General features: G+C 73.3%; 49 protein-coding genes and 1 tRNA gene (1 of these 50 cut by a window edge). 16 read left to right on the plus strand and 34 right to left on the minus strand.

Translation table 11 applies throughout. The annotated features are described in order from the left end of the window. Nucleotides 1-129 carry the beginning of a DUF3618 domain-containing protein gene (locus ABGB11_RS36485; RefSeq protein WP_347640057.1) on the minus strand. Its footprint begins 195 nt before the window's first position, so the window shows 129 of its 324 coding nt (coding positions 1-129); its start codon is at nt 127-129; the stop codon falls past the left edge of the window. 153 nt (nt 130-282) lie between these two features. Between ABGB11_RS36485 and bcp the strand changes: the two genes are divergently transcribed. After that, nucleotides 283-750, plus strand: a complete 468-nt coding sequence (bcp, locus tag ABGB11_RS36490; protein ID WP_347640104.1) for a thioredoxin-dependent thiol peroxidase — start codon at nt 283-285, stop codon at nt 748-750. Between the two features lie 58 nt (nt 751-808). Here bcp and ABGB11_RS36495 read toward each other — a convergent pair. Both ABGB11_RS36495 and ABGB11_RS36500 read right to left on the minus strand, forming a co-directional pair. Next, nucleotides 809-896: transfer RNA gene (locus ABGB11_RS36495), tRNA-Leu, on the minus strand. Nucleotides 897-925: 29 nt separating this feature from the next. Continuing rightward, nucleotides 926-2,497, minus strand: a complete 1,572-nt coding sequence (locus ABGB11_RS36500) for an MFS transporter (protein WP_347640058.1) — start codon at nt 2,495-2,497, stop codon at nt 926-928. Between the two features lie 79 nt (nt 2,498-2,576). On the opposite strand from ABGB11_RS36500, the gene ABGB11_RS36505 reads away from it, so the two are divergent. The 4 genes from ABGB11_RS36505 (at nt 2,577) to ABGB11_RS36520 (ending at nt 6,268) form a co-directional block, all read left to right on the plus strand. Then, complete coding sequence (locus ABGB11_RS36505; RefSeq protein WP_347640059.1) at nt 2,577-3,212, plus strand: TetR family transcriptional regulator; 636 nt, start codon at nt 2,577-2,579, stop codon at nt 3,210-3,212. A gap of 133 nt (nt 3,213-3,345) precedes the next feature. Beyond that, complete coding sequence (locus ABGB11_RS36510) at nt 3,346-4,356, plus strand: sensor histidine kinase (RefSeq protein WP_347640060.1); 1,011 nt, start codon at nt 3,346-3,348, stop codon at nt 4,354-4,356. An 80-nt stretch (nt 4,357-4,436) separates the two neighbouring features. Next, nucleotides 4,437-5,345 (plus strand): MEDS domain-containing protein, encoded by a 909-nt coding sequence (locus ABGB11_RS36515; RefSeq protein ID WP_347640061.1) that lies wholly within the window; start codon nt 4,437-4,439, stop codon nt 5,343-5,345. After that, entirely contained in the window at nt 5,345-6,268 is a 924-nt protein-coding gene (locus ABGB11_RS36520) for a sensor histidine kinase (protein ID WP_347640062.1), read from the plus strand. Before ABGB11_RS36515 ends, ABGB11_RS36520 begins: the two co-directional genes overlap by 1 nt. On the opposite strand, the gene ABGB11_RS36525 is transcribed toward ABGB11_RS36520, so the two are convergent. The 17 genes from ABGB11_RS36525 to clpS form a co-directional block, all read right to left on the minus strand. After that, a complete protein-coding gene (locus ABGB11_RS36525; protein WP_347640063.1) occupies nt 6,246-6,731 on the minus strand; it encodes a hypothetical protein in 486 nt (161 codons plus the stop codon). The two genes, ABGB11_RS36520 and ABGB11_RS36525, sit on opposite strands and share 23 nt — an antisense overlap. Beyond that, entirely contained in the window at nt 6,728-7,243 is a 516-nt protein-coding gene (locus tag ABGB11_RS36530; protein ID WP_347640064.1) for a SigE family RNA polymerase sigma factor, read from the minus strand. Before ABGB11_RS36530 ends, ABGB11_RS36525 begins: the two co-directional genes overlap by 4 nt. A gap of 16 nt (nt 7,244-7,259) precedes the next feature. Then, nucleotides 7,260-7,841: a hypothetical protein gene (locus tag ABGB11_RS36535; protein WP_347640065.1), complete on the minus strand. Its 582-nt coding sequence runs from the start codon at nt 7,839-7,841 to the stop codon at nt 7,260-7,262. 110 nt (nt 7,842-7,951) lie between these two features. Then, complete coding sequence (rdgB, locus tag ABGB11_RS36540; RefSeq protein ID WP_347640066.1) at nt 7,952-8,566, minus strand: RdgB/HAM1 family non-canonical purine NTP pyrophosphatase; 615 nt, start codon at nt 8,564-8,566, stop codon at nt 7,952-7,954. Continuing rightward, nucleotides 8,563-9,282: a ribonuclease PH gene (rph, locus tag ABGB11_RS36545; protein ID WP_347640067.1), complete on the minus strand. Its 720-nt coding sequence runs from the start codon at nt 9,280-9,282 to the stop codon at nt 8,563-8,565. The genes rdgB and rph overlap by 4 nt, the downstream gene beginning before the upstream one ends. Nucleotides 9,283-9,302: 20 nt before the next feature. Beyond that, nucleotides 9,303-10,052 (minus strand): MBL fold metallo-hydrolase, encoded by a 750-nt coding sequence (locus ABGB11_RS36550; RefSeq protein WP_347640068.1) that lies wholly within the window; start codon nt 10,050-10,052, stop codon nt 9,303-9,305. A 38-nt stretch (nt 10,053-10,090) separates the two neighbouring features. Next, on the minus strand, nt 10,091-10,930 hold the full coding sequence (gene murI, locus ABGB11_RS36555) for a glutamate racemase (protein WP_347640069.1): 840 nt from the start codon (nt 10,928-10,930) through the stop codon (nt 10,091-10,093). Nucleotides 10,931-11,188: 258 nt separating this feature from the next. Continuing rightward, entirely contained in the window at nt 11,189-11,983 is a 795-nt protein-coding gene (locus tag ABGB11_RS36560; protein WP_347640070.1) for a thioesterase family protein, read from the minus strand. A gap of 138 nt (nt 11,984-12,121) precedes the next feature. Continuing rightward, the gene (locus ABGB11_RS36565; RefSeq protein ID WP_347640071.1) at nt 12,122-13,069 is read right to left on the minus strand and encodes a cysteine synthase; all 948 of its coding nucleotides are present in this window, start codon (nt 13,067-13,069) and stop codon (nt 12,122-12,124) included. A gap of 11 nt (nt 13,070-13,080) precedes the next feature. Beyond that, entirely contained in the window at nt 13,081-13,353 is a 273-nt protein-coding gene (locus tag ABGB11_RS36570) for a MoaD/ThiS family protein (protein WP_347640072.1), read from the minus strand. Nucleotides 13,354-13,446: 93 nt separating this feature from the next. Continuing rightward, a complete protein-coding gene (locus tag ABGB11_RS36575; protein WP_347640073.1) occupies nt 13,447-13,614 on the minus strand; it encodes a hypothetical protein in 168 nt (55 codons plus the stop codon). Then, a complete protein-coding gene (locus tag ABGB11_RS36580) occupies nt 13,614-14,033 on the minus strand; it encodes a M67 family metallopeptidase (RefSeq protein ID WP_347640074.1) in 420 nt (139 codons plus the stop codon). The genes ABGB11_RS36575 and ABGB11_RS36580 overlap by 1 nt, the downstream gene beginning before the upstream one ends. Before the next feature lie 73 nt (nt 14,034-14,106). Further along, a complete protein-coding gene (locus ABGB11_RS36585) occupies nt 14,107-15,105 on the minus strand; it encodes a sensor histidine kinase (protein ID WP_347640075.1) in 999 nt (332 codons plus the stop codon). Continuing rightward, nucleotides 15,102-15,974 carry an MEDS domain-containing protein gene (locus ABGB11_RS36590; RefSeq protein ID WP_347640076.1) on the minus strand — a complete coding sequence of 291 codons (873 nt, stop codon included), beginning with the start codon at nt 15,972-15,974 and terminating at the stop codon, nt 15,102-15,104. The genes ABGB11_RS36585 and ABGB11_RS36590 overlap by 4 nt, the downstream gene beginning before the upstream one ends. Nucleotides 15,975-16,008: 34 nt before the next feature. Then, entirely contained in the window at nt 16,009-16,938 is a 930-nt protein-coding gene (locus tag ABGB11_RS36595; RefSeq protein ID WP_347640077.1) for an MEDS domain-containing protein, read from the minus strand. Nucleotides 16,939-17,078: 140 nt separating this feature from the next. Continuing rightward, a complete protein-coding gene (locus ABGB11_RS36600; protein ID WP_347640078.1) occupies nt 17,079-17,603 on the minus strand; it encodes a DUF2017 domain-containing protein in 525 nt (174 codons plus the stop codon). Nucleotides 17,604-17,625: 22 nt separating this feature from the next. After that, nucleotides 17,626-17,922: an ATP-dependent Clp protease adapter ClpS gene (gene clpS, locus ABGB11_RS36605; RefSeq protein ID WP_347640079.1), complete on the minus strand. Its 297-nt coding sequence runs from the start codon at nt 17,920-17,922 to the stop codon at nt 17,626-17,628. A gap of 132 nt (nt 17,923-18,054) precedes the next feature. Here clpS and ABGB11_RS36610 point away from each other — a divergent pair, with 132 nt between their 5' ends. The 3 genes from ABGB11_RS36610 (at nt 18,055) to ABGB11_RS36620 (ending at nt 20,557) form a co-directional block, all read left to right on the plus strand. Continuing rightward, complete coding sequence (locus ABGB11_RS36610) at nt 18,055-19,374, plus strand: nicotinate phosphoribosyltransferase (protein ID WP_347640080.1); 1,320 nt, start codon at nt 18,055-18,057, stop codon at nt 19,372-19,374. 77 nt (nt 19,375-19,451) lie between these two features. Beyond that, on the plus strand, nt 19,452-20,039 hold the full coding sequence (locus ABGB11_RS36615; protein ID WP_347640081.1) for an isochorismatase family protein: 588 nt from the start codon (nt 19,452-19,454) through the stop codon (nt 20,037-20,039). Further along, nucleotides 20,036-20,557 carry a gluconokinase gene (locus tag ABGB11_RS36620; protein ID WP_347640082.1) on the plus strand — a complete coding sequence of 174 codons (522 nt, stop codon included), beginning with the start codon at nt 20,036-20,038 and terminating at the stop codon, nt 20,555-20,557. Before ABGB11_RS36615 ends, ABGB11_RS36620 begins: the two co-directional genes overlap by 4 nt. A 341-nt stretch (nt 20,558-20,898) precedes the next feature. On the opposite strand, the gene ABGB11_RS36625 is transcribed toward ABGB11_RS36620, so the two are convergent. From ABGB11_RS36625 to ABGB11_RS36645, 5 genes are all read right to left on the minus strand, one after another. Continuing rightward, a complete protein-coding gene (locus tag ABGB11_RS36625; RefSeq protein ID WP_347640105.1) occupies nt 20,899-22,677 on the minus strand; it encodes a DEAD/DEAH box helicase in 1,779 nt (592 codons plus the stop codon). Nucleotides 22,678-22,713: 36 nt separating this feature from the next. Then, nucleotides 22,714-23,802, minus strand: a complete 1,089-nt coding sequence (locus ABGB11_RS36630) for a zinc metalloprotease (protein ID WP_347640083.1) — start codon at nt 23,800-23,802, stop codon at nt 22,714-22,716. A gap of 127 nt (nt 23,803-23,929) precedes the next feature. Further along, nucleotides 23,930-24,193 (minus strand): DUF3039 domain-containing protein, encoded by a 264-nt coding sequence (locus tag ABGB11_RS36635; RefSeq protein ID WP_347640084.1) that lies wholly within the window; start codon nt 24,191-24,193, stop codon nt 23,930-23,932. Between the two features lie 10 nt (nt 24,194-24,203). Next, nucleotides 24,204-24,779 (minus strand): YqgE/AlgH family protein, encoded by a 576-nt coding sequence (locus ABGB11_RS36640; protein WP_347640085.1) that lies wholly within the window; start codon nt 24,777-24,779, stop codon nt 24,204-24,206. Nucleotides 24,780-24,900: 121 nt separating this feature from the next. Further along, nucleotides 24,901-25,203 (minus strand): hypothetical protein, encoded by a 303-nt coding sequence (locus tag ABGB11_RS36645; RefSeq protein WP_347640086.1) that lies wholly within the window; start codon nt 25,201-25,203, stop codon nt 24,901-24,903. Between the two features lies 1 nt (nt 25,204). Between ABGB11_RS36645 and ABGB11_RS36650 the strand changes: the two genes are divergently transcribed. Then, nucleotides 25,205-25,585: a hypothetical protein gene (locus tag ABGB11_RS36650; protein ID WP_347640087.1), complete on the plus strand. Its 381-nt coding sequence runs from the start codon at nt 25,205-25,207 to the stop codon at nt 25,583-25,585. A gap of 37 nt (nt 25,586-25,622) precedes the next feature. Here ABGB11_RS36650 and ABGB11_RS36655 read toward each other — a convergent pair whose 3' ends face one another. The 3 genes from ABGB11_RS36655 to ABGB11_RS36665 form a co-directional block, all read right to left on the minus strand. Beyond that, nucleotides 25,623-27,026 carry an NAD-dependent malic enzyme gene (locus ABGB11_RS36655; protein ID WP_347640088.1) on the minus strand — a complete coding sequence of 468 codons (1,404 nt, stop codon included), beginning with the start codon at nt 27,024-27,026 and terminating at the stop codon, nt 25,623-25,625. A 105-nt stretch (nt 27,027-27,131) separates the two neighbouring features. After that, on the minus strand, nt 27,132-27,338 hold the full coding sequence (locus ABGB11_RS36660) for a cytidylate kinase family protein (protein WP_347640089.1): 207 nt from the start codon (nt 27,336-27,338) through the stop codon (nt 27,132-27,134). 188 nt (nt 27,339-27,526) lie between these two features. Then, nucleotides 27,527-28,468 (minus strand): tetratricopeptide repeat protein, encoded by a 942-nt coding sequence (locus tag ABGB11_RS36665; RefSeq protein WP_347640090.1) that lies wholly within the window; start codon nt 28,466-28,468, stop codon nt 27,527-27,529. A gap of 443 nt (nt 28,469-28,911) precedes the next feature. On the opposite strand from ABGB11_RS36665, the gene ABGB11_RS36670 reads away from it, so the two are divergent. After that, nucleotides 28,912-29,997 carry an ATP-binding cassette domain-containing protein gene (locus ABGB11_RS36670; protein ID WP_347640106.1) on the plus strand — a complete coding sequence of 362 codons (1,086 nt, stop codon included), beginning with the start codon at nt 28,912-28,914 and terminating at the stop codon, nt 29,995-29,997. Beyond that, nucleotides 29,990-31,300, plus strand: a complete 1,311-nt coding sequence (locus ABGB11_RS36675; protein WP_347640091.1) for a hypothetical protein — start codon at nt 29,990-29,992, stop codon at nt 31,298-31,300. Before ABGB11_RS36670 ends, ABGB11_RS36675 begins: the two co-directional genes overlap by 8 nt. Nucleotides 31,301-31,340: 40 nt before the next feature. Here ABGB11_RS36675 and ABGB11_RS36680 read toward each other — a convergent pair whose 3' ends face one another. After that, entirely contained in the window at nt 31,341-31,649 is a 309-nt protein-coding gene (locus ABGB11_RS36680; protein ID WP_347640092.1) for a DUF3817 domain-containing protein, read from the minus strand. A gap of 115 nt (nt 31,650-31,764) precedes the next feature. Here ABGB11_RS36680 and ABGB11_RS36685 point away from each other — a divergent pair, with 115 nt between their 5' ends. Beyond that, entirely contained in the window at nt 31,765-32,466 is a 702-nt protein-coding gene (locus tag ABGB11_RS36685; protein ID WP_347640093.1) for a DUF4230 domain-containing protein, read from the plus strand. A gap of 89 nt (nt 32,467-32,555) precedes the next feature. Here the strand turns inward: ABGB11_RS36685 and ABGB11_RS36690 are convergent, their stop codons facing one another. Further along, nucleotides 32,556-33,746, minus strand: coding sequence for an acetyl-CoA C-acetyltransferase (locus ABGB11_RS36690; RefSeq protein ID WP_347640094.1), 1,191 nt, complete (start codon nt 33,744-33,746; stop codon nt 32,556-32,558). Nucleotides 33,747-33,873: 127 nt separating this feature from the next. Between ABGB11_RS36690 and mce the strand changes: the two genes are divergently transcribed. The 3 genes from mce to ABGB11_RS36705 all read left to right on the plus strand — a co-directional run bounded on the left by mce (nt 33,874) and on the right by ABGB11_RS36705 (nt 37,638). Then, nucleotides 33,874-34,308, plus strand: coding sequence for a methylmalonyl-CoA epimerase (gene mce, locus ABGB11_RS36695; protein WP_347640095.1), 435 nt, complete (start codon nt 33,874-33,876; stop codon nt 34,306-34,308). A 329-nt stretch (nt 34,309-34,637) separates the two neighbouring features. Further along, complete coding sequence (locus ABGB11_RS36700) at nt 34,638-35,963, plus strand: DivIVA domain-containing protein (protein ID WP_347640096.1); 1,326 nt, start codon at nt 34,638-34,640, stop codon at nt 35,961-35,963. A 115-nt stretch (nt 35,964-36,078) separates the two neighbouring features. Beyond that, nucleotides 36,079-37,638, plus strand: a complete 1,560-nt coding sequence (locus ABGB11_RS36705) for an AI-2E family transporter (RefSeq protein WP_347640097.1) — start codon at nt 36,079-36,081, stop codon at nt 37,636-37,638. 39 nt (nt 37,639-37,677) lie between these two features. Here ABGB11_RS36705 and ABGB11_RS36710 read toward each other — a convergent pair whose 3' ends face one another. The 4 genes from ABGB11_RS36710 to ABGB11_RS36725 all read right to left on the minus strand — a co-directional run bounded on the left by ABGB11_RS36710 (nt 37,678) and on the right by ABGB11_RS36725 (nt 41,180). Beyond that, on the minus strand, nt 37,678-38,478 hold the full coding sequence (locus ABGB11_RS36710) for an alpha/beta fold hydrolase (RefSeq protein WP_347640098.1): 801 nt from the start codon (nt 38,476-38,478) through the stop codon (nt 37,678-37,680). Nucleotides 38,479-38,542: 64 nt separating this feature from the next. Further along, the gene (locus ABGB11_RS36715; protein WP_347640099.1) at nt 38,543-39,265 is read right to left on the minus strand and encodes an alpha/beta hydrolase; all 723 of its coding nucleotides are present in this window, start codon (nt 39,263-39,265) and stop codon (nt 38,543-38,545) included. 21 nt (nt 39,266-39,286) lie between these two features. Continuing rightward, on the minus strand, nt 39,287-39,592 hold the full coding sequence (locus ABGB11_RS36720; RefSeq protein WP_347640100.1) for an ATP/GTP-binding protein: 306 nt from the start codon (nt 39,590-39,592) through the stop codon (nt 39,287-39,289). 13 nt (nt 39,593-39,605) lie between these two features. Further along, the gene (locus ABGB11_RS36725) at nt 39,606-41,180 is read right to left on the minus strand and encodes a 3-hydroxybutyryl-CoA dehydrogenase (protein WP_347640101.1); all 1,575 of its coding nucleotides are present in this window, start codon (nt 41,178-41,180) and stop codon (nt 39,606-39,608) included. Nucleotides 41,181-41,234: 54 nt separating this feature from the next. Between ABGB11_RS36725 and ABGB11_RS36730 the strand changes: the two genes are divergently transcribed. Beyond that, a complete protein-coding gene (locus ABGB11_RS36730; RefSeq protein ID WP_347640102.1) occupies nt 41,235-42,218 on the plus strand; it encodes an LLM class flavin-dependent oxidoreductase in 984 nt (327 codons plus the stop codon). The last annotated feature ends 23 nt before the right edge of the window (nt 42,219-42,241 follow it).

Genomic DNA, 42,241 nt, shown 5'->3' on the forward strand with positions numbered 1-42,241 from the left:
GGCGCCCCGCTGCGCGACGTGCTTGGGGTTGAGCCGGTCGGCGAGCTCGTCGACGGTGCGGGCCAGCTCCTGGCGGCGTAGCTCTATCTCCCGTTCCAGCGCCGCGGGATCGCGGCTCCTGTCAGCCATGCCGTGTCCTTATCGTGTCGGGCGGACTCGTGCGGGACGAACCATGACGAGCCAAACATGATCCGAACAGTGTGGCAGGTCTTCCCGCCGGACGCCCGCCACATCCCAGCCGGTACGGTGGTGTGCCACCATCCGAGCGAAAGGCGGGACAGGGTGTCCGAGCGGCTGCAGCCGGGCGACGTCGCCCCCGAGTTCGAGCTTCCCGACGCCGGGGGCGTCCCGGTGTCGCTGTCCTCGCTGCGCGGCAAGCGCGTGATCCTGTACTTCTACCCCGCGGCGATGACGCCCGGCTGCACCAAGGAGTCGGTCGACTTCGAGGGGAGCCTGCCCGAGCTGGAGGACGCGGGCGTCACCGTCGTCGGCATCTCCCCCGACAAGCCCGCCAAGCTCGCGAAGTTCCGGGAGAAGGAGGGGCTGACCTTCCCGCTCCTGTCCGACCCGGACGCCGAGGTCCTCAAGGCCTACGGCGCGTACGGGGAGAAGAAGCTGTACGGCAAGGTCGTCGTCGGCGTCATCCGGTCCACGTTCGTCATCGGGGCGGACGGCAGGATCGAGAAGGCCTACTACAACGTGAAGGCCACCGGGCACGTCGAGCGCCTCCGCCGCGACCTCGAGGTCTAGCAGCGCACCCGCCAGGAAGCCGGTCGGCAACGCACCAGGCCCGCGCCGAGCGCGGGCCTGGTGCGGGCGGGGGGATTCGAACCCCCACGGTGTCGCCACCAACAGGACCTAAACCTGCCGCGTATACCTGATTTCGCCACGCCCGCGGGCGCCTCCGTCCGGAGGCGCGTTCAGCTTAGCGGCTGTTCCCGGACGGCGCGGCGGGTCGTCCACCGGCCGGGAGCGCGGCGCCCCGCCCGGCCGCCCCGGCGGCGGGAACGGCGGCCTCGCGCCGGGGCGCGCGGTACAGCACCGCGACGATGACCGCGGTGACGGCGAGCGCGATCGACGCGGTGAGGAACGCCGACTGGACGCCGTCGCCGAAGGCCGCCCGCGCCTGGTCGGCGACCTGCGGTCCGATCCGCAGCGCGACCGCCAGGGACGACTCGGCCTGCTCGGCGACCGGACCCGGCAGGGAGTCCACGTTCAGATTCGCGCGGTACGTGGACTGCAGGATGCTGCCGAGGACGGCGATGCCGAGCGCGCCGCCCAGCTCCCGGGCGAGGTCGTTCATCGCCGAGCCGACGCCCTGCTTCTCCACGGGCAGCGCGTCGGTGATGGATGCGGTGGACGGGGTCATGGCGAGCCCCATGCCGGCGCCGAACGGGACGAGTCCCGCGAGCAGCAGCCAGTAGGTGCTGTCCTCGTCCAGCAAGGAGAAGATCAGCATCGCGAGGGCGACGAGGAGCAGGCCGGCGGTGATGACGCGGCGCGGGCCGAGCCGGCCGGCGAGCCGCGGCGCGACGCCCCGGGCGAACGGCATCATCGTCAGCGCCATGGGCAGCAGGCTGAGCGCGCCCACCAGCGCGCTGTCGCCCTTCACCAGCTGCAGGTACTGCAGGACGATGAAGACGAAGCCGAAGAAGGCGAAGAACTGGAGGGTGATCGTGAGGGCGCCCGCGGAGAACGCCCGGATGCGGAACAGCCGCGGATCGAGCAGCGGGTTCTGGCGCTTCAGCTCCCACAGGACGAACCCGGCGAGGATGACGACCGCGGCGGCGAGGCCGAGCAGCGTGCGCGGGCTGCCCCAGCCCTCCACCGGCGCCTCGATGATCGAGTAGACGCCGGCGCCGAGCCCGGCGACCGTGATCACGGCGCCGGTCAGGTCGAGGCGCGGCGCGTCCGGCTCGGCCGACTCGGGGACGACGGCGAGCGTGGCGACGAGCGCGACGGCGGCGAGCACGACGTTCATCCAGAACACCGACCGCCACGACCACGCCTCCAGCAGGCTCCCCGACACCAGCAGGCCGAAGATGCCGCTGGCGCCGGCGACGCCGGCCCAGGCGCCGACCGCGCGGGTGCGCTGCTCGGCCGGGAACGTCGAGGTGATCGTCGACAGCGTCGCCGGCATCACCAGGGCGGCGCCGACGCCGAGGACGCCGCGCATCGCGATCAGCCAGTTCGGGTCGCTCGCGAGCGCCGCGGCGGCCGAGCCCGCGCCGAAGACGACGAGTCCGGCGGCGAGCGCGCGGCGGCGCCCGTACCGGTCGCCGATGGCGCCGCCGAGCAGCAGCAGCGCGGCGAACACGAGCGCGTACGCGTCGATGATCCACGCGAGTTCGGTCAGCCCGGCGTGGGTGTCGCGGGCAATGGACGGCACCGCGGTGTTGAGGGATGCCACGGCCGACACGACCGTCGCGAGGGACAGCATCACGGCCGGCAGCACCGCGCGATGGACGGTGCTCGGCCCTTCCTTGCCGGTGGCCATGAGAAGCCTCCTGAGTAGGTCTTTCAGTGCTCTGCGTCTCCTCGACCCTGGCCTCCGGCCCGGCTATATTTCAACTGTGATGAATAAATCCGGAGCGTCCCGGGGCCGCCGCCGCGGCGGCCCCGACACCCGGGAGGCGATCCTCGCGGTGGCCCGGCGCCGCTTCCTCGCCGACGGGTACGCCGCGGTCACTATGCGGTCCATCGCCGCCGAGGCCGGCGTCGACGCCGCGCTGATCAGCTATTTCTTCGGGTCGAAGCGGGGGCTGTTCGCCGCGGTGCTGGGCCTGGTCGCCAACCCTCCCGACGTGCTCGCGGGCGCGCTGCCCGGCGACCCGGCCACGCTGCCCGAACGCGTCCTGGAGGCGCAGCTGTCCGTGTGGGACGACCCCGAGAAGGGCGGCCCGCTCGTGTTCCTCGTGCGCAACGCGGTGCACGACCCGGAGCTGACCCGGCTGGTCCGCGACCTCATCGAGCGCGAGATCATCGGCCGCATCGCCGAGTACGCGGGCGGCCCGGAGGCCCAAGCGCGCGCCGCGGCCTTCGGCACCCAGCTCGCCGGGCTGATCTTCGTCCGCTACATCATCGGCGTGGAACCCGTCGCGTCGATGCCGCGTGATGAATTAATCCGGCACCTCGCCCCGGGGCTCCGTGCCGCCCTGTTCCGCCCTCGGCGGCGCCCTCCGGCGCGGAGATCCGCCCGTCGCGGCGGTTAGGGACGCACCGCCGTGCGGGTTCCGGTCGGGACGGCCGGCGGCCGCCCCAGTATGTGAAAAGAAGGTCTCGGCAGGCGGGGGAAAGCCGTCCTACGCTGGACGGGTCCGTCCGCCACGCGCAGTCGGTGACACCATGACCACACTCCCGGCGGGCACCGCCGCGAGCGACACCTTCACCCACCTTCTGCTGCCCTTCGACGGGCTGGAGCAGTTCCTCGCCGGCGCCGTCCCGTTCCTGCGCGCGGGCGTCGACCAGAGCGACCGCGTCCTCGCGGTGTGCGGGACCGCCCGGGAGGCACTGTTACGCGACGCGCTCGGGCCGGCCGCGGGCGGTGTCGAGTTCACCGAGGCCGCCTCCTGGTACGAACACCCGTCCCGGACGCTGTCGGACTGCCTGAGCGACGCCTGCGACACCGCGCGGCAGGGGCGCCGGCTCCGGCTGCTCGGCGAACCGGTGTGGGCGACGCGCCCGCCGCTGGAGGTCGTCGAATGGCAGCGCGCGGAGGCCGTGCTGAACATCGCGTTCCGCGGCACCGGGGCCGCGATCATGTGCCCGTACGCGGCCTCGCTGCCGGCGTCGGTCGTCGCGGCCGGGCGCAAGACCCACCCGGAGACCGTGCGGGGCCCGCGGGCCGTCGCCAACCCCGGCTTCCTGAACCCGTGGACGTTCTGCGGCCAGTGCGACGACGAGCCGCTGCCCCCGCCGCCCGCCGACGCCGCCACGCTGGACATCGACCGCCCCGACCTGTACTGGCTGCGCGCCTACGTCGCCGACTGCGCGCGGCAGACGCCGCTGCCCGAGGAGGACCGGCAGCGGCTGCTGGTCGCGGTCACCGAGATCGTCACCAACGCGCTCCGGCACGGCGCGGCACCCATCGTCCTGCGCCTGTGGACGGACGAGCCGGACGGGACGCCCGCGCTGGTCTGCGAGGTGACCGACAAAGGACGGTGGGCGCCGGGCACCGGGTTCGGGCTCGTCCCGCCGACACCGGGCGGCGCCGCGTCCGGCGGCCGGTTCGGGCTGTGGGCGGTACGTCTCCTGTGCTCCGTCGTCCAGATCCGGACGGGAGACGACGGCACGGCGGTCCGGCTCCGCCTCACCCTGCCGAACCCACCTGACCACGTCCGGATGGACGGAGCGTGAGGAACTCCATGCGTTGGGCTTCCAAATGCGACCATCCGGCGTACTCTGAACGAATCCGCACTACATCCGATGGGCAGGCCATGGAGACACCCTGGTTCGCCAAGCGCCCTGTGAGCGACGTCCGGCCGGGAGACCACGGCTGGCTGGCCTACAGTGGCCCGGAAGAGCGCGACCGGATCATCGAGCCCTTCATCCAGGAGGGCCTGCGAACCCGAGAGAAGGTCGTGTGCGTCACCGACACGCCGCCCGAGCGGCTGCCGGGCCTCGGGACCGCGCACCGGGTCGACGTGCACGAGCACCTGAGATCGGGCCAGCTGCGGGTGATCACACGGCCGGACGCGTGCCTCGGCCGGAACGGCGCCTTCGAACCGGCCAAGATGGCCGACACCATCGGCCGCGAGGTCGGTGCGGCGTTCGACCAGGGCTTTCGCGCCGTCCGGCTCACCACCGACTACAGCTGGCTGCTGGACCGGCCCGGATCATCCGACCTCAGGTTGATGCTGGGCTGCGAGCACCGGGTCGGCGACGCCGTCTCGCCGAGCACCATGGCGATGGCGATCTGCCAGATCGACCGGCGCGCGTGCCCTCCCGACCAGCTCATCGCCCTTCGCGACACACACGAGGTCCTCGTGGAAGTGAACCCCGAATTCGATGACGGGATCCTGAAGATAGTGCGCACATTCGAACCGGACGGGCTGCGCGTCGAAGGGGAGCTGGACGCCGCCCGGCACTCGGTGTTCGCCGAGAAGCTGTCGCAGGTGCGGCACGGCGGCGGCAGCGTCCACCTCGACCTCTCGCGGCTGGGCTTCATCGACCTCGGCGCGCTGCACCTGCTGGCCCGGCACGCCACCCGGCTGCCCGCCGACGCGTCGCTGGTCCTCGACCACCTTTCGCCGGACGTGGAGCACGTCATCGAGATGGTCGGCTGGCACCGGCTGCCCGGCCTCGCCCGCGGGCGAGGGATCCCGCAGACGGGAGGCCTCTGCTGATGGCGCTGGAGCACAGGGCCTTCCTGTACGGCGGCACCGACGAGTTCCTCTCGGTCACCGTCCCGTACCTGAAGGCCGGCCTCGAACGGGACCAGGCCGTCGTCGCGGTGGCGCGCGAGCCGAACCTGACCGCCCTGCGCGACACGCTCGCCCCGTACGGCGGCGCGATCGACTACATCGACTCCGCCGTCTTTTACGAGCACCCCGTCCGCACGCTTCGCGACTACCAGAACATGGTGCGGGAGAAGGCCCCGCGCCCGGTGTGCGCCCTCGCCGAACCGGTCTGGGACGGGTGGAGCGAGCGGCAGGCGCTCGAATGGGTCCGCTACGAGTCCCTCATCAACGTCGTGTTCGGGGAGACGGACGCGCGCGCGCTGTGCCCCTACGACACCGAGACGCTGCCCGCGCGCATCCTCAACGAGGCCCGGCGCACCCATCCGCTGCTGGTGACCGGGGGGCACGACGGCGGCAACAGCGAGTACGTCGACCCTGTCGTGTTCGGGGCGGGCTGCGACCGGCGCGTCCGCCTCGACCGGCCATCCGACGCCGACTACCTGCCCATCGACGGCGCCGACCTGCACGGCCTGCGGTCGTTCGTCGGCGAGCGGGCCCACAAGCACGGCCTGTCCAAACAGGCGGCGCAGAACCTCGTCACCGCCGTTAACGAGGTCGCCGCCAACGGGCTCCAGCACGGCACGCCCCCGATCGGCCTCTGGGTCTGGCAGGACGGCCCCGACCTGATCTGCGAGGTCGGCGACCACGGCTTCTGGCATCCCGCGCCCGGACCGCTGACCGGCTACGTCCCGCCCGACTCGGCGCTCCAGCGCGGCTTCGGGCTCTGGACCGTCCGCCTCCTGGTCGACCTGATGGAACTGCGCACCGGCTGGGACGGCACGTTCGTCAGGCTCCTGGTTCATTCGTAACGCCGGCGGGCGGAGGCACCACCGGGGTCGCGCTCGGCTCTATGCCGCCCGGTGAGGCCGGTGAGGCCGGTCCACCCGATCCACCCGGTCCGCTCGGCGAGGGCAGGACGGGCCGACCCGGAGACGTCGGAAGCGGGGTGGGCACGCTCGTGACGCTCGGCGGCGGCTCGGGAGTGCGCCGGGGGTCCGCGGGCGAGGACGACGTCTCGGGCGGTGTCAGCGGGCGCGCGGGCTCGGGCCGTCCGGCGCCGGGCCACAGCAGCACCGCGACCGCCACCAGGACGGCGGCGGTGACGGCCGCCGCCACGCCCGGGAGCGCCCAGCGCCGCAGCCGGGCCCGCCACGCCGGGGCGGTCGCGCGCCCCGCCTCCTGAAACCTGCGGACGGTCCCGGGGTCCGCGTGGATCTCGTCCGCGGCCGCGCGGTAGTGGTCGCGCAGCAGGGCGTCGAGCTCGTCGTTCATGCCCGGCCCTCCGTCATGTGCTCCCGCAGCGCCGCCATGGCCCGCGCGGCGTGGCTCTTCACCGTCCCCCGGGAGATCCCGAGCGTCTCGGCGATCTCGTGCTCGCTCAGGTCGCACCAGTAGCGCAGGACGACGACCGCCCGCTGCTTCGCGGGCAGCGCGCGCAGCACCTCGTCGAGGTCGCCCGCGCCGGCCCCAGGCGCGGCGGGCGCGCCCGCGAGCCGCTCCACGTCGGCGACCGACCCGACCGGGGTGTCGCGGCGCCGCGACCGGCGCTTGTTCTCGTCGATCGCGAGGTTGACCAGCACCCGGCGCGCGTACGCCTCCGGGTTGCCGTCCGCGAGCCGCCGCCACCGCCGCACCACCCGCTCGTAGGCGACCTGCAGCAGGTCCTCGGCGAGGTGCCGGTCGTAGACCAGGAACACGGCCGTGCGCAGGAGGCGGCCCGCGGTGGCGGTGACGAACTCGTCGAACGAGCCCTCGGCCCCGCGGACCTCCTCCTCGGTGCTCAACGTGGACAGACCGCACCTACCTCGGCGACGGGGCGCCGGGCGGCGCGGGCACCACCGTGGGCTCGTCCCCCGGCCGGACCGGTGCGGGCGCCGCCGGCGGACGCGCGGCGTCGGTCGGATACGTCGCGCATCCCGGCGGCGGGCTCGCCGGCTCCGGGGTTCCGGGCTTCGGAGCGGTGGGCGCTGGTTTCGCGGGCCTCGGCGAGGCGGGCGCGGGTTTCGCGGGCACCGGGGTGGCGGACGTGCTGGGCACCGGGGAGGCGGGCTTCGCGGCCTTCGGCGGGCGCGAGGGCCGTACCGTCGGCTCGGGCGGCACCGGACGGGGCGTGGGGCGCGCGGGTACGCAGGTCGGCGTCGCGGTCGGGGACGGCGTCACGGTCGGGGCCGCCGTCGGGGGCGCGGTCGGGGACGGTGTCGGGGACGGCGTCGCCCGCTGCCCGGCGGGGTACGTCACCGCGTTCTTCGCCGCCACCGGCCGCGTGGTCACCGGGTCGTCCGGCCCGGCCGCCAGCCAGATCCCGGCGGCGAGGACGCCCGCCCCGCCGAGCGCGGCGAGCGCGAGCACCGGCCCGCGGCGGACAAGGCCCTTGTCGATCATGTTGCTCCTCGGGGGAGGGTTTCCCTACACCCCCGATAACCCCCGCGGCGGGCGTCCCGGTTGTCATGCCCGCCCGTTTTTCCCGCCCTGTTTCCCGCCCAGTTCCCGCCTCAGCGGAGCCCGGCTGCGTCCAGGGCGCCGGGGAGGATCTCGGCCAGGCCGCGGAAGGCGCGCCCGCGATGGCTGATCGCGTCCTTCTCCTCGGCGGTCATCTCGGCGGTCGTGCGGGTCGCGCCGTCCGGGACGAAGACCGGGTCGTAGCCGAAGCCGCCGGTGCCGCGCGGCTCCCGGATCAGCGTGCCGCGGATCCGCCCCTCCACGCAGTGCTCGGCGCCGCCGGGGACGACGAGCGCGGCCACGCACAGGAAGGCGGCGCCGCGCCGCTCGTCGGGCACGTCGGCGACCTGGTCGAGGACGAGCCACAGGTTGGCGGCGTCCCGGTCGCCCTCGCCGAACCGCCCCGACCAGCGGGCGGACAGCACGCCGGGCATGCCGTTCAGCGCGTCCACGCACAGGCCGGAGTCGTCGGCGACCGAGGGCAGACCGGTGAACGCGGCGACCGCGCGGGCCTTCAGCAGCGCGTTGCCCTCGAAGGTCGGCTCGGTCTCGGGCACGTCGGGGGCGCCGGGGAACTCCTCCAGGCCCACCACGTCCAGCCCGTCGAGGATCCGGCGCAGCTCGGCGACCTTGCCGCGGTTGCGGGTCGCCAGCACGATCCGCGTCATCGGCCGAGCGCCTCGGCCTGGAGCCGGGTCAGCTCCGCGCAGCCGCCCGCGGCGAGGTCGAGCAGCGCGTCCAGCTCGGACCGGTCGAACGGGGTGCCCTCGGCGGTGCCCTGCACCTCCACGAACCGGCCGTCGCCGGTGCAGACGACGTTCATGTCCGTCCCGGCGGCGGAGTCCTCCTCGTAGCACAGGTCGAGGCGGGGCTCGCCGTCCACGACGCCGACGCTGACCGCCGACACCGAGGTGATGAGCGGGTCGCCCCTGAGCAGCCGCCGCTCGCGCATCCAGCCCACCGCGTCGGCCAGCGCCACGTACGCGCCGGTGATCGCGGCGGTGCGGGTGCCGCCGTCGGCCTGCAGGACGTCGCAGTCGAGCTGGACGGTGTTCTCGCCGAGCGCCTTGAGGTCCAGGCAGGCCCGGATCGACCGGCCGATCAGCCGGGAGATCTCGTGGGTGCGCCCGCCGATCCGCCCCTTCACCGACTCCCGGTCGTTGCGGGTGTTGGTGGCGCGCGGCAGCATCGCGTACTCGGCGGTGACCCAGCCGAGGCCGCTGTCGCGCCGCCAGCGGGGCACCGACTCCTGCACGGACGCGGCGCACAGCACCCGGGTGGCGCCGAACTCGACGAGCACCGACCCCTCCGCGTGGTCGAGCCACCCGCGCTGGATGCGGACGGGACGGAGCTGGTCGTTCGCGCGATCATCGGGACGGGCCATGCGCCCAACCCTAGCGGGACTCACAGGGTGTAACGGGCGCCCACCCTGGCCAGCTCGATGGGGCCGTCGTAGGAGCCCGCCCTGGCCTCCTTGAGGGACATGTCCGGGTCGTTCCACGGCACGAGGTGGGTGAGGACGAGCCGCCCCACGCCCGCGCGGGCGGCGTGCTCGGCGGCCTCCCTGGCGGTCAGGTGCAGCTCGGACGGCAGGCCCGGCCCGTCCAGGAAGGACGCCTCGCAGAGGAACAGGTCGGCGCCGGACGCCAGCTCGACCAGGGCCTCCGACGCGCCGGTGTCGCCCGAGTAGGCGAGCGTCCTGCCGCCGTGCTCGATGCGGAACGCGTACGCCTCGACCGGGTGCGGCATCAGCGCCGTCGTGACCCGGAACGGTCCGATCTCGTAGGGGCCGCGGCGCAGCGTGCGGAACTCGAACGTCCCCGACATGCCGGGGTCCGGTTCGAGGTCGTAGGCGCGGGCCATGCGGGCGGCGGTGTCCGCGGGGCCGTACACGGGGATGCGGGGCACCGGGCCGCCGGGCCGGTAGGTGCGCGCCACCCAGTACCCACACAGGTCCAGGCAGTGGTCGGCGTGCAGGTGCGAGATGCAGACGGCGTCGATCTCGTACAGCGAGCGGAACCGCTGCAGCGACCCGAGCGCCCCGTTCCCGAGGTCGAGCACCAGCGCGTAGCCGCCCGCCTCGATCAGGTAGCTGGACGCGGGGCTGTCCGGCCCCGGGAAACTGCCGGAGCAGCCGATCACAGTGACCCGCACGCTCACTCCTCCTCTTGTGTCCCCGAGGAATCAGGTGGTCAAGTAGTAAGAGCATTGCTCAACGTCGTCTCCACCGCGCCGATCTCGGGCCCGAGGAACCGGCGGCCGAGCTCGGCGAACACGTCGGGGTCCCCGGTGGCGCGGAACCGGTGCCGTGGCCGGGGCGTCCCCTCGGCGCGGGCCAGCCCCCGATCGTGCAGAACCCGATACACGTCCTTGGCGGTCTCATCGGCGCTTGACACCAGTGTGACGCCGTCTCCGACGACATACGAGATAACGCCGGTCAGAAGCGGGTAATGGGTGCAGCCGAGAATGAGGGTGTCGCACCCGGCGTCCATAATCGGACGCAGATACCCCCGGGCGGCCTCGAGCAGCTCGCCGCCCATCGTCACGCCCGCCTCGACGAACTCGACGAAGCGGGGGCAGGCGGCGCTGACGAGCTCGATGTGCGGCGCGGCGGCGAACGCGTCCTCGTAGGCGCGGCTGGTCACGGTGGCCTGGGTCGCGATCAGCCCGACCCGCCCGTTGGACGTGGCGCGGGCCGCGCGCCGGGTCGCCGGGTTGATGACCTCCACGACCGGGACGTCGTAGCGTTCCCGGGCGTCGCGCAGCATCGCCGAGCTGGCGCTGTTGCAGGCGATGACCAGCATCTTCACGCCCTCGTCGACGAGCTCGTCGAGCATCTCCAGGGCGTAGGCCCGGACCTCCGCGATCGGCCGCGGACCGTACGGCTGGCGGGCGGAGTCGCCCAGGTAGACGATCGGCTCGTTCGGCAGCTGGTCGAGGACGGCGCGGGCCACCGTGAGGCCCCCGAACCCGCTGTCGAAGATCCCGATGGGCGCGTCCTGGTGGCCGTCCGCCCGGGATGGATCTGACATGGTGCCCAAGGCTAAGCGACAGGGCCCCGCGCAGGTGCGTCATGCGTTGGACATCACACCGTCACACGCCGGAAAACCGTCCAGCTCACGCCGCGGACGCGTGATCCAGTCGTCGCGCGCCGCGAAACGCCGTGCTTTCCGCCGCTCGGCGCGCCGGGCTCAAGGCACGCCGGCTGAGGGGCGGGCGGACTCAGCCGCCGGGCTCAGGCGCCGGGCTCAGGCGCGGGCGGACTCCGGTGCCGGGATCGGCCGCTCGGATCAGGCGCTGGAGCGCGGGGCGCGGGCGATCTGGCGGCTCTGCGCGACGAGGCGGCCGGCGGTGTCCCACACCTCGACCTCCTCGTCGAACCAGCCGCCGGCGAGCAGCCGCCCGGTGCCGAGCACGGCGAGCCAGCCCGGCGCCGGGACGGCCCGCATGTGCCAGGTCAGCTCGACGGTCGGCGCCCAGCCCTGCGCGCCGAGGTTCAGCGCGACCGGCGGCAGCGCGTCCACGGCCAGCGCGAGGGAGTAGGCGTCGAAGGTGTGGCCGCAGCGGTGCCGGAACCAGCCGCGGACCTCCGGGCGCCCGAGCGGCTGCCCGTCGAGCCAGCCCATCGTCGTCCGGTCGAAGCGCATGTCGACCTGGTCGGCGAAGTCGCCGGCGCCGGTGGGGGGCCGCACGTCGGTGCACTCCTCCAGCGGCGGCATCGTGGCCAGGGGCCCGGCGGCGTAGTCGGGCTCGGTGGCCGGGTCGAGGGTGCCGGTGGTGATCAGCGCGTCCACGGCGGGACGGTCGTCCTGGAGGAGCGTGACCAGCGACGCGGCGGCCGTGCGGCCCTCCTTGCGCGTGTCGACGACCAGCCGGGCGCGGCCCGCCCTGGCGACGCGGTGGAAGGTGGCCGCGGTCGAGACGGGGTGCTCGTGCGGGGAGGCGTCCACGGCGGCGCGGGCGAGGACCGCCATCAGGTAGCCGCCGTTGAGCGCGCCGTTGATGCCGTAGCCCGCGTCCAGGACGATCTCGTACCGGCCGTCGCCGACCCGCTCGACCGCGGTCGCCTCACCGAATCCGCTCATCGTCCCTCCCTGCGCGCCACCCCGGCACCGGCACGTTCTAGAATCACGTTCGACTAGGCACTCTACAGTGCCGGACGTGCACCGGAACGTGCCGGGTCCGGTTCGGGCGGGGCCGGGCGGGCCGCGTCCCGGAACGGGTCAGGCCCAGAGCTGGCCTTCGAGGCGGGCCTCCGCCTCCTCCAGGGTGCCGCCGTACGCGCCGGTGGACAGGTACTTCCAGCCGCCGTCGGCGACGACGAACGCGATGTCGGCCCGCTCGCCGGCCTTGACCGCCTTGGCCGCCATCCCGAGCGCCGCGTGCAGCGCGCCGCCCGTCGAGATGCCCGCGAAGACGCCCTCCAGCTCCAGCAGCTCGCGGGTGCGGCGCAGCGCGTCCCGCGACGCGACCGAGAACCGGGTGGTCAGCACCGACTCGTCGTACAGCTCGGGGATGAAGCCCTCGTCGATGTTGCGCAGCCCGTACACCAGCTCCCCGTACCGGGGCTCCGCCGCGACGATCTTGACGTCCGGCACCTGCTCGCGCAGGTACCGGCCGACGCCCATCAGCGTGCCGGTGGTGCCGAGTCCGGCGACGAAGTGCGTGATCGTCGGCAGGTCGGCGAGGATCTCCGGGCCGGTCGTCTCGTAGTGCGCGAGCGCGTTGGCCTCGTTGCCGTACTGGTAGAGCATCACCCACTCGGGGTTCTCCTCCGCCAGCCCCTTCGCCACCCGGACGGCCTCGTTCGAGCCGCCCGCCGCCGGCGAGGAGATGATCCGGGCGCCCCACATCTCCAGGAGCTGGCGACGCTCGGCCGAGGTGTTCTCGGGCATCACGCACACCATCTCGTAGCCGCGCAGCTTGGCGGCCATGGCCAGCGAGATGCCCGTGTTACCGGACGTCGGCTCCAGGATGGTGCAGCCCGGCGTGAGCAGCCCCTCCTTCTCCGCCTTCTCGATCATGTAGAGGGCGGGGCGGTCCTTCACCGAACCGGTGGGGTTGCGGTCCTCCAGCTTGGCCCAGAGCCTGACGTCCTCGCTCGGCGACAGCCGCGGCAGACCGACCAGCGGCGTGCGGCCGAGGGAGTCCAGCAGTGAGTCGAAACGCATGCCGGCCCGGCTCAGCCGCCGGCCACTGCCGGAAGGATGGTGACGCTGTCGCCGTCGGCGACCTGCGTCTCCAGCCCGCCGAGGAAGCGCACGTCCTCGTCGTTGAGGTACACGTTGACGAACTTGCGCAGGCCCTTGTCGTCCACCAGCCGGTCGCGCAGGCCGGCGTGCCGGGTGTCCAGGTCGGCGAACAGCTCGTCGAGCGTGTCGCCCTTGCCCTCGACGGCCTTCTCGCCGCCGGTGAGGTTGCGCAGGATCGTCGGGATCCGGACCTCGATCGCCATCGCGGTGATCTCCTTCTACGTCGTACGGGGCTTGCCCGCCCTCTGCGTCACAACCGGGCGGGCGGCGGGATGATTCCAGGCGTGATCAGCGCGTCAGCGACAGTCGTAGACGACTTCGGCGCGCGAGTGCCCGAACAGGAAGCTCTGCACGGGAGGCACGGCGGCGGACCCGGCGCGGCGCCGCACGCCGCGCGTCCCATGCCCGCTCGTCCCCATGGTGTCCAGTTTACCGGCCGCCGCCTCGCCGCTTCCCGCCGCCATCAGCCCGCGTAGACCTCCACGACAGAGACCTCTTCCTCGGTCACCTCGCCGTCCACGATCCGGAACGACCGGAACTCGGTCTCGTCCTGCTCGCGCGTCGACACGAGCACGTAGTGCGCGTTGGGCTCGGACGCGTAGGAGATGTCCGTGCGGGACGGGTACGCCTCGGTGGCGGTGTGGGAGTGGTAGATCACCACCGGCTCCTCGTCCCGGTCGTCCATCTCCCGCCACACCTTCAGCTGCTCCTGCGAGTCGAACCGGTAGAAGGTCGGGGACCGCTCGGCGTTGACCATGGCGACGAACCGGACGGGACGGTCCGAGCCGATCGGGCCGGCGATGATGCCGCAGGCCTCGTCGGGGTGGTCGGCGCGCGCATGCGCGATGATCTGCTCCACCAGGGCGCGCTCGATCGTCAGCATGCCCGAAGGCTACCCGGCGGCCCTCCCGCGCCCGGCGGCGCCCGCCCCCTGCGCCCGCCCCGCACGCGGGGCCTCAGCCGAGCCGGACGCGCAGCCTGATCCTGGTGCCCCGCGCGCCCGACCGGATCTCGACGATGTGGCACAGCCGCCGGACGGCCCACATCGCGGCGTCGCCCCCGTGCGCGTCCGGCGGCACGTGCCCGAGGAACCGGTCGGCGAGCATCCGCCCCGGGTCGGCGACGTCGCACACCAGCTCGCCGTCCTCCGCCCACACCATCAGCGACCCGCGGCCGCCGCCGTCGCGGACGATGCCGGTCGCGACCTCGTTCACCGCGAGGACGAACGGGAGCGTCCGGTCGCCGGGCAGGCCGTGCCGGGCGGCCTCGGCGGTCAGGAAGTCGCGCAGCGCCGGCAGGCCGCCCGCCGCGAACGTCCGGCGCGCCGCCGCCGACGGGGGCGGCGGCAGCGGGCCGGCGTTGCATTCGGCGTAGTACTCGGCCGGATCGGTGAAGCGCCTGCTCACGGCCGTCCCTTCCGGGCCGGTCAGCTCGGGGTGGGTGCGGGCCGCGCCCTCCAGGACGTGCCCGGGCAGTCCCGCCGTGTCGTACGCGCACACGATCGTCGAGGGGGTGCCGGCGAACACCACGTTCAGCAGGCACTCGTGCCGCTTCCACTCCCGTGTCTCCAGCGGGGTCAGGCCGGCCCAGACGGGCTCGGCGAGCAGCCGCAGCCGCCCGCGGGGCCACCAGTCGGCGCGCGCCCGGTCGTGGCAGGCCGCCAGCGCCTGCACCGGGCCGCCAAACCACTCCGCCGCGTCGATGAACTCGATGCCCGCGACGGTCTTCGGGCCGAGCTGCCCGCGGAGCTCGCCGGACACCGGCGGCGCCACGACGGCGACGACCGCCTCGTCCGCGCGCAGCCCGTCCCGCAGGAACGGAACGGCCGACAGCAGGAAGTCCTGCCGCGACCCGTACAGCAGGGCCCGGTGCGCGAACAGGTCCCGGCCTGCCTCCGGCCCGCGCGGGCCGGCCACGGCGGGACCGCCTCCGAGGGCTCCCGGCGATCCGTTCACGGCGCGCTCTCCAAAACGATGCCGGGCGCGGTGTCCCAGCCCGCGGCCCGCATCATCAGCTCCATGCAGCCCGGCATCGACCGCAGGATCACCTGCCGGTCCAGGACGCTGCTCATCTCGTTGGCGCGGATCAGGGTGCGCAGCCCGTCCAGGTCGCAGAACTCGAGCCGGGACAGGTCGAGGCACACGTGCGCGGCGCCGCCGCCGACGTCGCGCAGCGCCCCCACCAGCGCGGGCAGCGTCGACTCGTCGATCGCGCCGGACAGCCGGAGGCCGGGCGGCGCGAACAGCGGCACGATCGTCAGCACCCCGTCGTCGTGCACGGCGTCGGCCCGCACCCGCCCGCCGTGCCGCGCCTCGATCTCGCGCAGGTGGCCGCCGTCGAACCAGCGCCGGTCGAACTGGCACAGCGCCATCGCGCGCCCGGCCCGGCCTACGGCGCGGTGGACGGCGTCCTCGAAGGCGGCGAACCGCTCCGTCCCCGGCCAGCCGCGCAGCGACGGGCACGCCTGCGCGGTGACCCGCACGCCCGTGCGGCCCCGCGCCAGCGCCTCGTCGAGCACGGCGCCGAGGTCGGTCCCGGCGGTCGGCAGGACGGTCAGGCGGCCGTCGCTGAGCGCCGCCCCGAACCGGTCGCGGAGCCGGTCCCGGAGCCGCGCGGCGGCGGCCTCGGCCGGATCGCCGTCCACCAGGTAGACGAGATCGTGGCCGGCCCGCAGCCCGTCGTCGAGGAACGTCGCCAGCACGGCCCGGCGCTCCTCGTCGTTGACGTACGCGAGGCACAGGTGGTCGCCGAACCACATGTCGCCGACCGCCCGCGCCTCGATGTCGTCGCCGGCGTCGGCGTCGCGGACCTGCCCGGATCCCATGCCTCCTCCTCGGTCGCCGAAGGCCCCGCGTGGCTCAGCCGGCGGCGCGTTCGATCGAGACGCCGGGGGCCCCGTCCAGGCCCTCGGCGCGGAGCCCGGCGTGCACCTCGGCGGGCACGCCGCGCAGCAGCAGGCCCCGGTCGCGTGCGGGACGGTCGGCCCCGGTCAGCATCCGCAGGCCGTCCGGGTCGCAGGCCTCCAGGCCCTCCAGGTCGAGGCAGAGCAGGCCGGTCCGGGTCTTGATCGACTCCAGCACGGACGCGGCGGCGGGGCGGGTCGCCGCGTCAATGACGCCCGAGACCCGCGCCCCGGGCGGGCTGAACAGGGGACTGATCTGCAGCGTCCCGTCGTCGTAGTAGTCGTTGGCGCGCACGCGCCCCATGTGGGCGGCCTCCACGTCCGCGAGCCGGCCCCCCTCGAACCACCGCCGGTCGAACTGGCAGATCGCCATCGCCTTCAGGTCGGTCGTCATGAAGACCTCGTCCAGCATCCGCTCGAAGTCGCCGTGCTGGTGGGTGCCGGGCCAGCGGCGCAGCGAGAACCGCGCCTCCCCCGCGATCCGCACGCCCGAGTACCCCTGGACGAGCGCGATGTCGATCTCGGTCGCCATCAGCTGGAGGCTCTCGGACGGGTCGAACCGGCCGCTCGCCAGGAACGTCTCCTCGGCCGTCCGGACGACGAAGTGCCCGTCCTCCATGGCCGCGGCGAGGTCGACCGCCGCGCCCTCCGGGGCGCCGTGGCGGGCCGGGCCCGTGGTCTCGTGCTCGGCGAGCAGCCAGCCGAGGACGTCGCCCGCGCGGACGCCGTCCGAGATGTAGATGACCTTGTGCCCCGCGGCGACCCCGTCGCGGGCGTACGCGGCCATGATCGACCGCCGTTCCTCGTCGTTGTCGAAGATGAGGGCCAGATGGTCCCCGAGCTCCATCGCGCCGACCGGCTTGGTACCGGTCCCCACTGCCGACATGGACGCCTCCGAGTAGTCCGCGGCCCGCGGCGGCGGGCCCCTCAGTCCCCTGCGACAACGCTAACAACGCTCCGCACAGGCGTCCCGACAATCGGTGATGTCCAGTTTGGCCAGGTGTGGACGGGCTCGCCCGCCGCCCTTCAGAGCGCGCGGACGAGGCTCTCCTGCAGCATCGTGAGCCAGTCGTACGCCGCGAACATGGGGGCGCGGGAGTCGCGCGGGTCCATGCTCTCCGCCTGCTCGTACCAGTCCTCGGTGATGTCGAGCCGGGTGCCGAGCGCGAGCCGGACGTCGTTCAGCGCCCGCAGCCACGCCTGCGCCTGCTTCTCGTCCAGGACGGCGTCCGTGCCCTCCTGGCGCAGCGCCCCAAGGACGGTCTCGGCGGCCTCGCGCTTGCCGTCGCGCAGCCCCATCTCGGTGTAGCGGCGGAACTCCCCCGCGGCCTCGCCGTCGTCGCGGTAGGCGTCCGGGAACAGCCGCGCCAGCACCGGGTCGTCCGGCGCCGTGGTGTTCTCGGAGATGCCGATGGAGGCCAGCTCGCCGTCCGCGTCCGGCGCGTCGCCGAGCAGCGCGAGCAGCTGCTCCATCAGGGCGCGCACGAGCGCGGTCTCCTCGGTCTCCAGGCGCACCCGGACGCCCTCGCGGGTCTTCTTCACATGGCTCATCGGCTCAGTCGTCCTGCCCGGCTCAGTCGTCCTGCTTGACGGTGGCCCACAGGCCGTAGGAGTGCAGGATCTCGACGTCCCGCTCCATCTCCTCGCGAGTGCCGTTGGCAACGACGGCGCGCCCCTTGTGGTGCACGTCGAGCATCAGCTTCTCGGCCTTGGGCTTCGGGTAGCCGAAGACGGCCTGGAACACGTACGTGACGTAGGACATCAGGTTGATCGGGTCGTTCCAGACGATCGCCAGCCACGGCCTGTCGGGACGCACGTCCTCCTCGGCGTCCGGCCGTTCCAGCTCCACCGGTGCGGGCGCCGTGCTCATGGCGCTCATCGACGGCGTGCCCCCTTTCTCTGCGTGAAGTCGGTCCGCCCACCGCAACCCCGATGCTATGCCCCGGTTCGGGTCCGCGGCCCGCACGTCCATCGTGCCCACATGAGACCGTATGGTTCCACTGTGGACCTTGGTTACGGCACCGCGCTGCTGACCGACCAGTACGAGCTGACCATGCTCCAGGCCGCCCTGCGCAGCGGGACGGCCGGCCGCCGCGCCGTCTTCGAGGTGTTCGCGCGGAACCTGCCCGCCGGGCGCCGCTACGGGGTGGTCGCGGGCACCGGGCGGCTCCTGGACGCGATCGAGGCGTACCGCTTCGGCACCACCGAGCTGGACTTCCTCACCTCCCGCGGGATCGTGGACGAGCCCACGGCGCAATGGCTGGAGAAGTATCGCTTCACCGGGAACATCTGGGGTTATGCCGAAGGCGACTGCTACTTCCCGGACTCGCCGATCCTGACGGTCGAGGGGACGTTCGGCGAGGCCGTCCTGCTGGAGACGCTCGCGCTGTCCATCCTCAACCACGACTGCGCGATCGCGTCCGCCGCGTCCCGGATGGCGCACGCGGCCCAGGGCAGGCCGATCATCGAGATGGGGTCGCGGCGCACCCACGAGCGCGCCGCCGTGGCCGCCTCCCGCGCCGCCTACATCACCGGGTTCACCACGACGTCCAACCTGGAGGCCGGCCGGCTCTACGGCGTCCCGACCGCCGGGACGAGCGCGCACGCGTTCACCCTCCTGCACGACGGCGAGCGGAACGCGTTCGCGGCGCAGCTCGACGCGCTCGGCGAGGGCACGACGCTGCTGGTCGACACCTACGACGTCGAGCGGGCCGTGCGGACGGCGGTCGAGCTGGCCGGGCCGTCGCTCGGCGCCGTCCGGATCGACAGCGGCGACCTCGGCCTGATGGCCCGCCGCGTCCGCGAGCAGCTCGACTCGCTCGGCGCGACCGGCACGCGCATCGTGGTGACCGGCGACCTGGACGAGTACGGCATCGCCGCCCTCGCCGCCGCGCCGGTGGACGGCTACGGCGTCGGTACGTCCCTGGTGACCGGCTCCGGCGCCCCCACCGCGTCGCTCGTCTACAAGCTCGTCGCGCGCGCGGACGGCCCCGAGGCGGACGCGCCCATGCGGCCTGCCGCGAAACGCTCGGTGGGCAAGCCGACCAGGGGCGGGCGCAAGACGGCCGTGCGGCGCATCGACGGGCGCGGCGTCGCCTACGCCGAGACCGTCTCCACCGGCGCGCCGACCCCCGGGCACCGCGACCGCGTCCTCCAGGTGCCGCTGGTGCGGGACGGGGAGATCATCGGGCGCGAACCGCTGCGCGAGGCGAGGGAGCGCCACGCGCGGTCGGTCGCCGAACTGCCCGCGACGGCGCTCCAGCTCTCCCGGGGGGAACCGGCCGTCCCGACCGAGTACGTCGACGGCGACCCGCCCCGTTGAAGCCGCGCCGCACTGGGCACGAAGGCTGGGGTACGGTCAGTGCAGACCCGGCGGGGCAACCGGTAAAGGGAGCGGTCATGGGCAAGAAAGCTCTGCTCATCGTGGACGTGCAGAACGACTTCTGCGAAGGCGGCTCGCTCGCCGTCGAGGGCGGTGCCGCGGTGGCCGGCGCGATCTCGGAGTACGTGGCGGAGCATCGGTCCGACTACGCGCACATCGTGGCGACCCGCGACTTCCATCTCGACCCCGGTGAACACTTCTCCGGCGAGCCCGACTACGTCGACACGTGGCCGCCGCACTGCGTGATCGGCACCCCGGGCGCCGACTTCCACCCGAACCTGGCCCTCGCGCCCATCGAGGCCGTGTTCAGCAAGGGCCGCGAGACCGCCGCCTACAGCGGCTTCGAGGGCGTCTCCGACGACGACACGCCGCTCGCCGACTGGCTCGCCTCCCGCGGGGTGGACGCCGTGGACATCGCCGGCCTCACCACCGACCACTGCGTCCGGGCCACCGCGGTCGACGCCGTCCGCGCCGGGCTCCGCACGACCGTCCTGCTCGACCTCACCGCCGGGGTCGGCAAGGCCACCGTCGACCGGGCGCTCGACGAGCTCGGCCGGGAGGGCGTCATCCTGTCCGGCTCCCCGGTGGTGACCGCCGGATCATGACGGAACCCACGGTCATCCTGGTCGCCGGCGTGTCCGGCAGCGGCAAGACCACCATCGGCACGCTCCTCGCCGAACGCCTCGGCTGGGAGTACGCGGAGGCGGACGCGTTCCACCCCGAGGCCAACATCGCCAAGATGCGCGCGGGCCACCCGCTCACCGACGAGGACCGCCTCCCCTGGCTGCGCTCCATCGCCGCCTGGATCGGCGAGCGCGTCACCACCGGCCGCCCGGGCGTCGTCACCTCGTCCGCGCTCAAGCGGAGGTACCGGGACCTGCTGGTCGACGGGCACGCCGGGGTCCGCATCGTCCTGCTGGACGGCGACCGCGACACGATCGCGGCCCGCATGAGGGCCCGCAAGGGCCACTTCTTCAGCGCGGACCTGCTCGACTCCCAGTTCGCCGACCTCGAACGCCCGGAGCCGGACGAGAACATCGCCACCGTCCCCGTCACCGGCACCCCCGAGGAGACGGTCACGCACATCCTCAAGGCCCTGGACCTGTCCCCGCGGCCGCGCTGACCGCGGGGACCCGCCTGCTCAGTCACGGACGTAGTAGTGGCCGAGCACGCCGTCGAACCGTCCGGTGGGCCGGCAGCACCGGCGGAAAGCGCCGCCCGGACCCGCACGGGCAGGGGTCGTTGCCGCCCAGCTTCTCGACCAGCTCGGTATCGACGCCGACCGTCCGGTCGCCGCGCTTCACCCTGGTCTCGCTAGAGGGAACCCCCTACGGCGCTTGCTGGTCCGCTCAAAAGGACGCCTCGGTGTCTCGGTCGCGGTACATGACGGCCCCCTTCGCTCGGGATCGGGCACCGCCGAAGGTAGGCCCCGGGGCACGTCCCGTGCCAGCGGATTAACGCCGCTCAGTGCCGCCGCTTGGCGGCCCACTCGCGGATCTTGGCGATGCGCTTGCGGATGTCGTCGGTGCTGGCCTGGGCGATCGCCGGCCCGCCGCACGCGGCGCGCAGCTCGGTGTGGATGACGCCGTGGGGCTTTCCGGTGCGGTGGTTCCAGGCGCCGACCAGGCCGTTCAGCTCGCGGCGGAGGGCGGCGACGTCCTCGGCGGCGGTGCGGTCGGCGCGCAGGTCGCCGGTCTTCTTCCTCCGCTCGTTGGCGATCTGGTCGGCCTGGCGCTTGCGCAGCAGCGCCGACACCTGCTCGGGCTCCAGCAGGCCCGGGATGCCGAGGAACTCCTCCTCCTCGACGGAGCCGGGCTCGGCGTTCATGCCGAACTCGCCGCCGTCGTACAGGACCCGGTCGAACGTGGCGGACGCCTCCACCGTCTCGAACGGCAGCTCCTCGCCGACGTCGGGGGTGTCCTGCTGCCGGTTCGCCTCGGCGAGCAGCTCGTCGTCCAGGCCGTCCTCGCGGACGGGACGGTCCAGGACGTGGTCGCGCTCCTCCTCCATCTCGGAGGCGTGGCCCATCAGGGTCGGCACCGACGGCAGGAACACCGACGCGGTCTCGCCGCGCTTGCGGGCGCGGACGAAACGGCCGATCGCCTGCGCGAAGAACAGCGGCGTGCTGGTCGACGTGGCGTACACCCCGACGCACAGGCGCGGGATGTCGACGCCCTCGGACACCATGCGGACCGCGACCATCCAGCGGTCGTCGGTCTCGCCGAAGTGCTTGATCTTCTTGGACGCCGTCGGGTCGTCCGACAGCACGATCGTGGCGCCCTGCCCGGTGACCGCGCGGAGCATCCTCGCGTAGGCGCGGGCGGCCTCGTGGTCGGTGGCGATCACCAGGCCGCCCGCGTCCGGGATGGCGCGGCGCAGCTCGGTCAGCCGGCGGTCGGCGGCGGCCAGCACCTGCTTGATCCAGTCGCCCTTCGGGTCGAGCGCGGCCCGCCACGCCTGGGCGGTCTGGTCCTGGGTGAGCGGCTCGCCGAGGGTCGCGGTGATCTCGTCGCCGGCGCGGGTGCGCCAGCGCATCTCCCCCGCGTACGCCAGGAAGATCACCGGCCGGACGACCCCGTCGGCGAGGGCCGGGCCGTACCCGTAGGTGTAGTCGGCCCGGCTGCGGCGCACGCCGTCGGGCCCCTCCTCGTACTGGACGAACGGGATCGGGTTGATGTCGGTGCGGAACGGCGTGCCCGAGAGGGCCAGCCGCCGTGTCGCGGGCTCGAACGCCTCCCGGACGGCGTCGCCCCACGACAGGCCGTCGCCCGCATGGTGGACCTCGTCGAAGATGACCAGCGACTTGCGCGACTCGGTGCGGTTGCGGTGCAGGGCCGGGCGGGCGGCGACGGTCGCGTAGGTGACGGCGACGCCGTGGAAGTCCTTGCCGACGGGGCCCTGCCCGTTCTGGTACTCGGGGTCGATCTTGATGCCGACGCGCGCCGCCGACTCGGCCCACTGCCGCTTGAGGTGCTCGGTCGGGCACACGATCGTGATCGCCGAGACGACGCGCCGCTCCATCAGCTCGCGGGCGAGCCGCAGTGCGAACGTCGTCTTACCGGCGCCGGGCGTCGCGACGGTGAGGAAGTCGCGCGGACCCGGCTTGGTGCCGTCCGTCCCGCTGTGCTCATCCGGGGAGCGACCCCCGGAACCCCCGAAGTACGCCTCCAGCGCCTGCTGCTGCCAGGCGCGCAGGGACGACGCGGTCCCCCAGGCGGCCCGCTCGGGGAACGCGGGGGGCATGCTCGATGCGGCGAAGGTGCTCACGGTCATCGAAGGCTATCGAGCCCCACCGACAGATCGTGCCGTGCCCGGCCCGGCTGTGCCCGGATCCACACGGTGGCGGCCGTGCCCGCGGGACCGGTACGCCGCCCACGACGCCCGGATGAGACGCCCCTGACCTGCGGTGAAGCCCCGCATGCAGGAGTCGTGGGCGTAGTCCATGAAGTTGTGCACCGGATCGCGGCCCCGCTGCGGGCACGTGTCGCGGTGGCGCGGGCATCCTTCCGCGGGCACCGCCTCGTACGGGGTGTCGGCCACCCCGTCCCCCGGCGGCGTGCATCCGCCCTCGAACGTGTGCATGAGGCCTAGCCAGTGCCCGATCTCGTGCACGCCCGTGTAGCCGTGGTTGAACGGCGCGTACGACCCGCGCGGCAGGCTGCGGTAGTCGACGACCACGCCGTCCATGCGCGGATCGCGCCGGTACCACTGCGGGAACGTGGAGAAGCCCAGCACCTCCGCCCCGACGGAGGCCGTGTAGACGTTGAGCGTGCCTCGCCCGCCCTTGCGGAGGCGCCGCTTCATGGCGTGCTCGTAGTGCTGCGGGTGATAGAACCAGGACGCCTTGTTCGTGCGGTCGTAGCCTCTGAGGCGGAACCTGACCCGCGTGTCCGCGCCGCCCTTCTTCCCGCTGTACGCGGCGTTCAGCGTGGCGATCTGCCGCCGGACGGCCCGCACGGACAGCCGCCCGTGCCGCCCGCTGTGGACCACGTGGAACCGCACCGGGACGACGAGCCGCCGCGCGATGCGCCGGGACGCGCCGAACCGGGCCCCGCCGAACTGGGCCCCGCCGAACTGGGCCCCGCCGAACTGGGCCCCGTCAAGCTCGGCGAGGTCGGACGTCCCGAACCGGTCGAGGAGCGTGCGGTGGAGATCGGCGAGCAGGGCGACCGCCCCGTCGTGGCCGAGAGCGGCCCGGTCGTGCGGGCGGGCCGCCCGCGCGGCGGAACCGGGCCCGCAACCACTGTCCCGGACGGCCGGGGCGGCGCGGCCCCGGTCCCGGCCCCCGCCCCGGTCACTCACCGAACCGGACACCGCACCCACCGTGACCAGCAGTGCGCACAGCGAAGCCCCCGCGATCCGCCGCATCAATCCCCCGTATGTAGAAACGTCCCGTGGTTCGGAAACGCCAAGGTCCCGCGGTCACACCCGCGGGACCCTCACGCGCGCACGCCTACATGGGCGCCGCGCTCATCGGCCGCCGTCCGGCGGCCGGTCACTCGCCGCCGTCGCCGCCGCCCGCCTTCATGGACTCGTAGATCTCCTTGCACTCCGGGCAGACCGGGTACTTCTTCGGATCCCGGTTGGGCACCCAGACCTTGCCGCACAGCGCGATCACCGGCGTCCCGGTCACCGCGCTCTCGGTGATCTTGGCCTTCTTCACGTAGTGGGCGAACCGCTCGTGGTCGCCGTCACCGTGCGAGAGGTCCGGCTTGACATCGCTCTGGGTGTCGCTGTCAGGAAGGATCTTCGTACTCACGTCGTTCACCTTAGTTCAGCGTCGGGTCCTCGGGAAAAGTGGAGACGAAGGCCAGGTCGCCGCCCTGCCTGCGCAGGACCGACTGCCACAGCCGCTCCGGGTCGCCGGCGAACACGTCCCCGGCCTCGGCGGGCACCAGGTACCACGAGCCCTCCTCGATCTCGGCGCGCAGCTGCCCCGGCGACCAGCCCGCATACCCGGCGAACACCCGCAGCTGCAGCAGCTCGGCCGCCAGCAGGCCGGGCGGGGCCTCCAGGTCGACCAGGCCCACCCGCGACACCTCGGTGCCGCCGTCCAGCGCCCGCCAGCCGAGCGGCTCGTCCTCGCCGGGCAGGCGCGCGAGGGCGAGCGCGTTCTCCAGCGCGACCGGCCCGCCCTGGAACACCACCGCCGGCCCGGTGACCAGTTCGGCCCACGGCGGCAGGACGCGGCCGACCGGAACCTCGGTCGGCCGGTTGAGGACAACTCCGAGCGTCCCCCCGTCCATGTCGTGCTCGACCAGCAGGACGACGCTCCGCCGAAAGTTCGGATCCTCCAGCTGAGGGGTCGCCACCAGCAGGAGCCCCACCCTGATGCCGTCTTCCATGGGTCCCATCATGCGTTGCCCGGACCTCCGGCGGCACGCCCTCCCGGTCGTTAGCCTGTTACGCATTCCTATCGATGGGGATATCGGCTCCACAGGGTCCCGGGTCGAGAATGATCTAGGATCATCGGCCACCGCTTGGTCCGCGCGCCGGGAGGACAGCGATGCAGTTGCCCAGGGTCGTCATCGCCGCCGTGTTCATCGTCATCGGGGCGCTGATCGCGATCCCGGCGCTGTTCGACGGGGACGGGTCGGCGTCGCCGGCCTCCTCCGCCACCACGTCGGCGAGCCCGAGCCCGTCCGGCACCTCGCCGTCCGCCTCGGCGAGCCCGACCCGGTCCGGGAAGGGGTCGCCGTCGCCGAGCGCCCCCGCGCGGCCGGTGACCGCGAGCATCGGGCCGGTGTCCTGCCCCGAACGGACCGTCAACGTGCGGATCCGCAACACCGGGACCAAGAACGAGGACTACTCGATCGAGAAGAACGACGACACCGCCGCGATCCCCGGCACGATCGGCCCCGGCGCCACCCGCACCGTCGCCGTCAAGCTCCGCGAGGACCGCGGCACCCGCGTCACCGTCCGCTGGGCCAACCGGCAGATCGAGAGCGACACCGTCCGGGCCAACTGCAAGAAGGCGGGCGCCGCGCCGAGCGAGACGCCGCCGAACCAGCTGCCGCACACCGGCCCGGACGCCGTCCTGTGGGCGCGGGCCGCGACCGGCGGCGCCATCATCCTCACCGGCGCGATCATCTTCTGGTACGGCGGCATCTGGCCCCGCCGCCGGGAGAAGATCTTCGCCGGCAAGGACTGAGAGCGCACCGGCGGGACCTCCGGCGCGCCGGGCCCGGTCAGGCCTCGGTGCGCGGGCGGCCTCCGGCGGCCTCCCGGACGGCGCCCGCGACGCGCGTGCTGACGTCGGGGTGGAACACGCTCGGCACGATGTAGTTCGGGCCGAGCTCGTCCGGGGTGACCACCTCGGCGAGCGCCTTCGCGGCCGCGGCGAGCATGTCGAGGGTGACGCCGTCGGCCTGCGCGTCCAGCAGGCCGCGGAACACGCCGGGGAACGCCAGCACGTTGTTGATCTGGTTGGGGTAGTCGCTGCGGCCGGTGGCGACCACGGCGGCGTGCTCGCGGGCCTCGTCCCACGAGACCTCCGGCTCGGGGTTGGCGAGCGCGAACACGATCGCGTCATCGGCCATCGAGGCGATGTCGTCGCCGTTCAGGATGCCGGGGGCGGACACGCCGACGAACACGTCGGCGTCCTTCACCGCGCCGCGCAGGTCGCCGGCGTAGCCGTCGGCGTTGGTGTGCTCGGCGATCCAGCCCAGCGAGTCGTCCAGGTCGTCGCGGCCCTGGTGCACCGCGCCGTGGTAGTCGCAGACGACGACGTTGCGGGCCCCCGCGTGCATCAGCAGCTTGAGGATCGCGCTGCCGGCCGCGCCCGCGCCCGCCATCGTGATGCGGACCGAGCCGATGTCCTTGCCGACGACCCGCAGCGCGTTGGTCAGCGCCGCCAGCACGCAGATCGCTGTGCCGTGCTGGTCGTCGTGGAAGACCGGGATGTCGAGCAGCCCGCGCAGCCGCGCCTCGACCTCGAAGCAGCGCGGCGCGGAGATGTCCTCCAGGTTGATGCCGCCGAACGCGGGGGCGAGGATCTGCACGGTCCGGACGATCTCGTCGGTGTCCTGCGTGTCGAGGCAGATCGGCCACGCGTCGATCCCGGCGAACCGCTTGAACAGCGCCGCCTTGCCCTCCATGACGGGCAGCGCCGCCTCCGGGCCGATGTTGCCGAGGCCGAGCACTGCCGAGCCGTCGGTGACGACGGCGACGCTGTTGCGTTTGATCGTCAGCCGCCGGACGTCCTCGGGGTTGCGGGCGATCGCGAGGGAGACCCGGGCGACACCGGGCGTGTAGGCCATCGACAGCTCGTCGCGGTTGCGCAGCGGCACCTTGGACTGCATCTCGATCTTGCCGCCGAGGTGCATCAGGAACGTCCGGTCGCTGACCTTGTGGATCTTGACGGACTCGATGTTCTCCAGCGCCCCGGCGATCGCCTCGGCGTGCTGGGTGTCGCGGGTCGCGATCGTGACGTCGATGCGCAGCGTCTCGTGGCCGGCGGTGTTGACGTCCAGCGCCGTGACGATGCCGCCGGCGTTCTCGACCACGTGGGTGATCTGGCTGACGGCCCGCCCTCCGGCCGGGACCTCCAACCGGACGGTGATGGAGTACGACACGCTCGGCACGCTCGCCACGACTGCTGCTCCCTATTGCTCCGGGTCCGTCCCACATCCGGCGCGCGCCGGGGCCCCCGGGGGGACGGCGCGTCCGGGGGCCGCCGCCCGGGCCCGTCCCGTGACTCAGAAAGCCCGGGCCGCGACGACGATGAGCTCGACGGTCGCCGGCACGGGCAGCCTCGTGGAGTCGATCACGAGGTGGTAGAGCCGCGGATCGGCCGGGTCGGCCCCGTAGAAATGCTTCCCGTAGGCCGTCCGGGCGCGGTCGTTGTCATCGAGCATACGCTCCGCCTCGCGGTCGGGTGTCCTGGTCGGGGTAGAACGTCCCATCCGGGCGGCATCTCCGCGGCGGCGCGGGCCAGCAGCACGCGGCCGCCGCGCTCGCCCGCCACGGCGGGACCGACGACCGGGCCACCCGCGCCGAATGTGGCCGAAATCGTCACAACCCGCGCGCTCACCCCCGGGAGCATGCCCGTTCCCGCCCCCCGGGAAGCGGGCGGGACGCGGGTCGCGGCAGGTCAGAACAGGGCGGACTGGAGACCGCGGCGGGCCGTGGAGACGCGCGGGTCGTCCGGCGGCAGCAGCTCGAACAGCGACAGCAGGTGCTTGCGCGCCGCGTCGCGGTCGTCGCCCGCGCTGCGCCGGACCGAGCCCAGCAGCCGCTCGAAGGCGTCCTCGATGCGCCCGGACACCATCTCCACGTCGGCCGCGCTGATCTGGGCCTGGACGTCGCCGGGCTTCTCGCCCGCCTCCCGGAGAGTGCGGTCGGGGTCCAGCGACCGGACACGCTGGCTCAGCTCGACCAGGGCGAGCCCCTGCTTGGCCTGGCCGTCCCGCGGTTTCTGGGCGAGGATCTGCTCGAACGCGGCCTTGGCGCCGTCGATGTCACCGCGCTGCATGGCCTCCTCGGCCTCGGCGTACACCGGGTCGACCGCGGGGGCGCCCGCCGCCCCGCCCTGGGGCTGCTCGCCTTCGGGGACGTCCGGCAGGATGCCCTCCTTGCGGAGCGCCTCGAAGAGCTGGTCGATGGCCTGGCGGACCTGGGGCTCCGGAGCCGCGCCGTTCAGGAACGGCAGCAGCTGGCCGCCGACGACCGCCGCCACGAACGGGATGCCGCGCACGCCCATCTGCTGCATGTAGGCGCCGAGCTGCGGGTTCGCGTCGATGTCGACCTTGGCCAGGATCCACTTGCCGGCCGCCTCGGTGGCGAGCTTCTCCAGGATCGGGCTGAGCTGCTTGCACGGACCGCACCATTCGGCCCAGAAGTCCACGAGGACGGGGACGGACTGCGACCGCTCCACCACCTCGGTGTTGAACGTCTCGTCGGTGACGTCCACGACGTACGGCCCGCCGGCCGCGCCCGCGCCGGCACCCGTCCCTGCGCCGCCAGCCTGGGCCCGGCGTTCCTGCTGCTTCCTTGCCGCGGCCTGGCGAGCCCCCAGGTCGATGGCCCCGTGCAACGAAAAGTCCTGAGAAGGCATGGGTCCATCCTGCCCCATGACGGCGTCCGGCTGCGCCTCCGTACGCTCCCAGCGGAGCGCGCGGGCGGGGCGGGCGCCCGGCACGTCCCCCTCCACGGCATATTCAGGCGCTTATCCTCCTTTTTTGAATTCGCGACTTAAGGGCGGCGGGCAAAGAATCCAGGCAGCCTGCCGTAAAGGCAAAAAGATTGCTGACAGCCATCACCAAGCCCGGTTATAGTCACGATGTCGATGCATCGCGGCCCGGCCACAGCGACCGGCGCCGGCGCCGCCCGGAGGCGGCCCGGCCCGGCGGGCGCCGCGTGGCGGGTTGGGGGACCCGAGGCCACCGGCGCCGGCAGGCGCACCGTCCGGCCGCGCGCATGACGAGCTACGGGGGGAAACTTGTGATCGCGGAGCATTCCGTGATCGTGGCCCGAGGAATGGGTGTCCGCCGCGGGGGGCGGTGGCTCCTGCGCCCGGTGACCTTCGGCGTGCCCGAAGGCGTGGTCGGCCTGGCCGGTCCACCGGGTGCCGGTAAATCCACTCTGCTGGCCACGTTCGCGACCTTGCGCAAACCGAATACCGGCGTGCTGCACATTCTCGGACACGACATAACGAACTCCGCCGGGCTGCGGGCCGCCCGCGCCGGGATCGGCTACCTGCCCGCGCGGTTCTCCCGCGCGGAGAGCATGACGGCCGGCGAGTTCGTCGCGTACGCGGCGTACTACAAGCGGACCAGCGCGTCCGCCGCGCGCTCCATGCTGCGGCGCCTCGATCTCACCGAGGCCGCCGGGACGGAGCTGGCGCTGCTGCCGGCGGACGTCCGGCTGCGCGCCGGGCTCGCCGCCGCCTGCGTCCACGAACCCGACGTGCTGCTCCTGGACGACCCGTTCGGCGAGCTGTGCGCGGCGGCGGAGCCCTGGCCGACGGGCGCCGAGGGCCCGGGGCGGCGGTCGCTCACCGCGGCGATGGCTGAGCTGATCCCGGTGCTCCGCTCGCTGGCGCCCGCGGTCCTCGTCACCGCCGACGTCACCGAGACGCTCACCGGCTGGTGCGACCGGCTCTTCACGCTCACCCGCGGGCGGCTGGCCGAGCAGCCCGCGCACTCCGCCACCGCCCGCCGGGGCCGCTCCGCCGCCGACCGCCGCACCGCCCCCGGACAGCAGCCGTCCCCGGACCACCAGCGCGCCCTCGACCCGAGCCCCGCCCGCGCCCCGCGGCGCGTCCTGAATCCGCAGCGCACCCTGAAACCATCACAGGGCACTCTGGAACCACAAGGCACCTTGAACCCACAGGGCGCTCTCAAACCGCAGCGCACCCTGAAACAGCAGGGCGTCCTGAAGCCGGAGAGCAGCGGTGTCCACGCCTCGCCCGCCGCCCTTGAGGCACAGGGGGCCGGGGGGCGGCGCCCCGCCCGGCCGACGCTCCCGCGCCTCGCGCTGCCGCGGATCGCGCTGCCGCAGCCGGCCGGGCCGCAGCTGGCGAGGGCGCGGCGGCCGCCCGCCGGAAGCGCCGGCGGTGTCTGACCTCGGGCGGGTGCTCCGGCTGGACGCCCGCCGCACGGCGCTGCTGGTCGCGGTGCCGGTCCTCACCCTGGCCGGGACGGCGGCCACAGTGCTGTCGCTGTGCCCTTCGGTCGCGTACTGGGACAACACGGTCGTCGCGCTGGTCAACGCCGTCCGGTTCCTGGGTCCGGTCGCTGCGGGCCTCGCCGCGTGGGCGGCCGTCCGGGAACGCCCGCTCGACTACCTGCGCGACCTCACGGCGCGCTCGCCCGCCACCGGCGTGCTGTTCGACCTGCTGCTGCTGTCGTCCGCGGCGCTGGTGTCCTACCTCGCGGTCACGGCCCTGGTCGTCGCCGTCACCCTCGTGCACGAGGAGGCGGGCCATCCGCACCCGCTCGGCGCGGTCGCGGGCGCGGGCGCGCTCGTCCTCCACGTGGTCGTGGGGTACCTGACCGGTCGCGTCGTCCCGCACCGCGTCACCGCCGCCCTGGTCCTGGCCGTGACGTCCCTGTGGGCCGCCCTGCGCGTCCCTGGCGAGTCCTGGTGGAGCCTGCTCCCCCCTGCCGCGCTCCCCCGCCTCGACCTGTTCACCACCCTGCGGCCCGCGGTTTTCGCCGACCAGGTCCTCTGGGCCGCCGGGACGACCACCGTGCTGATCCTCGGCTACGTGATGTGGGTGACGCGCCGGTTCCTGATCGTCCTCCCCCTGGCGGTGGCGCTGGCCGCGACCGCCGCCGCCACGCTCGACCTGCGCGGCTCGTCCGGCGCGGTCGCGCCCGCCGCGGCAGAGCAGGCGTGCCGGCGGTGGCCGCTGACCGTCTGCGTGCACCCCGCGCTGCGCCACGCGCTGCCGCGGCTGATGGAGCAGGTCACCCCTCTCGCCGCGCGGCTGGACGGGACGCCCGGCGCGTTCACCAGGGTGGAGCAGCGCCCCGCCTGGGTGCCCGTCACGGTGGCGGGCGGTGTCGCGGCCGTCCACATCGACGAGAACCTCTCCCCCGGGTACGCGGCACGCGCCGTCCGGCAGATCAGCGAGGGCCTCAAGGACGGCCCCGCCTGCGCCTCCCCCAACGGCTACCGCGCGCTGGTCGACGCGTGGCTCCTCGGCGACGATCCCCGCGCCGTCCCCGACTCGCGGACCGCCCGGCGGTTCGCCTCCTGGAGCGAGCACCGCCGCCGCGCCTGGCTCCGGCTCCACTTCACCGAGTACCGCACCTGCGCGCTCGGCCGGGGCGACTTCCGCACCCCCCACCGCGAGAAGGAGCACCGCCCCGCGAAGCACCCCCGCCGCGAGGCACTGGACGGCGCGCGACCCCCCGCGTGACCGCGGCCGGACCCCCACCCGGCCGCGGTCACGCGGGGGCTCAGGCGCTCCCCGCGACCGCCTCGGCCGGGGGCGTGGTCAAGCGGCGCTCCACGAAGAACGGGGCGACCGGCAGGACGGCCGCGCCGAGCGCGAGGACCGTCCGCAGGAGGTCCCAGCGCAACTGCCCGCGGACCAGGAACACCAGCCCGACGTAGGCCATGAACAGCACTCCGTGCACCGGGCCCATCAGCTGCACGCCGGCCGGCGCGTCCGCTCCGTACTTCAGCGGCATCGCGACCAGCAGCAGGAGCAGGAACGAGGCCGCCTCCGCGATGGAGACGTACCGGAAAACGCGAATCAGATCCACGCCGGGGCCAACGGCGAAGAGGCGGCCCGGGTTTCGGACCGCCCTATGGCCTTGATCACACTGACCTCACCGGCGTGCCAGGTACACGGCGGTCCTGCCGGGAATGGTTGCCTACATGGCTCGCTCGGAACCGAAGAACGACGCGCAACCCACGCCGTCCCCCGGCCGGTCCCGTCCGCCCCGGCGCGGCCTCCCCACCCCCGTCGTGCTCGTCGTGGCCACGATCGCCCTGGTGCTGGTCGCGCAGCAGGCGCTGCGGGGCCTGCCCGGCTGGCTGAACCCGTTCGAGGAGGAGACGAAGGACCGCAGCGGGCCCGTCCTGCTCAAGTCGATCCGCGACCTCCACCGCTACGAGGCCGCGAGCGGCAACTTCCAGGTCGTCGTGGACCTGGAGAAGGACGCCAAGTTCCTGCCGTCCTCGCTGCGCGGCAACCGCACCCTGTTCGTCGGCAACGGCTCCGTCGACGCCTACGTCGACCTCTCCAAGCTCGGCTCCGGCGCCGTGAAGGTCAACGCGGACCGGACGGCCGCCACCATCACGCTGCCGCGCGCCCAACTGGGGCCGACGAACCTCGACACGAAGAACAGCTACGTCTACGCCACCCAGCGCGGCCTGCTCGACCGGTTCGGCGACTTCTTCAGCAGCAACCCGAACAACCAGCAGCAGCTCTACGTCCTGGCATCGCAGAAGATCCAGACGGCCGCAGCCCAGAGCGGCCTCAAGGAACGCGCCGACGCCAACACGAAGTCGATGCTGGAGAACATGCTCAAGGCCCTCGGCTTCAAGACCGTCACCATCACCCCGGCATCCCAGTGACCGAAGGCGTCAGCTCACTGAACCAGCGGTAGCCGTGGAGACGGGGGCGCGGAAGTGTCGTGCGACGCTCCCGGAGCAGGGTGCCGGCCCTATGCGGTGGGGACCTTCAGGATGAGGGCGTCGCCCTGGCCGCCGCCGCCGCAGAGACCGGCGGCGCCGAGGCCGCCGCCGCGGCGCTTCAGCTCGTAGGCGAGGTGGAGGGCGATGCGGGCGCCGGACATGCCGACCGGGTGGCCGACCGCGATGGCGCCGCCGTTGACGTTGACCTTCTCCGGGCCGACGCCGAGGTCGCGCATCGACTGGATGCCGACGGAGGCGAACGCCTCGTTGATCTCGATGAGGTCGAGGTCGTCCACGGACAGGCCCTCCTTGCCGAGGGCGTGCTTGATCGCGTTGGACGGCTGGGACTGGAGCGAGTTGTCCGGCCCGGCGACGTTGCCGTGCGCGCCGATCTCGGCGAGCCAGGTGAGGCCCAGCTCCTCGGCCTTCGCCTTGGACATCACCACGACCGCGGCGGCGCCGTCGGAGATCTGCGAGGACGAGCCCGCGGTGATCGTCCCCTCCTTGCCGAACGCGGGACGCAGCCGGGCGAGGACCTCCGCGCTGGTGTCGCCGCGCACGCCCTCGTCCTGGGCGAAGACGACCGGGTCGCCCTTGCGCTGCGGGATCTCGACCGGGGCGATCTCGTCGTCGAGAACGCCGTTCTTGATGGCCTCGGCGGCGCGCTGGTGGGAGCGGGCGGAGAACTCGTCCTGCTCCCCGCGCGTGATGCCGAGCTTGGCGTTGTAGCGGTCGGTCGACTCGCCCATGGAGATGCCGTCGAACGCGTCGGTGAGCGCGTCGTGGGCCATGTGGTCGAGGACCTCGACGGAGCCGTACTTGTAGCCGCCGCGCGACTTCGGCAGCAGGTGCGGCGCCTGGGACATCGACTCCATGCCGCCGGCCACCACGATGTCGAACTCGCCCGCGCGGATCAGCTGGTCGGCGAGCGCGATCGCGTCCAGCCCGGACAGGCACACCTTGTTGATCGTGATGGACGGGACGCTCATCGGGATGCCCGCCTTGACCGCGGCCTGCCGGGACGGGATCTGGCCCGCGCCGGCCTGGAGCACCTGGCCGAGGATCACGTACTGCACCTGGTCGCCGGAGACCCCGGACCGCTCCAGCGCCGCCTTGATCGCGTGCGCGCCGAGGTCGGCCGCGGAGAAGTCCTTCAGCGAGCCCATCAGGCGCCCGATGGGGGTGCGCGCTCCGGCGACGATCACGGACGTTGCGGTCATGTGGGGGCCTCCCAAGCGGTGCTGCGGCGACGTTTGCCACGATACCCAGGGGACCTGCGATCGGTTCCGTTCGCCCCCGCCTGGACGCCTGAGAGGCGGTCTGGACGCCCAAGAGGGAGTAACGCCCATGCTGACCCGTATCGACCACATCGGCATCGCCTGTCGCGATCTGGAGGCCACCGTCGAGTTCTACAAGGCGACCTACGGCTTCACCGACGCGCACTTCGAGGTGAACGAGGAGCAGGGCGTCCGGGAGTGCATGCTCAAGATCAACGAGACCGGCGACGGGGCCGCGAGCTACCTCCAGCTGATCGAGCCGATCCGGGAGGACTCGGCGGTGGCCAAGTGGCTGGAGAAGAACGGCGAGGGCGTCCACCACATCGCGTTCGGGACGGACGGGACGGTCGCCGACGAGGCCGCCGGCATCGCCGGGAAGGGCGTCCGGGTGCTGTACGACGCGCCGCGGAACGGATCCATGGGATCTTTGATCAACTTTTTGCACCCCAAGGACTGCCACGGCGTCCTGACGGAGCTCGTGCAGAAGCGCCCGGACGCCGGATGATCTTGCCTGCCGGGGGAGGCGCGGGCGCGACCGGATCGTGACGTGTTCGATATCACGGTCACGGGGGCCGGGGCATCGACCGCCGCTCTGTGACCGTTCGGACACATCTGGTGTATTTGCACCCCCGGCACCTGGGCACCCGAGGACCGGCGACGCGCCCAAACAAAAGGGACAATCCACGCAGCGCGTCAAGATGAGCCCCCAACACGGCAGTGTCCGGAGTACGCTTCATTCGCCGGAAGAGGTCTGGGGCTCAGCGCCGTTTCACGCCAGGCGATCAACCGGTCCCCGGAACCACCCGTAGCCCCGTCACATCAGGATTGAGCCACATGCAGTCCGACATCGACGCCCAGCTCAGCAACTTCTTTGAAGACACGCCCCCGCGCGAGTTCGACGTGGTGCTTCGCGGCTACGACCGGCACCAGGTCGACGAGCACATCAAGACGCTCGACAACGAGGTGCGGCAGACCCGCGAGCAGACCCAGGCCCTGCAGCGGGAGCTGTCGGACGCCCATCGGCAGCTGCAGGAGCAGGAACGTCCCACCTACTCCGGTCTCGGCGCCCGCATCGAGCAGCTGCTGCGGCTCGCCGAGGAGCAGGCCACCGAGCTCGTCCAGGCCGCCCGGTCGGAGGCCAACGAGATCAAGGCCGCGGCCAAGGTGGACGCCGCCGAGCAGCGCGCGACCGCCGAGAACGACGCCGCCGAACTGCGCGCCAACGCCCAGCGCGAGGGCGACGACATGCGCGGGGCCGCCGAGCGGGAGGCCGAGGAGGTGCGCACCTCCGCCCGCCGCGAGGCCGACGAGCTGACCTCCACCACCGAGCGCGAGGTGGCCAAGCTGCGCGCCACCGCCGACCACGAGGTCGCCGAGAAGCGCGCCGCCGCGGAGCGGGAGATCGCCAAGCTGCGCACCACCACCGAGCGCGAGGTCGCGCAGCTGCGCGCGTCCACCAAGCGCGAGCGGGACGAGATCCTCACCACGGCCAAGCGGCAGGCCGACGAGATGCGCGCCCAGGCACAGCGCATCCTGGAGGAGAGCGAGGCCCAGCGCGCCCAGGCCGAGGCGGAGTTCGAGATCCAGCTCGCCGCCCGCCGCGAGGAGGCCGACCGGCAGGACGCCGAGCGCCACTCCGCGGCTCAGGCCGCGACGCAGAAGCTCGTCGCCGAGGCCGAGCAGCGCGCCGCGTCCGCCGAGCAGCGCGCCGCGAAGGCGACCCAGCAGGCCGAGCAGACCCGGCGCGAGGCCGACTCGCACGCCAAGCAGCTGATGGCCAACGCCCGCAAGAACTCCGACAACGTGATCGCCGAGGCCAAGGCGCAGGCCGAGCAGCTGCTCGCCGAGACCAAGGCCGAGGCCGACCGCGTCCGGACCGCGGCACAGCGGCAGGTCGACGAGCTCACCCGGCAGCGCGACAGCATCACCAGCCACCTCAACCAGCTGCGCCAGCTCATCGGCGGCGTCGCGCCGACGATGGGCAGCGAGGCCGAGTTGCCCGCGCCCCCGGAGAAGGCCGCGATCCCGGCGGCCGAGCCGAAGCCGGCCCCGGCGCAGGCCGCGCCGAAGCAGCAGCCGGCCGCCAAGGCCGCGCCCGCCGCCAAGCCGGCCCAGGCCAAGAAGTCCGAGGAGGACGACGAGGACTGGTGGCAGGAGTGACCGGTACGGTGGCCGCCTGACGGTCTGCGCGTGACAGGGAAAAGCCTGGAGGCGGTGAAACGTCTCCAGGCTTTCCGTCGTCCCACACCGTAGGCGTGACGAAGAGGAGAGCGGCGTGCCCGACGAGACCCACGAGGACGGTCCGAAACCGGCGTCCGGCGAGACCCGGCCCGCGGCCGCCGGCAGGGTCCCGACGCCGGCCCCGCCCCCCGACGACGACCGGACGGAACCCGCGTCCGAACCCGGCCTGCCCGGCGACTCCACCGAGCCGACCGAGTCCGGCGAGTCCGGCGAGTCCGGCGCGGAGAGCGCGGACACCGGCAGCGCCGACACCGAGGAAGCCGACCGGAACGGCGAGACCGACCAGGACGCCGAGACCGACCAGGACGCCGAGGGCGACCGGGACGGGGACGGGGAGGGCGACACCGAGGTCGCGCCCAGCGGCGCGCTCGTCCCCGAGGAGACGGAGCCGCCCGTCGGGGAACGCGACCCGGCGACAGGCACCCCGGTGAACCTCCCGGCACGGGTCGCCACCGAGCGGGCCGCACCCGACCCGCGCGCCCCCGACCCGGCGCACGACGTCGAGCAGCGCAAGCGCGAGGCGGGCGTCGACCACCTGTTCCCGTTCGGGCGGCCCGGCCAGCCGCTCGGCCGCGCCCACCCGTTCGTGTTCGGGTTCACCGCGGCGCTCGGCGTCATCACCGCCTGGCTGCTGGTGCGGGCCGCGACCAACGCCAAGTCCGTGATCGTGATGATCGTCGTCGCGATGTTCCTGGCGGTCGGGCTGAACCCGGCGGTCGAGCGGCTCCGCAGGTTCGGGCTCCCGCGCGGCGCGGCGGTCGCGTCGGTGTTCCTGCTGGTGATCCTGTTCTTCGCCGGGTTCGTCGCCTCGCTCGTCCAGCCGGTCACCGAGCAGGTCACCGAGCTGCGCAAGAACATCCCCGAGTACGTCGAGCAGTTGCAGAACAACCAGACGCTGGCCGACTGGGACAAGCGCTACGGCCTGCTGGAACGGGCCGAGAAGGGCGTCAACAGCCCCGACTTCCAGAACAGCCTCACCGATACCGCCACCGGTATCGGCAAGGTCGCGGTCAACGGCATCTTCCAGACGATCACGATCCTGATCCTGACGCTGTACTTCCTCAGCTCGCTGCCGCAGATCAAGACGTTCTTCTACCAGCTCGCGCCGCGCTCGCGAAGAGCCCGCGTCGCCCTGCTCGGCGACGAGATCCTCGACCGGATCGGCGGCTACGTCGCCGGGCAGTTCACCATCGCGTTCATCGCGGGCGTCAGCTCGTACGTCTTCCTGTCGATCATCGGGGTGAAGTACGCGCTCGCGCTGGCGCTGATCGTCGCGGTGACCGACCTGATCCCGCTGATCGGGGCCACGATCGGCGCGGTGATCGTGTCGCTGGTCGCGTTCCTCACCGGCGACACCACCGACCTGATCATCTGTGCGATCTTCTACCTGGTGTACCAGCAGCTGGAGAACTACCTGGTCTATCCGCGCGTGATGAAGCGGACCGTGGACGTCCAGCCGGCGGTGACGATCGTGGCGGCGCTGGTCGGGGCGGCGCTGCTCGGCGTGGTCGGGGCGCTGCTGGCGATCCCGACGGCGGCGGCGATCTCGCTGCTGATCCGCGAGGTGGTCATGCCCCGCCAGGAGACGCTCTGAGCTCGGGTGGCGGCGGGGCGGCCGTCACCCCGCGGGCCGTCACCCCGCGGGCCGGGACGTGCGGGCGAGGGCGGCGGCGAACTCCGCCACCGCCTGGTTGAACAGGTCCGGCTGCTCGACCGCGCACAGGTGGCCGGCGCGCGGCATCACCAGCAGCTCGGCGTTCGGCAGGGTTTCGGCCATGGCGCGGGCCTCGTCCTCGGTGGCGAGTTCGTCCTCGTCCCCGACCATGACGAGGGCGGGGACCCGCAGGTCGCGGAGCGTGCCGAACGAGTCCGCGCGTCCCGCCATGGCGCGCTGCGCCCACGCGGCGGCATGCGGCGGGGTGGCCTGGACGAGGCCGCGGACCCGCCCGTAGATCAGGGCGCGCTGCCGGTAGGTGGTGGGCCCGACGAGGCCGGGCAGCACCTCGTCCACGAGGACCCGGGGGCTGCGGTCGCGCTCCAGCCGCTCGGCCTGGCGCAGCCGGTTCTCCCGGACGGGCGCGGTGTCGGCGGAGGCGCGGGTCGCCGCCAGCACGAGGCCGAGGATCAGGTCGGGGTGCCGCCGGCACAGCGCCATCGCCACGTAGCCGCCCATGGACAGGCCCCCGACGACGGCCCGCCGGACGCCGAGGCGGCGGAACACGCGGGCGACGTCGTCGGCCATGGTGTCGATCGACGGCTCGTCGTCGCCGAGGACGGACCCGCCGAAACCGCGCAGGTCGGGGGTGATGACCCGGAAGCGGTTCGCAAGGCCCTCGCGCTGGGCCAGCCACATCGCCGAGGAGAGCGGGAAGGCGTGCAGCAGGACCAGCGGTGTGCCGGCTCCGACGTCCCGTGCGTACAGCTGCACCGTCATTGGGCAATCGTCACCCGCGATCGCGTCCGGTGGGACAGGAGTGGCCGCGATCGGCCGCATGTGTTTAGTTGTCCGATTCATCCCATTCGGTGGGCAGCGGATGGGCGGCCGGCGCGACCCGCTTGACGATCTCGTTCAGCACGGTCCGGACGTAGGGTTCGCCCACCCAGAGGTGCTTGGCGTTGTCCACCGCGACCACCTCGGCCTGCGGGACGCGCTTGAACCGCTCCCGCGCCTCCGCCGGGCGCAGGTAGTCGTCGAACTCGGGCACGAGGGCGACCACCGGGCGCCCGTCGGCGCCCCACGCGTCCAGGTCGGCGTCCCCGGCGCGCTTCAGCGGCGGCGACAGCAGGATCACGCCCTCCACCAGCGGGTCGCGTCCCCACCGCAGCGCCAGTTCCGTGCCGAACGACCAGCCGAGCAGCCACGGGCGCGGCAGGTCGTGGTACTCGGTGTACTCCAGCGCCGCCGCCACGTCGAACCGCTCGGTCTCCCCGTCACCGAACTCGCCCTGGCTCGTGCCGCGCGCCGACGTCGTCCCGCGGGTGTTGAACCGCAGCACCGCGAGGTCGGCGAGCGCCGGGAGCCGGTAGGACGCCTTGCGCAGCACGTGGCTGTCCATCATCCCCTCGGCCGTGGGCAGCGGATGCAGGCAGACCAGCGTCGCCACCGGCGGCCGCTCCGGCGGCAGCGCCAGCTCCCCGACCAGCTCCAGCCCGTCGGACGTGTGCAGCGTGATCTCCTCGCGCCGCGCCGGCAGCACGCTCGCCGCCCTGATCTCCGCCATGGGTCTCCTTAGTGAACGGGCTTAGTAACGGGGCGCGTTGCGGCCGCGCAGGATGCGGGGCGAGCGCCGGGTGCGGGCCTGCCAGCAGGGGCGGTGCCAGTGCCGCCGGTCGTCGCCGCGGTCGCCCGCCCGCCAGGCGACGACGTGCCCGACACCCGGCGGGATCTCCTGGTCGCATCCGGGGCACCGGTACGGCTTCGTCGCGTTGGCCCCCGCGATCGGCCGGACGATCCATTCGCCGTCCGGCCCCTCCTCGGTCTCCTCGACCCGGGCACCGCCCGTCGGGGGGCGTCCGGAGACGGCGCGGCGGTTCTTGCGGGGGCTCATGCTTCGAGGATATTCAGCGCAGCGGCTTGCCCGCGGTGACGTGCTCCACAAGGAGCGGGGACGGGGCGAGCGACGGCTCGCGGGTCTCCGCGTGCAGGGCGCGCAGCACGGCGACGGCGCGGTCCGGGCCGAGGCGGTCGAGGTCGGCGACCGGCCCGGTCGGGTAGCCGCAGCCCAGCGTCATCGCGGCGTCGATCGCGTCGGCGTCGGCGTACCCGGCGCCGAGCATGGCGGCGGCGTCGTTCAGGTACGGGAAGCGCAGCGCGTCCACGATGAAGCCGGCGCGGTCGCGGCACCGGACGGCGGTGAGACCGAGGCGCCCGAGCAGCCCGGCGGCGCGCTCGGCGACGTCCGGAGCGGTCGCCACCGTCGCGGCGACCTCGGCGAGGGTGCCCGCCGGGTCGGGAAGGTGCAGCCCGACGACGTCGGCGGGACGTCCGGTGGCCATGGCCTGCTCGATCACGGAGCCGCCGACGGAGGTGACGGCGACGACCGTGCCGGGCTTGGCGGCCTGGACGGCGGCCGACAGCAGCGCCCGCGCGGCCTCGGCGTCCTCCGCCGCCTCGATGATCAGGTCGCAGCCGCCGAGGCCCGCGGCGGAGTCGCGCACCTCGCTGCCCGCCCGGTCGCACAGCGCGGCGACCGCGTCCGCGAGCGGGCCGACGCCGACGATCCCCACCACCGGCTGCGGGACGTCCACGGCCTCCTCCTCCCCGGCACCGGCGGATTCGCCGTAGGAGTGGAAGCCGCGGCCGGTCTTGCGCCCGAGCAGCCCGGCGGTGACCAGCTCGCGGAGCAGCGGCGACGCGGCGTGCCGCCGGTCCCGCGACTCGGCGTAGATGGCTTCCAGGACCTCCAGGCAGGTGTCGAGGCCGATCAGGTCCATGAGGGTGAACGGACCCATCGGCAGGCCCGCGCCCTCCTTCATCGCGGTGTCGATGTCATCGCGGGTGGCGTGGCCGGCCTCCAGCATCCCGGCGGCCTGGTTCAGGTAGCCGAACAGCAGCCGGTTCGCGACGAACCCGGCGCGGTCCCCGATCGTGACCGGCGTCTTGCCGAGGCCCCGCACCAGCTCGGCGACCCGGGTCACGGCCTCCGGCTCGGTCAGCACCGTCCCGATGATCTCGACCAGCTTCATCACCGGCGCCGGGTTGAAGAAGTGCACCCCGACGATCTTGCTGGGACGGCCGGTGGTGACCGCGATGTCGGTGACCGACAGCGACGAGGTGTTGGTGGCGAGGACGGCGTCGTCCCGGCACACCCGGTCCAGCTCGGTGAAGACCGTCCGCTTGAGGTCGAGCCGCTCGGGGACGGCCTCGATGACGAGGTCGCAGTCGCCGAGGTCGGCGAAGTCGGTGGACAGCGTGATCCGGCCGAGGATCTCGCGCTGCGCGTCCTCGGTGAGCCTGCCGCGCTTGACGGCCCGCCCGGTCGAACTCTCCAGGTGCCCGCGCCCGCGTTCCAGCGCGTCCGCGTTCACCTCGATGCCGACGACCGCGAGGCCGCCGCGCGCCACCACCTCGGCGATGCCCGCGCCCATCGTGCCCAGTCCGACGACCCCGACCCTGCTGAACGAACCACCAGTCATGCCCGCAGTCTCCCAGAGCGCGCACGCGCCGCCGTGCCCGGGTACGACCGGAACGTGCGCCTCGGAATCTTCCTCCTCGCCGCCCGTTTCCCCGGACAGGACGACGCCGCCGCCCTCTCCCGCACCGTCGAGGCCGCCCTCGCCGCCGAGCTGGCCGGGTTCGACGACGTGTGGCTGGCCGAACACCACTTCATGAGCTACGGCGTCGTCCCGTCGGCGACGCTGCTGGCCGGGCACATCCTGGCCGCGACCACCCGCGTCCACGTCGGGACGGCGGTGAGCGTGCTCTCCACCCAGCATCCGGTGGCGCTGGCCGAGCAGGCCGCGATGCTGTCGCTGCTGTCCGGCGGCCGGTTCCGGCTGGGCGTCGGGCGCGGCGGACCGTGGCGGGACCTGGAGGTCTTCGGCACCGGCCTCCCCCGCTACGAGCACGGCTTCGCCGAGTCGCTGGACCTGCTGCTCGCCTGGCTGCACTCCGACCGCGTCGCGTGGTCGGGCGAGCACTTCCGCTTCCGTGAAGTACCGGTCGTCCCGCGCGCGCTCGTCCCACCGCAGATTACGGTCGCCTGCACGTCCCCTGCCACGGAGGCGCTCGCGGCCGGACGCGGCCTGCCGATGCTGCTCGGCATGCACGTGGGACCGGACGAGAAGGCCGCCGCCGTCGCCCGCCACGGCGACCCGTCCCTCCCCCACATCTCGACCCACGTGGCCCAGGTCGCCGACACGCGAGAGGAGGCCGTCCGCACCCTCCTGGACGAGATGCCGCGCTGGCTCGGCCCCGGCCTGGACGGATACGTCGCCGTGGACGACCGTCCCCGCCCGCCCGGCGACCCGGTCGGCTACACGCGCCGCATGTGCGACCTGCACCCCGTCGGCTCACCGGACGACTGCGTCGAATCACTGCTGACCACGGTGGAACGCACCGGAATCAGACACCTGATCATGCTCGTCGAGGCGGCCGGCTCCCGCGCCGCCACCCTGGAGAACATCGCCCGCCTGGGCGCCGACGTCCTCCCCAAGGTCCGCGCCGCCACATAGACGTGGGGGGGGGCGAGCCGCGG

It is taken from the genome of Actinomadura sp. B10D3 (assembly GCF_039871695.1).
GTDB classification, from domain to species: Bacteria; Actinomycetota; Actinomycetes; order Streptosporangiales; family Streptosporangiaceae; genus Spirillospora; species Spirillospora madurae.

Excerpts from the sequence above, each read along its gene's own strand:
- ABGB11_RS36625 (WP_347640105.1), bottom strand. The coding sequence starts at position 22,677 with ATGCCCCCCGCGTTCCCCGAGCGGGCCGCCTGGGGGACCGCGTCGTCC.
- ABGB11_RS36720 (WP_347640100.1), bottom strand. The coding sequence starts at position 39,592 with ATGAGCCCCCGCAAGAACCGCCGCGCCGTCTCCGGACGCCCCCCGACG.
- ABGB11_RS36725 (WP_347640101.1), bottom strand. The coding sequence starts at position 41,180 with ATGACTGGTGGTTCGTTCAGCAGGGTCGGGGTCGTCGGACTGGGCACG.
- ABGB11_RS36600 (WP_347640078.1), bottom strand. The coding sequence starts at position 17,603 with ATGAGCCATGTGAAGAAGACCCGCGAGGGCGTCCGGGTGCGCCTGGAG.
- ABGB11_RS36575 (WP_347640073.1), bottom strand. The coding sequence starts at position 13,614 with ATGGCGGCGGGAAGCGGCGAGGCGGCGGCCGGTAAACTGGACACCATG.
- ABGB11_RS36660 (WP_347640089.1), bottom strand. The coding sequence starts at position 27,338 with ATGGGACGTTCTACCCCGACCAGGACACCCGACCGCGAGGCGGAGCGT.
- ABGB11_RS36505 (WP_347640059.1), top strand. The coding sequence starts at position 2,577 with ATGAATAAATCCGGAGCGTCCCGGGGCCGCCGCCGCGGCGGCCCCGAC.
- clpS (WP_347640079.1), bottom strand. The coding sequence starts at position 17,922 with ATGAGCACGGCGCCCGCACCGGTGGAGCTGGAACGGCCGGACGCCGAG.
- ABGB11_RS36620 (WP_347640082.1), top strand. The coding sequence starts at position 20,036 with ATGACGGAACCCACGGTCATCCTGGTCGCCGGCGTGTCCGGCAGCGGC.
- ABGB11_RS36630 (WP_347640083.1), bottom strand. The coding sequence starts at position 23,802 with ATGCGGCGGATCGCGGGGGCTTCGCTGTGCGCACTGCTGGTCACGGTG.
- ABGB11_RS36700 (WP_347640096.1), top strand. The coding sequence starts at position 34,638 with ATGCAGTCCGACATCGACGCCCAGCTCAGCAACTTCTTTGAAGACACG.
- ABGB11_RS36560 (WP_347640070.1), bottom strand. The coding sequence starts at position 11,983 with ATGAGCGGATTCGGTGAGGCGACCGCGGTCGAGCGGGTCGGCGACGGC.
- ABGB11_RS36715 (WP_347640099.1), bottom strand. The coding sequence starts at position 39,265 with ATGGCGGAGATCAGGGCGGCGAGCGTGCTGCCGGCGCGGCGCGAGGAG.
- ABGB11_RS36595 (WP_347640077.1), bottom strand. The coding sequence starts at position 16,938 with ATGTCGGCAGTGGGGACCGGTACCAAGCCGGTCGGCGCGATGGAGCTC.
- ABGB11_RS36515 (WP_347640061.1), top strand. The coding sequence starts at position 4,437 with ATGGAGACACCCTGGTTCGCCAAGCGCCCTGTGAGCGACGTCCGGCCG.
- rdgB (WP_347640066.1), bottom strand. The coding sequence starts at position 8,566 with ATGACGCGGATCGTGCTGGCGACCCGCAACCGCGGCAAGGTCGCCGAG.
- ABGB11_RS36685 (WP_347640093.1), top strand. The coding sequence starts at position 31,765 with ATGGCTCGCTCGGAACCGAAGAACGACGCGCAACCCACGCCGTCCCCC.
- ABGB11_RS36590 (WP_347640076.1), bottom strand. The coding sequence starts at position 15,974 with ATGGGATCCGGGCAGGTCCGCGACGCCGACGCCGGCGACGACATCGAG.
- rph (WP_347640067.1), bottom strand. The coding sequence starts at position 9,282 with ATGGCCCGTCCCGATGATCGCGCGAACGACCAGCTCCGTCCCGTCCGC.
- ABGB11_RS36525 (WP_347640063.1), bottom strand. The coding sequence starts at position 6,731 with ATGAACGACGAGCTCGACGCCCTGCTGCGCGACCACTACCGCGCGGCC.
- ABGB11_RS36710 (WP_347640098.1), bottom strand. The coding sequence starts at position 38,478 with ATGACGGTGCAGCTGTACGCACGGGACGTCGGAGCCGGCACACCGCTG.
- ABGB11_RS36580 (WP_347640074.1), bottom strand. The coding sequence starts at position 14,033 with ATGCTGACGATCGAGCGCGCCCTGGTGGAGCAGATCATCGCGCATGCG.
- mce (WP_347640095.1), top strand. The coding sequence starts at position 33,874 with ATGCTGACCCGTATCGACCACATCGGCATCGCCTGTCGCGATCTGGAG.
- ABGB11_RS36500 (WP_347640058.1), bottom strand. The coding sequence starts at position 2,497 with ATGGCCACCGGCAAGGAAGGGCCGAGCACCGTCCATCGCGCGGTGCTG.
- murI (WP_347640069.1), bottom strand. The coding sequence starts at position 10,930 with ATGTCAGATCCATCCCGGGCGGACGGCCACCAGGACGCGCCCATCGGG.
- ABGB11_RS36535 (WP_347640065.1), bottom strand. The coding sequence starts at position 7,841 with ATGATCGACAAGGGCCTTGTCCGCCGCGGGCCGGTGCTCGCGCTCGCC.
- ABGB11_RS36670 (WP_347640106.1), top strand. The coding sequence starts at position 28,912 with ATGGGTGTCCGCCGCGGGGGGCGGTGGCTCCTGCGCCCGGTGACCTTC.
- ABGB11_RS36570 (WP_347640072.1), bottom strand. The coding sequence starts at position 13,353 with ATGGCGATCGAGGTCCGGATCCCGACGATCCTGCGCAACCTCACCGGC.
- ABGB11_RS36640 (WP_347640085.1), bottom strand. The coding sequence starts at position 24,779 with ATGGAAGACGGCATCAGGGTGGGGCTCCTGCTGGTGGCGACCCCTCAG.
- ABGB11_RS36565 (WP_347640071.1), bottom strand. The coding sequence starts at position 13,069 with ATGCGTTTCGACTCACTGCTGGACTCCCTCGGCCGCACGCCGCTGGTC.
- ABGB11_RS36510 (WP_347640060.1), top strand. The coding sequence starts at position 3,346 with ATGACCACACTCCCGGCGGGCACCGCCGCGAGCGACACCTTCACCCAC.
- ABGB11_RS36690 (WP_347640094.1), bottom strand. The coding sequence starts at position 33,746 with ATGACCGCAACGTCCGTGATCGTCGCCGGAGCGCGCACCCCCATCGGG.
- ABGB11_RS36615 (WP_347640081.1), top strand. The coding sequence starts at position 19,452 with ATGGGCAAGAAAGCTCTGCTCATCGTGGACGTGCAGAACGACTTCTGC.
- ABGB11_RS36520 (WP_347640062.1), top strand. The coding sequence starts at position 5,345 with ATGGCGCTGGAGCACAGGGCCTTCCTGTACGGCGGCACCGACGAGTTC.